At 49.5% G+C, this 57,671-nt stretch carries 47 protein-coding genes and 1 riboswitch (2 of these 48 cut by a window edge); of the genes, 32 read left to right on the forward strand and 15 right to left on the reverse strand.

Features of this window, described 5'->3' with window-relative positions; genetic code table 11:
* Together mnmA and ACJJIR_RS09140 are read right to left on the reverse strand one after the other, a co-directional pair.
* On the reverse strand, positions 1-562 hold the 5' portion of the coding sequence (mnmA, locus tag ACJJIR_RS09135) for a tRNA 2-thiouridine(34) synthase MnmA (protein WP_444908097.1). The gene continues 584 nt to the left of window position 1, outside the view; 562 of the gene's 1,146 nt are visible here — the first part of the coding sequence; the start codon lies at positions 560-562; its stop codon lies beyond the left edge, outside the window.
* 97 nt (positions 563-659) lie between these two features.
* The gene (locus tag ACJJIR_RS09140; RefSeq protein ID WP_413662227.1) at positions 660-1,262 is read right to left on the reverse strand and encodes a pseudouridine synthase; all 603 of its coding nucleotides are present in this window, start codon (positions 1,260-1,262) and stop codon (positions 660-662) included.
* A 149-nt stretch (positions 1,263-1,411) separates the two neighbouring features.
* Between ACJJIR_RS09140 and icd the strand changes: the two genes are divergently transcribed.
* Entirely contained in the window at positions 1,412-2,662 is a 1,251-nt protein-coding gene (gene icd / locus ACJJIR_RS09145; RefSeq protein ID WP_020415259.1) for an NADP-dependent isocitrate dehydrogenase, read from the forward strand.
* Between the two features lie 105 nt (positions 2,663-2,767).
* On the opposite strand, the gene cspD is transcribed toward icd, so the two are convergent.
* The gene (gene cspD, locus ACJJIR_RS09150) at positions 2,768-3,067 is read right to left on the reverse strand and encodes a cold shock domain-containing protein CspD (RefSeq protein ID WP_413662225.1); all 300 of its coding nucleotides are present in this window, start codon (positions 3,065-3,067) and stop codon (positions 2,768-2,770) included.
* A 265-nt stretch (positions 3,068-3,332) separates the two neighbouring features.
* On the opposite strand from cspD, the gene clpS reads away from it, so the two are divergent.
* Positions 3,333-3,713, forward strand: a complete 381-nt coding sequence (gene clpS / locus ACJJIR_RS09155) for an ATP-dependent Clp protease adapter ClpS (protein ID WP_413662224.1) — start codon at positions 3,333-3,335, stop codon at positions 3,711-3,713.
* Between the two features lie 134 nt (positions 3,714-3,847).
* Complete coding sequence (gene clpA, locus ACJJIR_RS09160) at positions 3,848-6,127, forward strand: ATP-dependent Clp protease ATP-binding subunit ClpA (protein WP_413662223.1); 2,280 nt, start codon at positions 3,848-3,850, stop codon at positions 6,125-6,127.
* Positions 6,128-6,223: 96 nt separating this feature from the next.
* On the opposite strand, the gene infA is transcribed toward clpA, so the two are convergent.
* The 4 genes from infA to trxB form a co-directional block, all read right to left on the reverse strand.
* Positions 6,224-6,442 carry a translation initiation factor IF-1 gene (gene infA, locus ACJJIR_RS09165; protein WP_010130378.1) on the reverse strand — a complete coding sequence of 73 codons (219 nt, stop codon included), beginning with the start codon at positions 6,440-6,442 and terminating at the stop codon, positions 6,224-6,226.
* 125 nt (positions 6,443-6,567) lie between these two features.
* Positions 6,568-7,287 (reverse strand): arginyltransferase, encoded by a 720-nt coding sequence (locus ACJJIR_RS09170; protein WP_413662222.1) that lies wholly within the window; start codon positions 7,285-7,287, stop codon positions 6,568-6,570.
* Complete coding sequence (gene aat / locus ACJJIR_RS09175; RefSeq protein WP_444908416.1) at positions 7,280-7,972, reverse strand: leucyl/phenylalanyl-tRNA--protein transferase; 693 nt, start codon at positions 7,970-7,972, stop codon at positions 7,280-7,282. Before aat ends, ACJJIR_RS09170 begins: the two co-directional genes overlap by 8 nt.
* Before the next feature lie 88 nt (positions 7,973-8,060).
* Positions 8,061-9,008 carry a thioredoxin-disulfide reductase gene (trxB, locus tag ACJJIR_RS09180; protein WP_282933072.1) on the reverse strand — a complete coding sequence of 316 codons (948 nt, stop codon included), beginning with the start codon at positions 9,006-9,008 and terminating at the stop codon, positions 8,061-8,063.
* 410 nt (positions 9,009-9,418) lie between these two features.
* Here trxB and ACJJIR_RS09185 point away from each other — a divergent pair, with 410 nt between their 5' ends.
* The 8 genes from ACJJIR_RS09185 to ACJJIR_RS09220 all read left to right on the forward strand — a co-directional run bounded on the left by ACJJIR_RS09185 (position 9,419) and on the right by ACJJIR_RS09220 (position 18,628).
* Positions 9,419-10,474, forward strand: coding sequence for a methyltransferase domain-containing protein (locus tag ACJJIR_RS09185; RefSeq protein WP_282933071.1), 1,056 nt, complete (start codon positions 9,419-9,421; stop codon positions 10,472-10,474).
* A 226-nt stretch (positions 10,475-10,700) separates the two neighbouring features.
* On the forward strand, positions 10,701-13,043 hold the full coding sequence (locus ACJJIR_RS09190) for a DNA translocase FtsK (RefSeq protein WP_444897513.1): 2,343 nt from the start codon (positions 10,701-10,703) through the stop codon (positions 13,041-13,043).
* Between the two features lie 93 nt (positions 13,044-13,136).
* Positions 13,137-13,748: an outer membrane lipoprotein periplasmic chaperone LolA gene (gene lolA, locus ACJJIR_RS09195; RefSeq protein ID WP_282933069.1), complete on the forward strand. Its 612-nt coding sequence runs from the start codon at positions 13,137-13,139 to the stop codon at positions 13,746-13,748.
* A complete protein-coding gene (locus tag ACJJIR_RS09200) occupies positions 13,741-15,084 on the forward strand; it encodes a replication-associated recombination protein A (RefSeq protein ID WP_413662219.1) in 1,344 nt (447 codons plus the stop codon). Before lolA ends, ACJJIR_RS09200 begins: the two co-directional genes overlap by 8 nt.
* 23 nt (positions 15,085-15,107) lie before the next feature.
* A complete protein-coding gene (gene crcB / locus ACJJIR_RS09205; RefSeq protein WP_444908098.1) occupies positions 15,108-15,482 on the forward strand; it encodes a fluoride efflux transporter CrcB in 375 nt (124 codons plus the stop codon).
* Between the two features lie 47 nt (positions 15,483-15,529).
* On the forward strand, positions 15,530-16,813 hold the full coding sequence (gene serS / locus ACJJIR_RS09210; RefSeq protein WP_282933066.1) for a serine--tRNA ligase: 1,284 nt from the start codon (positions 15,530-15,532) through the stop codon (positions 16,811-16,813).
* A 92-nt stretch (positions 16,814-16,905) separates the two neighbouring features.
* The gene (gene cysG / locus ACJJIR_RS09215) at positions 16,906-18,300 is read left to right on the forward strand and encodes a siroheme synthase CysG (RefSeq protein ID WP_444908099.1); all 1,395 of its coding nucleotides are present in this window, start codon (positions 16,906-16,908) and stop codon (positions 18,298-18,300) included.
* A 64-nt stretch (positions 18,301-18,364) separates the two neighbouring features.
* Positions 18,365-18,628, forward strand: coding sequence for a hypothetical protein (locus ACJJIR_RS09220; protein WP_444908100.1), 264 nt, complete (start codon positions 18,365-18,367; stop codon positions 18,626-18,628).
* A gap of 22 nt (positions 18,629-18,650) precedes the next feature.
* Here ACJJIR_RS09220 and ACJJIR_RS09225 read toward each other — a convergent pair whose 3' ends face one another.
* Positions 18,651-21,008 (reverse strand): penicillin acylase family protein, encoded by a 2,358-nt coding sequence (locus tag ACJJIR_RS09225; RefSeq protein WP_444908101.1) that lies wholly within the window; start codon positions 21,006-21,008, stop codon positions 18,651-18,653.
* A 295-nt stretch (positions 21,009-21,303) separates the two neighbouring features.
* On the opposite strand from ACJJIR_RS09225, the gene ACJJIR_RS09230 reads away from it, so the two are divergent.
* The 4 genes from ACJJIR_RS09230 (at position 21,304) to ACJJIR_RS09245 (ending at position 26,969) form a co-directional block, all read left to right on the forward strand.
* Entirely contained in the window at positions 21,304-23,853 is a 2,550-nt protein-coding gene (locus ACJJIR_RS09230; protein ID WP_413662214.1) for a TonB-dependent receptor, read from the forward strand.
* Between the two features lie 362 nt (positions 23,854-24,215).
* Entirely contained in the window at positions 24,216-25,520 is a 1,305-nt protein-coding gene (egtB, locus tag ACJJIR_RS09235) for an ergothioneine biosynthesis protein EgtB (RefSeq protein WP_413662213.1), read from the forward strand.
* Positions 25,521-25,522: 2 nt separating this feature from the next.
* Positions 25,523-26,491, forward strand: a complete 969-nt coding sequence (gene egtD / locus ACJJIR_RS09240) for an L-histidine N(alpha)-methyltransferase (protein ID WP_413662212.1) — start codon at positions 25,523-25,525, stop codon at positions 26,489-26,491.
* 28 nt (positions 26,492-26,519) lie between these two features.
* Positions 26,520-26,969 (forward strand): DUF411 domain-containing protein, encoded by a 450-nt coding sequence (locus tag ACJJIR_RS09245; RefSeq protein WP_413665867.1) that lies wholly within the window; start codon positions 26,520-26,522, stop codon positions 26,967-26,969.
* Between the two features lie 9 nt (positions 26,970-26,978).
* Here ACJJIR_RS09245 and ACJJIR_RS09250 read toward each other — a convergent pair whose 3' ends face one another.
* Complete coding sequence (locus ACJJIR_RS09250; RefSeq protein ID WP_444908102.1) at positions 26,979-28,226, reverse strand: ArsB/NhaD family transporter; 1,248 nt, start codon at positions 28,224-28,226, stop codon at positions 26,979-26,981.
* Positions 28,227-28,303: 77 nt separating this feature from the next.
* Here ACJJIR_RS09250 and ACJJIR_RS09255 point away from each other — a divergent pair, with 77 nt between their 5' ends.
* Both ACJJIR_RS09255 and ACJJIR_RS09260 read left to right on the forward strand, forming a co-directional pair.
* Entirely contained in the window at positions 28,304-29,557 is a 1,254-nt protein-coding gene (locus ACJJIR_RS09255; protein ID WP_444908103.1) for an MFS transporter, read from the forward strand.
* Positions 29,558-29,591: 34 nt separating this feature from the next.
* Complete coding sequence (locus tag ACJJIR_RS09260; protein ID WP_444908104.1) at positions 29,592-30,584, forward strand: hydrolase; 993 nt, start codon at positions 29,592-29,594, stop codon at positions 30,582-30,584.
* A gap of 25 nt (positions 30,585-30,609) precedes the next feature.
* On the opposite strand, the gene ACJJIR_RS09265 is transcribed toward ACJJIR_RS09260, so the two are convergent.
* Entirely contained in the window at positions 30,610-31,656 is a 1,047-nt protein-coding gene (locus ACJJIR_RS09265) for a methyltransferase domain-containing protein (protein WP_444908105.1), read from the reverse strand.
* A gap of 403 nt (positions 31,657-32,059) precedes the next feature.
* On the opposite strand from ACJJIR_RS09265, the gene ACJJIR_RS09270 reads away from it, so the two are divergent.
* Together ACJJIR_RS09270 and ACJJIR_RS09275 are read left to right on the forward strand one after the other, a co-directional pair.
* A complete protein-coding gene (locus ACJJIR_RS09270) occupies positions 32,060-32,677 on the forward strand; it encodes an RNA polymerase factor sigma-70 (protein ID WP_444908106.1) in 618 nt (205 codons plus the stop codon).
* Positions 32,678-32,679: 2 nt separating this feature from the next.
* Entirely contained in the window at positions 32,680-32,883 is a 204-nt protein-coding gene (locus ACJJIR_RS09275) for a zf-HC2 domain-containing protein (RefSeq protein WP_282933051.1), read from the forward strand.
* Positions 32,884-32,922: 39 nt separating this feature from the next.
* On the opposite strand, the gene ACJJIR_RS09280 is transcribed toward ACJJIR_RS09275, so the two are convergent.
* Together ACJJIR_RS09280 and ACJJIR_RS09285 are read right to left on the reverse strand one after the other, a co-directional pair.
* A complete protein-coding gene (locus ACJJIR_RS09280; RefSeq protein ID WP_413662207.1) occupies positions 32,923-33,411 on the reverse strand; it encodes a hypothetical protein in 489 nt (162 codons plus the stop codon).
* Positions 33,408-34,340 (reverse strand): DUF2092 domain-containing protein, encoded by a 933-nt coding sequence (locus ACJJIR_RS09285; RefSeq protein WP_444908107.1) that lies wholly within the window; start codon positions 34,338-34,340, stop codon positions 33,408-33,410. Before ACJJIR_RS09285 ends, ACJJIR_RS09280 begins: the two co-directional genes overlap by 4 nt.
* 222 nt (positions 34,341-34,562) lie before the next feature.
* Here ACJJIR_RS09285 and ACJJIR_RS09290 point away from each other — a divergent pair, with 222 nt between their 5' ends.
* The 4 genes from ACJJIR_RS09290 (at position 34,563) to ACJJIR_RS09305 (ending at position 40,820) form a co-directional block, all read left to right on the forward strand.
* Positions 34,563-34,955, forward strand: coding sequence for a hypothetical protein (locus ACJJIR_RS09290; protein ID WP_444908108.1), 393 nt, complete (start codon positions 34,563-34,565; stop codon positions 34,953-34,955).
* A gap of 84 nt (positions 34,956-35,039) precedes the next feature.
* Complete coding sequence (locus tag ACJJIR_RS09295; protein ID WP_444908109.1) at positions 35,040-36,404, forward strand: TolC family protein; 1,365 nt, start codon at positions 35,040-35,042, stop codon at positions 36,402-36,404.
* Between the two features lie 14 nt (positions 36,405-36,418).
* Positions 36,419-37,660, forward strand: coding sequence for an efflux RND transporter periplasmic adaptor subunit (locus ACJJIR_RS09300; protein WP_444908110.1), 1,242 nt, complete (start codon positions 36,419-36,421; stop codon positions 37,658-37,660).
* A gap of 13 nt (positions 37,661-37,673) precedes the next feature.
* Positions 37,674-40,820 (forward strand): efflux RND transporter permease subunit, encoded by a 3,147-nt coding sequence (locus ACJJIR_RS09305; RefSeq protein WP_444908111.1) that lies wholly within the window; start codon positions 37,674-37,676, stop codon positions 40,818-40,820.
* Between the two features lie 291 nt (positions 40,821-41,111).
* On the opposite strand, the gene ACJJIR_RS09310 is transcribed toward ACJJIR_RS09305, so the two are convergent.
* Together ACJJIR_RS09310 and ACJJIR_RS09315 are read right to left on the reverse strand one after the other, a co-directional pair.
* The gene (locus ACJJIR_RS09310; protein WP_444908112.1) at positions 41,112-42,386 is read right to left on the reverse strand and encodes a hypothetical protein; all 1,275 of its coding nucleotides are present in this window, start codon (positions 42,384-42,386) and stop codon (positions 41,112-41,114) included.
* Between the two features lie 532 nt (positions 42,387-42,918).
* Positions 42,919-44,205 (reverse strand): hypothetical protein, encoded by a 1,287-nt coding sequence (locus tag ACJJIR_RS09315; RefSeq protein WP_444908113.1) that lies wholly within the window; start codon positions 44,203-44,205, stop codon positions 42,919-42,921.
* A gap of 532 nt (positions 44,206-44,737) precedes the next feature.
* On the opposite strand from ACJJIR_RS09315, the gene ACJJIR_RS09320 reads away from it, so the two are divergent.
* The 3 genes from ACJJIR_RS09320 to ACJJIR_RS09330 all read left to right on the forward strand — a co-directional run bounded on the left by ACJJIR_RS09320 (position 44,738) and on the right by ACJJIR_RS09330 (position 47,718).
* Positions 44,738-45,589 carry an SPFH domain-containing protein gene (locus ACJJIR_RS09320; protein ID WP_444897494.1) on the forward strand — a complete coding sequence of 284 codons (852 nt, stop codon included), beginning with the start codon at positions 44,738-44,740 and terminating at the stop codon, positions 45,587-45,589.
* A gap of 916 nt (positions 45,590-46,505) precedes the next feature.
* Positions 46,506-47,258, forward strand: a complete 753-nt coding sequence (locus ACJJIR_RS09325; RefSeq protein ID WP_444908114.1) for a class I SAM-dependent methyltransferase — start codon at positions 46,506-46,508, stop codon at positions 47,256-47,258.
* A gap of 106 nt (positions 47,259-47,364) precedes the next feature.
* Positions 47,365-47,718, forward strand: a complete 354-nt coding sequence (locus tag ACJJIR_RS09330) for a DUF1428 domain-containing protein (RefSeq protein ID WP_444908115.1) — start codon at positions 47,365-47,367, stop codon at positions 47,716-47,718.
* 873 nt (positions 47,719-48,591) lie between these two features.
* Here ACJJIR_RS09330 and ACJJIR_RS09335 read toward each other — a convergent pair.
* Positions 48,592-49,581 (reverse strand): right-handed parallel beta-helix repeat-containing protein, encoded by a 990-nt coding sequence (locus ACJJIR_RS09335; protein WP_444908116.1) that lies wholly within the window; start codon positions 49,579-49,581, stop codon positions 48,592-48,594.
* A 1,731-nt stretch (positions 49,582-51,312) separates the two neighbouring features.
* Positions 51,313-51,460: riboswitch (cobalamin riboswitch) on the forward strand.
* 103 nt (positions 51,461-51,563) lie between these two features.
* Between ACJJIR_RS09335 and ACJJIR_RS09340 the strand changes: the two genes are divergently transcribed.
* The 6 genes in view from ACJJIR_RS09340 to cobU are tightly spaced (at most 36 nt apart) and all read left to right on the forward strand, a layout consistent with a single transcriptional unit that may run on beyond the window.
* Positions 51,564-53,420 (forward strand): TonB-dependent receptor plug domain-containing protein, encoded by a 1,857-nt coding sequence (locus ACJJIR_RS09340; RefSeq protein ID WP_444908117.1) that lies wholly within the window; start codon positions 51,564-51,566, stop codon positions 53,418-53,420.
* Between the two features lie 36 nt (positions 53,421-53,456).
* Complete coding sequence (gene cobO, locus ACJJIR_RS09345) at positions 53,457-54,071, forward strand: cob(I)yrinic acid a,c-diamide adenosyltransferase (protein ID WP_413662193.1); 615 nt, start codon at positions 53,457-53,459, stop codon at positions 54,069-54,071.
* A gap of 12 nt (positions 54,072-54,083) precedes the next feature.
* Positions 54,084-55,592, forward strand: a complete 1,509-nt coding sequence (locus ACJJIR_RS09350; RefSeq protein WP_444908118.1) for a cobyric acid synthase — start codon at positions 54,084-54,086, stop codon at positions 55,590-55,592.
* Complete coding sequence (locus ACJJIR_RS09355) at positions 55,589-56,611, forward strand: FecCD family ABC transporter permease (RefSeq protein ID WP_444908119.1); 1,023 nt, start codon at positions 55,589-55,591, stop codon at positions 56,609-56,611. The genes ACJJIR_RS09350 and ACJJIR_RS09355 overlap by 4 nt, the downstream gene beginning before the upstream one ends.
* A complete protein-coding gene (locus ACJJIR_RS09360; protein ID WP_444908120.1) occupies positions 56,611-57,393 on the forward strand; it encodes a heme ABC transporter ATP-binding protein in 783 nt (260 codons plus the stop codon). The genes ACJJIR_RS09355 and ACJJIR_RS09360 overlap by 1 nt, the downstream gene beginning before the upstream one ends.
* On the forward strand, positions 57,386-57,671 hold the 5' portion of the coding sequence (gene cobU, locus ACJJIR_RS09365; RefSeq protein WP_444908121.1) for a bifunctional adenosylcobinamide kinase/adenosylcobinamide-phosphate guanylyltransferase. It continues 263 nt past the right edge of the window; the window shows 286 of its 549 coding nt (coding positions 1-286); its start codon is at positions 57,386-57,388; the stop codon falls past the right edge of the window. The genes ACJJIR_RS09360 and cobU overlap by 8 nt, the downstream gene beginning before the upstream one ends.

Below are 57,671 nucleotides of genomic sequence, written 5' to 3' on the forward strand. Positions count from 1 at the left end.
CTTCAGCGATACGGCGAACTTCGGGCTTCTCCAGCTCTCCTAAAGGAAAGAGTGAGCGGGCAAATTCGGCTTCTCCCACCGCATGCAGGAAGTAGCTCTGGTCTTTGTTACCGTCGAGGCCCTTCAATAAATAGGTGCGGCCATCGATATCGCGGCGACGGGTATAGTGCCCGGTGGCTATTGCATCGGCACCCAGCACTTCGGCGTACTCAAGAAAGACCTTAAATTTGATTTCCCGGTTACACAGGATGTCCGGGTTAGGAGTGCGCCCGGCTTTATACTCTGCCAGGAAGTACTCGAATACGTGATCCCAGTACTCCGCAGCAAAGTTGGCGGTGTGCAACTTGATGCCCAATTTCTCACAAACTGCCTGGGCATCAGCCAGGTCCGCCTTGGCGGTACAGTATTCTGTGCCGTCGTCTTCATCCCAGTTTTTCATAAACAGGCCTTCCACTTGATAGCCCTGCTGGATCAGCAGGTGTGCGGCTACAGAGGAATCCACACCGCCGGACATACCGACGATGACGCGCTTTGGCTGTTTGTTGTGGGTGGAATCAGGCATAAGAAGGACAGTCACTACTTCACAGGTATGAAAGGGGGGCGAATTTTACCTGCGAACGCCCCGTTTGACCAAGACCGCTTTGATCTTCCGTTATAGATTATCGCTTTCGGCGCGGTCGATTGCGGTTGTTTGCCGGCTTTGTTCGGGGCTTGGGAGCGCTAAAAACCTCTTCCGTTCGATACTCGCCAGGCTTTAATGAGTCGAGCTTCCAGCTGCCTATCGCCACCCGGATTAGCCGTAGGGTAGGGAAGCCTACCGCCGCAGTCATCCGCCTTACCTGGCGATTTCGCCCCTCGGAGATAGTCAGCTCCAGCCAGCTGGTTGGGATCGATTTGCGTTCGCGAATTGGCGGCGTGCGGGGCCAGGGCTCCATATCAGGCAGGCGCTTGGCCTTGGCAGGTGCGGTTCGGCCATCCTTCAGGTCGACCCCTTGCCTGAGCATATAAAGGGCATCATCAGTAATTTCACCCTCCACTTGGGCCCAATAGGTTTTGGGCATTTTCCGCTTGGGGTGACTGATTTGATGTTGTAGCGCTCCATCATCAGTCAGTAGTAGTAATCCTTCAGAATCGTAGTCCAGGCGGCCCGCCGCATAGAAACCCTTGTGCTGGATAAAGTTAGCCAGAGTGGCGCGATCCTGATCATCTGTAAATTGGCTTAATACGCCAAAAGGCTTGTTGAGGAGAATAATCTTTGCCATAAGAAAAATTGAGTATTGTAATCCAACTACAAAAATTAGCCGAGGCTGCTATAATCCCGCCGTTTTTCATCCCCGCCCTAAGGTCCCGGGGGAGCGGTGCAAGCAACGCTGGACCTAAAAAGTCATAGAATTTTGGGAGTTTACGCAATATGGGTCATATCCAAGTGCCGGCAGACGGCGAAAAAGTTACAGTCAATTCCGACGGTTCGCTGAATGTTCCGAATCGCCCGGTTATTCCTTTCATCGAGGGTGACGGCATCGGTGTGGATATCACCCCGGTAATGCGCAAGGTGATCGACGCGTCTGTAGAAAAAGCTTTCGGCGGCGAAAAGAAAATCGAGTGGATGGAAATCTACTGCGGTGAGAAAGCGGCAGAGACTTACGCTGGCGACTGGTTCCCGGCTGAAACTCTGGAAGCGATCAAAGACTACGTTGTTAGCATCAAAGGCCCCCTGACCACTCCAGTAGGCGGCGGCTTCCGTTCCCTGAACGTAGCCCTGCGTCAGGAGCTGGATCTGTACGTATGTCAGCGCCCGGTGCGCTGGTTCAGCGGTGTACCTTCTCCGGTTAAAGAGCCGAACAAGGTAGACATGGTTATCTTCCGTGAAAACTCCGAAGATATCTACGCTGGTATCGAGTGGAAAGCTGACACTGACGAAGCTAAGAAAGTTATCAAGTTCCTGCAGGACGAGATGGGTGTTAAGAAGATCCGTTTCCCTGAGAACTGTGGTATCGGTGTTAAGCCGGTTTCTGCAGAAGGTACCAAGCGTCTCGTGCGCAAGGCTATCCAGTACGCTGTGGACCAGGATCGCGATTCTGTAACCCTGGTACACAAAGGCAACATCATGAAGTTCACCGAAGGTGCCTTCGCTGATTGGGGTTACGAGCTGGCTCGCGACGAGTTTGGCGCTCAGCCGCTGGACGGCGGCCCCTGGCACAGCTTCAAGAACCCGAAGACTGGCAAGGAAATCGTTGTTAAGGACGTAATTGCTGACGCTATGCTGCAGCAGATCCTGCTGCGTCCGGCTGAGTACGACGTAATTGCTACCCTGAACCTGAACGGTGACTACCTGTCTGACGCACTGGCTGCACAGGTTGGTGGTATCGGTATCGCTCCGGGCGCAAACCTGTCCGACGACGTTGCCCTGTTCGAAGCAACCCACGGTACTGCGCCTAAGTACGCTGGCCAGGACAAGGTTAACCCGGGCTCCCTGATTCTTTCCGCTGAGATGATGCTGCGTCACCTGGGCTGGAACGAAGCTGCTGACCTGGTAATCAAAGGTATGGAAGGTGCTATCGAAGCCAAAACCGTAACCTACGATTTCGAGCGTCTGATGGACGGTGCTGAGCTGAAGTCCTGTTCTGCGTTTGGTGACGAAGTTATCAAGCACATGGCTTAAGCTACATCCGTGAGGCTGGGCTGGCTTATAAGTTGGCCTGAGTCCCATGAAAAAAGCCCTTCACATTGGTGAAGGGCTTTTTTATTGTCTGTTTGCTGGGCTCGCTTAGCCGACAGCTTCCGCTTCCTTCTCCCTCGACTTTTCTGTGTGTACTGCATCAGATTCGCTTTTGCTCGAAGTGTTGGGTGAAGTGGTTTCGGAGGTCAATGCGGAGATATTTGCAGCGTGGTAGCCCTTGTCTCCTCGAATAATATCGAAGGTGACTTGCTGGCCTGCCTTCAGGGTTCGGTAGCCTTCCATCTGAATTGCGGAATAGTGCGCGAACAGATCCTCCCCTCCCTCATCTGCAAGAATAAACCCATATCCCTTAGCGTTGTTGAACCACTTTACAGTACCGGTAGGCATAACGATTCCCTCTAATTGCCTGAGTGGCCCCTGGCCACCTTACAGAGTTTTTATATTTATTTGACCTGCTGGTTAGTCGGCTGCGATCCTATCTGCGACTAACGTTTGATGTAGCGGTCACTACCTCTTGTAGTCAACAGCTGGGGGATTGTCAAGGTTCCCCGCTGACCGCTGTGTCAAAGGTCAAATAAGGTTACAATGTCACGTCATTGAAGGTTGCATTGGGTGCAATTTTCAGGCTCGATAGAATTCATTGATAATTGTTATGAGTACTTCGCGAATCATTAAACTAAGCTCCAGTGACTCCGATGGAGACAACCCGTACTTCGATGATTTCGATGGTGGGTTGGCCCTTGAGGAGGCGCCGCCGCAGCTGAAGCGGCCGCCGATGTATAAAGTCGTTATGCTCAATGATGACTACACCCCCATGGATTTTGTTGTTGAGACTTTGGAGTTGTTTTTTTCAGTAAACCGGGAGCGCGCCACACAGTTAATGTTGCAGGTTCACACACGGGGAAAAGCAGTGTGTGGTGTCTATACTCGGGATATAGCGGAGACAAAGGCCGCACAGGTCAATCAGTTCGCTCAAGAGAATGAGCATCCCCTGTTATGTGAAATTGAAGCGGACGAAAGCAAAGAGGATTGATTCTGACAAAAACTGCTTTGAACAAAGGGTCCCGTCACCTGAAGGGAATCAGCCAGGATATAAACGCCGGCGAAGGGTGCGCGCCTACCAGCGGAGTCGGCGGGAAATATTGGCGATTAGGGTTTGAGGTTTAGATGCTCAGCAAGGACTTAGAGGTAACGCTTAATCTAGCGTTCAAAGGTGCTCGAGCGAAACGGCATGAATTCATGACCGTTGAGCACCTATTGCTGGCGCTCTTGGATAACGAATCCGCAGCAGATGTTCTACATGCGTGCGGGGCGGATTTAAGTGCATTGCGCCGTGAACTCCTGGAGTTTGTGGACTCCACAACACCGTTGATCCCGGAGGCCGATACAGATCGAGAAACCCAGCCGACATTGGGTTTCCAGAGGGTCCTGCAGAGGGCTGTATTCCATGTCCAGTCATCCGGTAAAAAGGAAGTTACAGGGGCTAATGTCCTGGTCGCCATTTTCTGTGAGCAGGAGAGCCAAGCTGTTTACTACTTGAAACAGCAGAGCGTTGCCCGGATAGACGTAGTTAACTACATCACCCACGGAATTTCCCGCGTTGGCTCCAGTGGTAACAATCACCATCACGGTTCCGATACTGCACCTGAGCAGGTAGATGAGGAAATTAGTGGGGGCGCTGAGCCAGGTGGTTCCGACCCCCTGGAAAGCTACGCCACCAACCTCAACCAAGAGGCAATTCTTGGCCGTATTGATCCGCTTGTGGGGCGTGCACCTGAGGTGGAGCGTGTCACGCAGGTTCTCGCTCGTCGCCGCAAGAACAATCCACTGTTGGTGGGTGAGTCCGGTGTCGGCAAGACGGCAATTGCTGAGGGCTTGGCACGGCGCATTGTCGATGAGGATATCCCCGAACCTTTGAAAGAGAGCACTATTTACTCTCTGGATCTTGGCTCCCTTTTGGCGGGAACCAAGTATCGCGGTGATTTTGAGAAGCGCTTTAAGGCGCTGCTGGCGGAGCTCAAGAAGCGTGAGCACGCCGTACTGTTTATTGATGAGATCCACACTATCATCGGGGCCGGCGCGGCTTCAGGAGGCGTCATGGATGCCTCCAACCTGCTTAAGCCGCTACTTTCTAGCGGTCAATTGCGCTGCATAGGTTCCACTACTTTTACTGAATATCGCGGTATCTTTGAAAAAGATCGCGCGCTGTCGCGCCGTTTTCAAAAGATCGATGTCAGTGAGCCCTCAGTGGAAGAGACCGTGCAAATATTGCAGGGGCTCAGAAGCTGCTTTGAGGATCACCACAAGGTCCGCTTTACCGATGGAGCTTTGGATGCTGCTGCGCAGCTATCCAGTCGTCACATCACCGAGCGATTCCTCCCAGATAAGGCCATTGATGTAATCGATGAGGCGGGAGCCTACCAATCTTTGCTGCCTGAAGAGGACCGCAAAGAGGTTATTGGGGTTTGTGAGATTGAGATGGTTATCGCCAAGATGGCGAGAATACCTGCCAAGAGCGTGTCTGCTTCTGACAAGGAGCAGTTATCACGCCTGGATGACAATCTCAAAATGGTGGTGTTTGGGCAGGACAGCGCGATTGATGCCCTGGGTACGGCGATTAAGCTGAGTCGCGCCGGCCTGGGTTCTGAAGAGAAACCCATCGGCTCCTTCCTGTTTTCGGGCCCCACCGGAGTCGGCAAGACAGAGCTCTGCCGCCAGTTGGCGAAGGTGATGGGTATCGAGCTGATTCGCTTCGATATGTCTGAGTATATGGAGCGCCATACGGTTTCCCGCCTGATCGGCGCGCCCCCTGGGTATGTGGGTTTTGACCAGGGTGGTTTACTGACAGACTCGGTTACCAAGCACCCTCACAGTGTTGTGCTGCTCGATGAAATTGAGAAAGCACACCCCGAAGTATTCAATCTGCTTTTGCAGGTGATGGATCACGGTACTCTAACTGATAACAACGGCCGCAAAGCGGACTTCCGCAATGTCATCCTGATTATGACAACCAATGCGGGCGCTGAGGTGATGAGCCGTCGTTCAATCGGTTTCTCCCATCAAGATCACTCCACCGATGGAATGGAGGAGATCAAGAAGATGTTTACCCCGGAGTTCCGCAATCGCCTCGATAATATTATTCAATTCCGTTCTCTGCCTCTGGATGTCGTGAAGACGGTGGTGGATAAGTTTATCGTTGAGTTGCAGGCCCAGTTGGATGACTCCAAGGTGACACTGGTCGTTGATGATGAGGCTCGAGAGTGGCTGGCGGTGCGGGGTTATGACGAGAAGATGGGTGCGAGGCCTATGTCCCGTCTGATTCGCGACAAGCTGCGCAAGCCTCTGGCAGAAGCCGTGCTCTTTGGTGAGTTGGCGGAAGAGGGTGGGCGTGTTTGCGTCACTATTGAAGATGATGAGCTGGCGATTAAAACGGCGGTGCCCGCCTAAAGTAAATTAGCTTCAGCCAAGCAATAAAAAAGCCACCGAGAGGTGGCTTTTTTATTTCAGGTCAAATTGCCTTGCGGAATTTGGCCTCTGAGCGAATTAGCGCGCGCGGTACGTAATGCGGCCCTTGCTCAGGTCGTATGGAGTCAGCTCCACTTTCACCTTGTCGCCGGTGAGAATGCGAATGTAGTTTTTACGCATCTTTCCAGAGATATGCGCAATTACCACGTGTCCGTTTTCCAGCTTTACGCGGAAAGTGGTGTTCGGCAGGGTGTCGATCACCTCGCCTTCCATTTCAATATAATCGTCTTTTGCCATGCGGCAGCAACCTTACAATAACTTGATCAGACCTTTACCCCGGAGGCTCTTTGGCCTAGCCGCGGCTTGACGGGCGAGCATTTTGCACGAAAAGGCAAGATAGAGCAAAGGGAGAGTGTGTTGAACTAGAGCGATTTAAGGCTCCAGCGGTTTTCTTTTAACATTTCGATGGGGCGAAATTGGCTTTTATAGGCCATTTTGTGGCACTTCTCAATCCAGTACCCCAGGTAGAGATTAGGTAGTCCCAAGCGCCGGGCCCATTCGATCTGGTAGAGGATGCAGTAACTGCCCAGGCTCCGTTTGTCCTCATCGGGATCGAAGAAAGTATAGATGGCCGATAACCCGGCAGTCAGGATATCTGTTACAGCTACTGCCACCAACTTGCCGCGGGCTCTCAGCTCAATATAGCGAGTAGACCCCCAAGCCTGGCTTAGGAAGCTGCGGTATTGTTCCCGGCTGGGAGGGTACATCTCCCCATCGGCGTGGCGCTGCTCGATATAACGGGCGTAGAGTTCGTAGTGCTCATCTGTATCGATGGATTCGATATGGAATATGTCCAGGTCCTTGTTGCGCTTCCAGCAGCGTCTCTGGTTGCGGTCGGGGACAAACAGGCTTACGGGCACACGAGCCGGTATACAGGCGCGACAGGTCGCGCACTGGGGGCGATAGAGGTAGGCACCACTGCGCCGGAATCCCAGCTCTGACAGGCGGTTGTACAGACGCTGATCCACTTCTGTTTGTGGATCGACAAACACCGTTGTTGCCTCCCGATCCGGCAGGTAACCGCAGGGGTGGGGCAGGGTGGCCAGTAGGCGCACTGAATCCAGCTGAGAGTATTTACCCATAAGTCCACGAAAGCTTCCAGGGCTGCGGGAAAGGCGGCTGCTTAACGCCGTCTGCCAGCAGTTGTTCGAAATCCTTACGACACATTTCCACCGCCCCAAGGCTGCTGAGATGAGGATTGCTCACCTGGCAGTCGATCAGTGGGCAGCCCCACAATTCTAATTGCCGAACGAGGTGGACAAAAGCGACTTTTGAAGCGTCTGTCTCCCGGTGAAACATCGACTCCCCAAAGAACACTCGCCCCAGCGCAATACCATAGAGTCCGCCAACGAGTCGACCGTCGCGCCAAACCTCCACAGAGTGGGCAAATCCCTGATGGTGCATGTCGATATAGGCGTCGCACATCTCATCGGTGATCCATGTGCCGGTTTCATCCGCCCGGGGGGCACGGCAGGCCTCAATTACCTCGGGAAAGGCTTGGTCGAAGGTGACCGAAAAGGTTCCTCGGCGCAATACTTTGCGCAAAGTGCGGCCAATACGAAAGTTTTGCGGGATAACCACGCAGCGAGGGGAGGGGCTCCACCACAAGATCGGCTGGTCATCTGAATACCAGGGGAAGACCCCCCTTTGATAGGCTTCAACCAGCCACTCGGGAGTCAGATCTCCTCCGGCTGCCAGCAAGCCATTGGGGTCATCCAGTGCGAATTCAGTTGGGGGAAAGTCTACAACGGTGTGGTCGAGCCACATCAGGCGGCTTTGGGTGTTCCCTGCCACGATCTGACTCCTGTCGGTAGAGGGGGATACCGGGCAGAAAAGCTCTGCCCGGGGATTTGACTTACTTCTCGGCGTCGAGGAAGCGCTCGGCGTCCAGGGCGGCCATACAGCCGGTACCCGCAGAAGTTACCGCCTGGCGGTAAATATGGTCGGATACGTCACCTGCGGCAAATACACCGGGAACAGAAGTCTGGGTGGCATTGCCGTTCAGGCCGCTCTCCACAATGAGGTAACCACCATTCATTTCAAGCTGGCCTTCAAAGATACCGGTATTCGGTTTGTGACCGATAGCAATAAACACACCGGAAACGTCCAGCTCTGTAGTGGTGTCGTCCTGGGTGTTGCGCAGGCGAAGCCCAGTTACACCGTTGTCGTCACCGAGCACTTCGTCCAGGGTATTGTGCCAGCAGACATTGATATTGCCGTTTTCCACTTTATCCATCAGACGGTCCTGAAGGATTTTTTCTGCGCGAAGCTCGTCGCGGCGGTGAATCAGGGTCACTTCACTGGCGATATTGGAGAGGTACAGGGCCTCTTCTACGGCGGTGTTGCCACCACCGACAACAGCAACTTTCTGGTCGCGATAGAAGAATCCGTCACAGGTCGCACAGGCGCTGACACCGCGCCCCTGGAAGGCTTCCTCAGAAGGTAGGCCCAGGTACTGAGCTGAGGCACCAGTGGCGATAATCAGCGAGTCACAGGTGTAAGTTTCGTTACCTTTCAAGGTGAAAGGGCGCTGTTTCAGATCAACAGATTCGATGTGATCGAAGATGATTTCTGTCTCGAAGCGCTCTGCGTGCTGCTGCATTTGCACCATCAGGTCCGGACCTTGAAGCTCCGGAATACCGCCCGGCCAGTTCTCGACTTCAGTGGTGGTGGTCAGCTGCCCACCCTGTTGCATACCAGTGATAACAACCGGGTTCAGGTTTGCTCGTGCAGCGTAGATAGCCGCGGTGTAGCCGGCAGGGCCTGAGCCGAGGATGATCAGTCGATGATGGTTATTGCTCATGAAGTACTCTTTAAAACTCTCAATTTGCGAAGTTTACCCAATGGGCTGGGAGCCCATATGCCCGTCCATTTTTTGATCAGGCGAGACTATTAAATTGGGCGATATAATAGGCGATATTTACCATTCGGCGAAATAGTTTGCCTTAATTTGTTCGATTGATCGTACCTATTCAACTCTCTTTGACCTTGATAGAGGTTTGGCTCAAATCGGAGTTTGCGCCAAAGCTGGCCGTAAGAGCTGGAAAAATGTAAAAAAGTTCCAATCTGAAACAACTGCTGCTGGCTTTGCTAGGGGGAGAATGGGGTGTCACAAATTAGAATTACGGATTGTTAGATGTATTAGGTGTGTGAGCGTCATAGGGGCCAGTGACTTCGAGTAAGTGCCCAAACCCCAGTGGGTTGAGGATCGTTATGCGCTACAAAAGAAAGTTCATACCCTTAAACCTGAAGCGAGAGCAGTTGGGGCATCCTAAAACTTTTCTGACCCTTAGTGAGGAGGCCCAGGCTTTCGTAGCCGAAATTATCGACGATAGTTATTCGTTGCGTTTTTCCATTGATCTGGAGCCCGATGGCGATCACCGGGCGAGCTTACATGGCCCACCCCACCTGCTGGATCTATTTACCGCGCTCAACTTGCAAATACGCTGTGAAATTGTCTCTGATGGATATGGTGATACAGGAGGTGGGGCGGTTACTTGCGCGGGTGAGCCAGAAGAACTCGAGAAGTTTGCTATGGCGCTGGGCCTCAGCAATGGTTGTCGAGTTCTCGACTTGATGTGTGGCAGGGGAGTCCTGAGTAGCTACCTGCTTAAGTTTGCCAAAGCTCATGGGGTTATTATTCAATGTAGCTTGTGCGATTCCCACCCTTCGCAGCTTGAAAACCTTGACCCAAATATTCAATTGCTAGCTGCCGATATCACTATAGGTGATGGAAGAAACTTGCCATATCCCAGTGAATTATTTGATGCTGTGGCAATCAGAATGGGCCTGCACGAAGTGCCTTATAAAGATCAGCCCCTGGTTCTCCAGGAGTGTTATCGGGTTTTGAAGCCGGGAGGTCCGCTGTTGGTTTGGGACTTGATGCCGGCGTCTGCCGGGGTCCAAGATTTACTGTGTGCCCAAAAGCGAAAACTATCAGCGCTGACACACCGTGAATCGTTGCTCTTGGATCGGTTCTTTTTGCGGGAAGACCAGTTGTTACAATTGCTCAGCGATGCAGGCTTTTCGCAAGCAGAGCGGGTATCCAGAACCTATTACCGGGACAGTACTCAAGACAAATTAAAAACAGAGTTGGGCGGGGATCAATACAAATTGGAAATTCTGAATAGTTACCTCCGCGAGAGAGTTACCCAGGCGATTATTGATGAGGTTTGCTGGGAGGATTCAGGGCAGGATATCTCGATGATGATTCCAAATTGCATCTATCGCACGTACAAACCGATAAATTTAGAAGAGAATACTGGCTAGGAATCGCTCCAGGTTTTCCGATACTGCCGCCAAACAACAAAAAACTACTTGGTGTCAGGGATCGTAAGGCGCAATCTGAAAGCGTAGATTGTAAAATAGCCTGATTGATTTGCTTTCTTCTGTAAGCAATACAGAATTTTGTCAGGCGGCATGGGGATTCAGGTCCCAGGTAGACACCGCCAAGTTCATGTGGACATAAAAAGTACAGCATTATTGAGGTAAGCCATTGAAGGCCGAAAGCGCAACTGAAAAAAGCCCCGCAGAGAGCAATGCATTGCCAGACTCATTGATCGCCCGACTCGTTCGCGAGGGGGCCCTGATCAGTTTGCTGGCTGGTGCCCTGTTGCTCGCCATTAGCCTGTTAAGCTTTAGCGCAGAAGATCCGGGCTGGTCGCAAACTGGCAGTACCCAACAAGTGCACAATGCCATTGGGCCAGCCGGTGCTTGGCTGGCAGATGTGTGTTTGTCTTTGCTCGGATGGATGGCTTACCTGTTCCCCTTGCTGATTGGTCTGCGGGCCTATCACATTCTTCGCGATCGCAATGCCCGCTTCCATTTGCCGCTATTTGCTTTGAGAGTATTTGGCTTGCTGCTTGTTCTTGTCAGCGGGGCGGCAATGGCGACTCTTTGTTTTGATCCCGCAGAAAACCCTTTGCCGTTTACCAACGGGGGCATCATCGGCAGCGCGATGGCGTCTGCCCTGGGCTCTAGCCTCGGCTATGTAGGGGCAACTATTTTACTGCTGGCGATATTTGCTATCGGTGTCACTGTTTTTACGGGTTTATCGTGGCTCAAATTGGCAGAGGCAATCGGAAAGAATGTGCTCGGCTTTTTTGCCTTGTTGGGCAGTTTCTATCAACGCTGGCGCCAAAAGCGCAATGAGCGGAGGGTGGCCAGAGAGGCGATCGTCGTGCGCAAGGCGGCTGTGGAGGAAGAGAAGCAGCGAGTTGCCAAACGAATTCCCCCGAAGATTGAGCCCACTGCCCCCAAGCCGAAGCAGAGTCCTCGGGCAGCGAAGGAAAAACAGCGAGAGCTTTTCAAAAGTGGCCCGGTTACTGGAACCCTGCCGCCGCTGGGTCTTCTCGATCCAGCAGATCAAAATAAGAAGGCCGGTTTCTCCCGGGAATCCCTGGAAGCGCTGTCGCGCCTGTTGGAACTTAAGCTGAAAGACTTCGGCGTTGTTGCCGAAGTGGTATCTGTGCTGCCGGGGCCGGTAGTAACCCGCTTTGAAATTCAGCCTGCTCCCGGTGTAAAGGTGAGCAAGATTTCCAATCTGGCAAAAGACCTGGCGCGCTCACTGGCGGTGATCAGTGTGCGTGTGGTCGAGGTAATCCCAGGCAAGTCGGTTGTGGGTATCGAAATCCCTAACGAAAATCGACAGATGGTACGCCTCAGTGAAGTGTTGTCGGCAGATGTCTACGATAATGCCAAATCGCCGCTGACTCTGGCGCTCGGTCACGATATTTCCGGTCAGCCGGTGGTGGCCGATCTGGCCAAAATGCCTCACTTGCTGGTAGCGGGTACCACCGGTTCGGGTAAATCTGTGGGTATCAACGTTATGTTGTTGAGCCTGCTGTACAAATCGACGCCCGATGAGGTCCGCCTGATTCTGGTGGACCCCAAAATGCTGGAGCTCTCGGTGTACGAGGGCATTCCGCATTTGTTGACCCCGGTCATCACCGATATGAACGATGCCGCCAATGGTTTGCGTTGGTGTGTTGGAGAAATGGAGCGCCGCTACAAGTTGATGGCGGCAATGGGGGTGAGAAACCTCGCAGGCTTTAACCGCAAAGTGAAAGAGGCGGAAGAGGCCGGGGAGCCGCTGATCGATCCTATCTGGCAGCCAGATCCCGCCTCCAGCGTGCCGGAAGATGAACAAACCGCACCGGCCCTGAAAGCACTGCCTGCCATTGTTGTCGTGATTGATGAATTTGCCGACATGATGATGATCGTCGGTAAAAAGGTCGAACAGCTGATCGCGCGAATCGCACAAAAAGCCCGTGCAGCTGGGATCCACTTACTGCTTGCAACCCAGCGTCCGTCGGTGGATGTTATTACCGGCTTGATTAAAGCTAACGTACCTACTCGAATCGGTTTCCAGGTTTCATCCAAGGTGGATTCCCGCACAATCCTCGACCAGGGCGGTGCGGAGCAGCTGCTCGGTCATGGTGACATGTTGTACTTACCGCCTGGAAGTGGTGTTCCCGTTCGTGTCCACGGCGCTTTTGTCGACGATCACGAAGTGCATAAAGTTGTCGCGGATTGGGGCCGTCGCGGTGAGCCTGATTATATCGATGGTATTGTCGACGATAGTAATAACAGTATTCCCGTGCCTGGATTACAGTCTGAAGGCGGTGAGGATGAAGACCCTGAAGCCGATGCGCTCTACGACGAAGCCGTAGCTTTCGTCACTAAATCCCGCAAGGCGTCAATTTCCTCTGTGCAGCGTCAGCTGCGGATTGGTTACAATCGTGCGGCTCGAATTATTGACGCCATGGAGGCTGCTGGGGTGATATCTGCGGCGGGCCACAACGGCAATCGAGAGGTGCTTGCACCACCGCCAGCCTGATAGGAGTTTGGCCCTTGGAGCAGTGGCGGGTTAAGCCACTGTTCACTTAGTCGGGGTTAATCTTTAAGGAAATCAATACGTTGGGACTCCACTATGAAAAGAATTCTGCAGGGTCTGCTGCTTTCAATCAGTGTTACCGCCAGCGCGGCCTGGGCTGATGCCACCGATGACCTGAGCGATTTACTCAAGCCGTTGGAGGCGATTTCGGGTAATTTCAAACAGACATTGATCGACGAGCGCGGCGAGGTCACACAAAAGAGCAATGGTAGCTTCTCTGTGCAGCGCCCGGGCAAATTGCGCTGGAAAACCGGTGAGCCTTATCCCCAGTTACTAGTGACAAACAACAAGACGCTCTGGCTGTACGATCCGGATCTGGAGCAGGTGACAGTTCGCCCAGTGGATGCCCGTATTAAGGATACCCCAGCCCTATTGCTGGGGGGCAAAGTAGAGGAAATTCGGGGCTCGTTTAATGTGAGCCAGAAAGAAGGGGTTTATCACCTGACCCCCAAGAACCCCTCGGCCCCTTTTAAAGCGATGGAAATTCGATTTGCCAAAAATGGCTTGCCGTCGGCAATGACCGTGCGCGATGGTATGGGACAAACCACTGAAATTCAGTTCAGTGGTATGGAGGCGAACCCAAAACTATCCGCTTCTATATTTGATTTTAAGCCCCCGGCCGGTACTGACATTATTAAAGATGAGTGATCTGTTCGATACTCCCAAAACCCACCAACCCCTCGCGGCCCGTATGCGGCCGAACTCCCTGGCCCACTATGTGGGCCAGTCGCATTTATTGGGGGAGGGCAAACCTCTACGGGAGGCCGTAGAGCGTGGCCAACTGCACTCTATGATTTTGTGGGGCCCACCCGGTGTGGGTAAAACCACTTTTGCGCGGTTGCTAGCTGAAGAGTGCGATGCTCGATTTGCCACACTGTCTGCGGTACTCGCCGGAGTGAAAGATATTCGTCAGGCGGTGGCCGAAGCTGAACAGCACCGGATACAGTCGGGCCGACACACTATTTTATTTGTCGATGAAGTGCATCGGTTTAATAAAGCTCAGCAGGATGCCTTCCTTCCCTACGTGGAGGAGGGCACTGTGACTTTTGTCGGGGCGACTACGGAGAACCCGGCTTTTGAGTTGAACAATGCGCTTCTATCCCGGTGCCGGGTCTATCTTTTGCGCAGTATTCCCGAAGAGGAGTTGTTGGGGTTGCTGCGCTACGCCCTGCAAACTGACCAGCAGTTGCGCGAGCGGAGCGTCAACATTCCCGAAGAAGTGTTGGGCAAGATTGCCCGGGCTGCCGATGGGGATGCCCGCAGTGCTTTGAACTTGCTGGAAGTGGCATGCGATCTGGCCAAAGAGGAGGCCGGGCGACTGATTGTCGATGAAGACGTGCTCGCCGAGGTGCTCAGTGCCGATGTTCGCCGTTTTGATAAAGGCGGCGATTATTTTTACGATCAGATTTCCGCCATGCATAAATCAGTGCGGGGGTCTGACCCGGATGCGGCGCTCTACTGGTTTGTGCGGATGCTGGATGGAGGCTGCGACCCGCTATATATCGCTCGCCGTGTCGTGCGTATGGCTAGTGAAGATATCGGCAATGCGGACCCGAGGGCTTTGCAGTTGTCGCTGAATGCCTGGGATGTGCAGGAGCGCCTGGGGAGTCCCGAGGGCGAGTTGGCAATTGCCCAAGCCATTACTTACCTGGCGGTTGCGGCAAAAAGCAATGCAGTTTACTCCGCTTACAATCGTGCCGTGGCGGATGTTCGTCGCGAGCCCAGTTATGAAGTGCCAGTGCATTTGCGCAATGCCCCTACCAAACTGGCAAAAAGCTTGTCCCACGGTGCGGAGTATCGCTACGCCCACGACGAACCCGATGCTTTTGCTGCGGGAGAGAATTACTTCCCCGAAGAGATTGCCGAGCGCGAGTACTACCAGCCGGTTCCCCGAGGGCTGGAGTTAAAAATTTCAGAAAAATTGCAGACTCTGCGCCGACTAAATCGCGAGAGTGACAGGCAGCGTTACAGAAACTCTAAATAAATAGATAGAAAGGAAGCAGCTAAATGCAGTGGCTGGCAGTCGCCCTGGGCGGCGCACTTGGGGCAATTCTTCGCCACCTGGTGAGTATTTGGAGCTTTCCGGTATTTGAGGGCCGGTTTCCGCTAGGAACCATCATTGTCAATTTAACAGGCTCTTTTTTGATCGGTATTGTTTATGTACTGATCGCTCACCGCGCCATGTTGGGGGAGGAATGGCGTCTTCTGTTGATGACCGGTATGTTTGGCGCACTGACAACCTTTTCCACTTTCTCCCTCGAAAGCCTGATACTGTGGCACAATGGCCAGCCGCTGGTGGCCCTTGGCTATATTGTCGGCAGCCTTGTTGGTTGTTTGTTGGCCACCGCTGCTGCTGTCGCTTTGGCGACACGGTATTTTTAATTTAACTTCTCTGTTGTAGGAGCCTGATAACAGGCGAACTGGAAACGATGCTCGATCCCAAACTGATTCGCACGGATATGGACCAGGTGGCCGCTGCCCTGAAAAAGCGCGGTGTAGAACTGGATACTGCCAAACTTGAAGCCCTTGAAGAACGCCGCAAAGAATTGCAGGTGCGCACCGAGAGTTTGCAAAACGAGCGCAATAGCAAGTCGAAAAATATCGGCCGTGCCAAGGCGAATGGTGAAGATATTGCTCCGCTTTTGAAAGAAGTGGAGTCCCTCGGTGGTGAGTTGCAAGATGCCAAACATGCACTGACAGAATTGCAGGGAGAGTTGGATGCAATCTTGTCTGCGATTCCCAACTTGCCGGATGCCTCAGTGCCTGAAGGCGAGAGTGAAGACGATAATGTAGAGGTTCGCCGCTGGGGCCAGCCGCGTACTTTTGACTTTGAAGTTAAAGACCACGTAGACCTGGGCACACACCTTGGTGGCCTCGACTTCGAGATGGCAGTGAAGCTGACCGGCTCCCGCTTTGCGGTAATGAGCGGTGATGTTGCGCGTCTGCATCGCGCGTTGGCACAGTTTATGCTGGATACTCACACCGAAGAGCATGGTTACCAGGAAACCAATGTGCCGGTTGTTGTGAATGCTGATTCCCTGTACGGCACTTCCCAGCTGCCTAAATTTGAGGAAGACCTGTTTAAGCTCGAAGATGATCGTGGTTTCTACCTGATCCCGACTGCGGAAGTGCCCCTCACCAATATGTATCGGGATCATATTGTTGAAGACAGTGCTAGCCTGCCGCATAAATTGGTTGCTCACACTACCTGCTTCCGCTCTGAAGCTGGCTCTCACGGCCGCGACACTCGTGGCATGATTCGCCAGCACCAGTTTGAAAAGGTAGAACTGGTTTGGGTGGCGCGCCCGGATCAGTCTGAAGAGGCATTGGAAACCCTGACGCAAAATGCTGAGACCATTTTGCAGAAGCTGAACCTGCCATACCGCACAGTGATTCTCTGCGGTGGCGATATCGGTTTCTCTGCTCGAAAGACATACGATATTGAAGTTTGGATTCCGTCCCAGGATAAGTACCGCGAGATATCCTCTTGCTCCTTGGTAGGTGACTTCCAGGCGCGCCGAATGAAGGCACGCTGGCGCAACCCGGAAACCAATAAGCCCGAATTGGTGCATACACTGAATGGCTCCGGCCTTGCCGTGGGTCGTACCCTCATCGCTGTTCTGGAAAATTACCAGCGCGAGGATGGCAGTATAGAGGTGCCGGAAGTATTGCGGCCCTATATGCGAGGCCAGGAAGTGATCTCAGCTTCCTGAGCGTAGCACTCCAAAAGGGCGAGCGTAGAGTTCGCCCTTTTTTGTTTGTAGTCATGAGTTTCACTTTGCCCGCTATTTGATGGAATAAGAAGTTGCGTTATTTACCCCTCGCATTTGATGTCAAAGATCATCCCTGTTTGATTGTTGGAGGCGGCTCCATTGCCACCCGTAAAGCTCGCTTATTGCACAAAGCGGGTGCACGGATATTGGTGGTATCCCCGGAAATTAGCGATGAGCTTCAGCAAATGGTGACTGATTCTGGTGGGGAATGGTTTCAATCAGTTTATTCGAGCGAGTATTTACAGAAAGCGGGGCTGATCGTTGCTGCATCCGATAGCGAGTCCGTGAATGCACAGGTTTCAGCCGATGCCCAGGCTCAGCGTCTGCCCGTCAATGCGGTGGATGCGCCAGAGTTGTGCACGTTTACTTTCCCGGCCATTGTGGAGCGGGGAGATCTATCGATCGGTATCAGTAGTGGTGGCGCGGCTCCAGTACTGGCACGCAGAATCAGGGCCCAGCTTGAAGCTCTGCTGTCGCCGGGTCTGGGACCGCTGGTAACTTTGGCGGCGCGAATGCGCGATAGGGTTAAGGCAGTGCTGCCAGAGTCTCGGCGCAAGAATTTTTGGGAGTGGGTTTTTGCCGGCCCCGTTGCCAACCGTATGGAGGCGGGGCAACCAGCAGATGCAGAGCAAGCGCTGGTGGATGCGCTACAAGACTGGCAGGGGAGCCCCAATCCGGTGGGTGAGGTTTACCTGGTAGGTGGAGGTCCGGGAGATCCAGACCTGCTGACTTTTCGCGCACTGCGCTTGATGCAGCAGGCAGATGTGGTGCTCTACGATCGGCTGGTTTCACCGGAAGTGATGGAGTTGGTGCGCCGGGATGCAGAGCGGATCTATGTGGGTAAGCGCAAGGCTTTCCACGCGGTGCCACAGGACGATATCAATCAGCTGTTGGTAGATTTGGCCAGCCAAGGTAAAAAAGTTTTGCGACTTAAGGGAGGCGATCCCTTTATTTTTGGTCGAGGCGGTGAGGAAATAGACAAGTTGTCAGAGGCGGGGATTCCCTTTCAGGTAGTGCCGGGAATCACTGCGGCCTCTGGTTGCGCCAGTTACGCCGGTATCCCACTGACTCACCGGGATCACGCTCAATCTGTGCGCTTTATTACCGGGCACCTGAAAGAGGGTGAGTTGGACCTCCCTTGGCAAGAACTTGCGGGCCCAGCACAAACCCTGGTTTTCTATATGGGGCTTACGGGGTTACAAACCATTTGTGCTGAATTGATTAAACACGGGCTCGATGCGAATACGCCGGCGGCCTTGGTTGAAAAGGGCACTACGCGAGACCAGCGAGTAGTTGTCGGTGACTTGAGCAGCTTGCCGGCCCTTGCTGAAAACAGTGAAGTTCGAGCGCCAACACTCACCATCATTGGTGGGGTAGTGAGCTTGCATGAAAAGCTTCAGTGGTATCAGCCAAATCGAGAAGATTAAGGCAGGGACCCAATGACGCCGAGAGTACCTATACTGAAAAGGTACTCTCAGAGTGGTGTTCAATATGCTGCTTGCATTTATTCGCTTTTATTGCACCAATGCTGTGCGCTTTTTTCTCCCACCGGTCCGTGAAATAGCAATTCCTGCACAGCTAGACAGTCACACCCGGCGCTACACCTACCACTACCAGCAAAAGAAGAGTTGGGTGAGAAACCTCTGGATTACATCGGCGGCACTGATGTTGTGCTTTCCAGTGCTGCCTTTCGTTGTGAGTCTTGCCTTCTTCACCACGTTTCTGTCTTTTGCAATTCTCGATGAGACTGCCTGACTTTAGCGTCCCTGCGGTACCTCTAATTTAACGTGAGTCGGTAGCGAGGCTCGCGTTCAATAAATGATGAAGTGTTTCCCTTTACCCAATCCTGATGGCCGTTGCCGAAAAATGGTGAGAGTGGATGAGCACTCTGACCTGTGGCCATATGGAAAATACCGTCTGCATCCCGGCCCGGTGAAACCACTAAGCGCTGGGATGCGCCATGAGTGGGAGACTGGAAGCGGGGCATATGGGTATCTCCAGCGAGAGGCTCCGCAGGCATTGCCAGGAACCAGTTCAGCGGTGGTATTGCTTTGCCCAGTGGATGCTGGATCTTTGCCGTATTTTCAGCACCCCAGGATTGACGCTTAAGGGGTTGATTGCTGCGATTCATTTTTTCCAGTACTTGATCCAGAGCGGCGAGCTTTATCGCGTTCCAGGATTCAAAATCCGGGTTGAGAAGCTGTTTTGGCTCTTGCTGAGCCATTTCCCAAAGTGGGTATTCAAATTGGCGCTTGAGTTGGCCGAAAGAAAACTTGGGCTGATAGCGGCGCATGTAAGTCAAAATGGGCGCTGTCGTAAGCTCCATCAACTTCAGGCGATAGTTGCGAACGATGCGATAGCCTACGGAGTCGATGGCGGCTCGGCCTCCCCAATTTTGAACCTGTATATATACCTCGCGGTAGTCTTGCTGATCTTCAAGTAAGGTGAGGAGGTGTTGCTGCCACCGCTCGAGAAATACTGCCTGATCGTCGAGCTGGATATTTAAAAGGTCCTGCTCATTGAATTTTTCTTGAGCGAAAAGCCGTTCGCGAATTTGTTGCTGACGTGCGCCGAGCGCATAGCCGTGGTTGCCCATGAGTTTGAGATAGTCCCCATCAACGATACGAGCGTTGGCACTCCAGATTCGGCCGGATTCCGGGTTATACAGGCGGGGGTGCTCCTGGGGGCTTAAATAGCCGTCCCAATAGGCACTACCATCTGCCCAGCTGACTGATCGACTGCCATCAAACCCGACTCGCTTGGGAATAGCGCCAGCCACAGTCCAACCAATATTGCCGTCACTATCGCCAACCACTAGGTTCTGGTGGGGGATGCCTATGGTGGGGCCAAGCTCCAGAGCTTCTTCGGCGGTACGAACAACTTCCATATCAATCAAGTTCATATTGCCGCCCAGAGTGTCGTGAGCAACCCAGCGGAATGCGAGAGGAACGCCATCGTGGTTTGTACCGATAACGGGACCCCAGATAGTTGTGCGAACTTCTATTGTTTTTGGGTCGCTGCCTTTGACGGCGATAGATTCTGTTTCATAGGCAAAACTTCTCCAGCCTTCAGGCGTTTTATATTGATTGCCGTCCTCGCTGAGTTCCAGTGGAATCAGGTCACTCCAGTCGCCACCGGTGTTGGTAAATCCCCAGGCAACTAATTCGTTACTTCCGGCAACCATAATTGGGCCGCCCGGAAGTGTGACGCCACGAACAAATCGGTTGGTGCCAGGTATGCTCCAGCCTGCTCGGAACCAGATATTGGGAACACTCAGCCCGAGGTGCATATCGTTGGCAAGAATGGCTCCACCGTGCGCTGTTAAATTACCGCCGACCACCCAGTTATTACTGCCGTAAATTTTGTCATCACTCTCCAGCGCCTGATAAACGATAGTGTCCTGTTCATCTAAAAGCGCAGAAATCGGCGTTTCTGGGAGGCTGACTTTTTCTCGTGCCTCGCCAAAAAGTGGTGCGTCCCATCGCCCTCCCTGGGGAAAATAGAAAGCGTAGAGGTCTGCTGGAAGCAATTCGGCTAGAGCGGTGTCGCGAAGTTCATAACTACCGCGTTCACTTTGTAGCGTCAGGTACATGCTGTAGATAGTTAACAGGCTGTCGGCAGAATTCCAGGGGCGCGGTTCCTGACCCAATAACAAATACTCCCAGGGTTTTGAGGGAAGCTGGTTGAGGCCAAAATTAATACCGTTGATATATTGATCCAGAAGGGCCTTTTGTTCCGCCGGCATCGCAGCAATGTTTCGCTCTGCTCGCTGGCGAAATTGATGTAAACGTACCTTTTGATCGTGTTTTATAGTGGATGCGCCCAGTAATTCTGATAATTCCCCAGCAGAACTTCTCCGCAACAGATCCATTTGGAAAAAACGTTCCTGCGCGTGTAAAAAGCCCAATGCGAAGGCCGAACTGTTTCGGTTTTCAGAATGAATTAATGGCACTCCCTGTGAATCGCGCTCGATAACAACCGGGTCTTTTAATTCACCCGTGGTAATGGTTCCATCGAGAGTAGGCAAGCTCTGTCGGAGCCAGATCCAGGAGCCAATTAAAAATATAATTATCAAACCCAATAGGCTGATAATTAGTGCTGGCATATACCGCTTGAGAAATGGAAATGTTGTCATTGTGGTGGCCGCAAAATCTCTGAGTTAATGTCGGTAGCACTTTTTTGTGCAATTTTAATTTCACTCGCAAAGTTACTAAGCGATACAAAGAGTAACTTTTAGTGACAAAACCCAAGCTTTAAATTATAGGATTTTCCTGTCATTCACTGCTATTTCTCGAAGAACTGACTGGTCACAAGAAAAAAGTCATCGCAGGGTTTTCAATATGAAAACGCAACCGTAAGATGGCGTGCAATAACAAAAACAACAAGAAATCGAAAACATCAGGCTGTATAACAATAAACGCGAGGACGCGATGATGCACGATGTTGGTAGAGATGTAACAAACCGTAGATTCAATCTTTCCATTCTTTCTGGAACCATTGCTTTCCTCACCGCTGTTGGCTCTCACGTTCACGCTGCGGAAATTGAGGAGGTTGTCGTTACTGCGCAGAAGCGAGCGGAAAACCTACAAGACGTACCTATCGCGATTTCCGCCTTCACCGGGGAAAATATAAAAGAAGCCGGTGTCAAAAATTTGACTGACTTGGGGAAATATACGCCGGGCGTGGAAATGCACAATGATACCGCCCTGCAACCAACGTACAGTATTCGCGGAGTGCAAACTAATGACTGGACCATAGGCTCTGATCCAGCAGTGGCGGTCTATGTGGATGGGGTTTATACCGGCCGCAGTGCAGGTGCCGAGATACCGCTGACCGATATTGAGAGGGTTGAAGTCCTCAAAGGGCCGCAGGGTACACTATTCGGTCGCAATGCCACCGGTGGTGCGATCCACATTATTACCACCAAACCGCAGGCGGATGACTCTACGGAATTAAATCTAACTGCCGGTAATTATGGGCGCCAGTCGTCGGATCTTTTGGTTAATCGCCAAATTAGTGACAACCTGTATGGTCGTTTTTCGGCGTCGACAAATCGTCGCGATCCATTTGCCGATAATTTAGCAAATGGATTCTCTGTAGGGGATCAGGATACTCAGACCTACCGCGCCTCTGTGTTGTGGGAGCCGGCGACGGATACCGAGGTGCTGTGGCGCGCCAATTACGGGATTATGGATCAAGGCAGCGCTTTGCGAACAACCATAGTGCCCAGCCTTAAAGATGAAACGGATGTTTTTGGCGACTACGCCCTGGATACCCCGACCATTGAGGATCGTGATTCCTTTGGCACATCACTGACAATAACCAAAGATTTCGATAATTTCACTTTTACTTCGATTACTGCCTACAGCGAATTCGATGCCCACCTGCAGCAGGATGAGGATGGTACCGCCAACCCGGACTATATGTTTGGGTCAGCTAATACTGATGATCAAAGCCAGTTCTCTCAAGAGTTCCGGCTCAATGGTGCTACAGATACTATCAAATGGACTCTGGGAGCTTCTTACTCCGAAGAAGAGGTGGATCACACCACTTATGCCAATTTCACTACCGGATCGGTGGAGTCCTTTGCCGTTTATGAAGGGGTAAAGGCTGCCTATCCAGACCTGACCCAAACCGAGCAAGAGGACTTAGCGGTTATCACCCGTGCACAGCTGCAGCAGGCAGGGTTGGAGGGAATTGCTAGCGCTTCCTTTGTCTATGACCTAATGCTGCAAACAGGCCAAGTGGATGCGTTACTCGCTCAGTTAGGCGCTGCTGGTATAACCGGCGATATGCTCTATGCGGAAGATGTAGTCGGACAGATGATGGCGGGCTTCAATCCCTGGATAGCCTCGGATGCACATTGGGGGGAGAGTGTTCGCAACACAGGTGATTACCGTTCCAGTGCTATTTACGGTGATATGACCTGGAGCCTTACCGATAAGATGGACCTAACTATCGGTGCTCGTTATACCTACGATCAAAAAGATTTCACCATCCAGACGGCTTATGGCAACAGTATTCCCCTGTCACTGTCCGGCGGAGATGTGCGCTTGGTTGACGGAGATGGCAACGTAATCGGCACTGTAACCCTGCCTGAGGTCGATTTGGGGTCCCAGTTGTTTGGCATTGTGTTTTTCAATAATGGCCAGCCGGTTTTGGACTCCAAATTGAGTGATAGCTGGAGCGACCTTTCCGGTCGTATAGTGCTGGATTACCGCTGGAATGACGATGTGATGACCTATGTCTCCCTGGCGGATGGTTTTAAAGCCGGTGGATTCAATAGCCTTAACTTTGGTCCCGGGGTTGAGTCGTCTTTCGATCAGGAAGATGTTGTTAACCTGGAGGTTGGTCTTAAGAGCAGCCTGTTCGACAACCGAGTACGCTTGAATACCTCTATTTACACCTACGAATACAACAATTTGCAGGAGCTGGATCTGGTGGGTACTCCTATTCCCAGTTATAACCTGCGGAATTCGGATGCGGAGGGTACTGGGGCGGAGATCGAAGTACAGTGGGCAGTAACAGAGAGCTTGTTTGTTGCCGGTAATTACTCCTACCTGGATACAGAGTTTACTGACTACCAGATCATCGAAGCCATTGGTGAGACTGAAGAGGACTCGAAAGTAGGTCAGTCTCGGGTATCAACGCCAGAGAATAAATTCAACCTAATGGCTGAATACACAGTGGACCTTGCATCTGGCGGGGAGTTTATTTTCCGTGGCGATTACAACTGGACAGATGAGCGAATTGGTTCGATTACTGATCGGACACGTATCGTGGAAGACTATCAGTTGTTCAACCTGCGGGCAGCCTGGAACAGCCCTTCAGATAGTTATTCTTTAGCGCTCTGGATACAAAATTTGACGGATGAAGAAATCGCTGGCGGCTATGGTGGTACTGGTGCAGCCATTGGTGCTAGCCCCGCTTGGCGGTTTATGCCGAGAATGTACGGTGCGGATTTAACTGTCCGATTTTAATTAACCCATGGGTTAATACGGCACAGGGATGTGCTGTTGTCGACCTTGGGAGGGTATTTAAAGGCCACAGGGGCATTGTGGGATTATTTAGAACTCCTTATTTCGACAGTAGCCTATAAAAAACGTTTAGACTGTGAAAATTGCGTCTAAATTTTGAAAGAAATAGTACATAAAACAATTTTTGCTCTATTTTATTAAGTTATTCCTGTCAGCATGACGAGAGAGTGGGCCGGTTTATCCGGCCCTTTTTTTTATTGACCCTTCAAGAGAAAAATAAACTGGCGCATATCCCCTTCTGTTGAATAGCTAGCCTCTAGGTTTACACCTAAAACTGCGTATGATGATTTCAATAGAGAAGAAATGTGTCGCAGTTGATTACTAATATGGCAATACACGTCGGTGAAGTAACTTTAGAGGAAGTACAACATCAACTTCTCAGTGATTACCAGAAAGTTCGTGCAGAGACAGAGAACCTTGCATTGCCGTTATCCCCGGAGGATATGCAGTTACAGTCTATGCCGGATGCCAGTCCTACCAAATGGCACCTAGCACATACGAGCTGGTTCTTTGAGACCTTTATCCTTGCCAACCGGTTGCGGGGATATCAAACGTTTAACCCACACTTCAACCACCTGTTCAACTCTTACTACAACAGTTTGGGTACCCCCTTTGCACGCCCTAACAGGGGGCTAATTTCGCGTCCGGATAGTGCCCAGGTTTATGAATATCGAAAGTTTATCAATGACTCCATGCACCGGTTGCTCAGTGAGTACCCGATTCCTGAAAATTTGGCCGCGTTGGTCCAGCTGGGGTTGAATCATGAGCAGCAGCACCAGGAATTGATATTGACCGATATCAAGCATGCTCTATCAACTAATCCCATGGCACCAGCTTACCGGGATATGTTTCCTGAAGATGAAGACGGGGCACTGGAACCACTGCGTTGGTTGAGCATACCCAAGGACTTCTATGGGATTGGGAGTAATGGCGATGCTTTCTGCTTTGATAATGAAGGGCCTGAGCATCAGCAGTTTATCGATGACTTTGTTATTGCCTCCCGACTGGTTACTAATGGGGAGTACCTTGAATTTATAGAGGATGGTGGCTATGAACAGCATCGTCTGTGGCTTTCGGATGGTTGGCTGCATTTGCAGAAAAATCAGCAAAAGCACCCATTCTATTGGAGGCTGAATAGTGATGGTTGGTATCAGTACTCCCTCTATGGGTTGCTACCCTTAAATCCAGCTGAGCCTGTCTGTCATCTTTCTTTTTATGAGGCAGATGCTTTCGCAACCTGGGCTGGAAAACGATTGCCTACCGAATTTGAGTGGGAGGCAGCTGCTTGCCATTTACGCCAGCCGAACCAGATGGCATCAGCTAATTTCCTGGAGAAACGTCACTTCAGGCCATTGCAGGCGCAGCGAGGACAAACGCAGTTCTTAGGGGATTTGTGGGAGTGGACTTCCAGCGCTTACTTACCTTATAGGGGCTTCAGAGCCCGGGAGGATGCAGTAGGGGAGTACAACGGAAAGTTTATGTGTAACCAAAAGGTTCTTCGCGGTGGATCTTTTGCAACCCCGGCTGACCATATCCGGATCAGTTACCGCAACTTCTTTTATCCACACCAGTCGTGGCAATTTACCGGTATCCGTTTGGCAGGAGACTAAATGTGAAAGCAGCCGTATCATCGATGCAGGAAAGTTCACAACAAGACCATGAATTTCTCAATGATGTGTTACGGGGGTTGGCCGGAGATCAGAAAACACTACCGTGTAAATACCTATACGACGAACTTGGTTCTCAGTTATTCGAGAAAATATGTGATGTAGACGATTATTATTTAACCCGTACTGAGGCTAAGATATTCAATCAGTATCTACCGGATATTGCTGAAGAAATTGGCCCAGGGGCGCTACTGGTGGAGCCTGGTGCAGGCAACTGCGAAAAAGTAGAGGGCCTACTGCATCTTTTAAAAAACCCTAGCGGATACTATCCCATCGATATTTCCCCGGAGATTCTCTATTTGGCGGGGCAACGAATTAAAAAAGGCTTACCTCATATTTCTATCTGGCCGGAAGTGGGTGACTTTACTCAAGCCGAAGTATGGGACAATCTGTCAAATATTGAGTCAAAAAAACGTGTGGTGTTTTTTCCTGGTTCGACAATTGGAAACTTTGAGCCGGATAGGGCGGAGCAGTTGCTGGAGACGTTTGCGGCGAATTTGAGAGCGGGAGACGGCCTGCTTATCGGAACTGATTTAGTTAAAGATTCCGTTGTACTGGAGAGGGCGTATCACGATAGTGAGCATATTACGGAGCAGTTTAACAAGAACCTCCTGCAACGAATTAACAGTGAGTTGGGAGGCAACTTTGATTTGTCATCTTTCTCTCATCGCGCTTTCTATCAACCATTACGACAACGCGTAGAGATGCATTTAGTTAGCCTCCGGGATCAGAGCGTCGCAATCGCCGGGGAACAGATCGTCTTTTCGGAAGGGGAGACTATTCATACCGAGAATAGCCATAAATATAAAGTGAGTAGTTTTAATACCCTGTTGATGAAAGGCGGCTTTAAACCTGTTCGCCACTGGACTGATTCCTCTGAATCTTATGCTATTCACTATGCCCAGGCTATCTAGGGAGGTTTTAGGTCTCCTTTTCTCACTGGTGATATTGGCCGCACCAGCAAGTTTTGCTGGTGCGGAGGAAAAAAAACAGTGGGATGCCGATAGTTTTATTGTGTATAAACATCCGCTTTGCTTCTGTTGTAACAAATGGGTGGATTATCTACGGGGTAACGGCATTGCCGTATCTACCAGTTCTGAGCTGAATATGGCCAAAATTCGGCAGCAATGGGGTGTTCCTCGGGGGATGGAGGGTTGCCATACGGCGGTGTGGCACAACAAATATGTTTTTGAAGGCCATGTTCCCGTCAAACATATCCTGCAATTTATTTCCTCTCCTCCAGAGGATGGAATCGGTCTATTAGTACCCGGGATGCCCGTTGGTAGCCCAGGAATGGAAGTGGATGGAAAGTTTGAACCTTACAATATTTATCTGCTGCTGGAAGGGGGAGACTATCGCCCCTTTGTCCGAGTCGAGAAGCCCCAGAGTTAGCTCTTGTTTTTAGGTCTGTAGCGAGCTGTACCAAATAATATAGAGATAACTCGCTGCCACACTGATAACACTTACCGGCAACATCAATAAAAAGAACTGCCAGAAGTTAAATGGTTGCACACCAAATTTTTCCGCCTGCTGCAGCACTATTACATTGCTGGCTGCGCTGATTATAAATAGGTTACCAGCAACTGTAGATATGGCTGATAGCATCATAAGTGTTTGAGTGTCGTGTTCATGTAGCAGATTCAGGTAGATTTCCACTACGGGAACATTGGAAAACAGTTGGCTGGCAAAAAAACTGACAAAAGTTACGGTTTCAGGTTCAGCCAGATTAATCCCGCTCTTGTGCAGAAAAAACTGTAGTGATCCGGACTTGAGTAGTGAGCCGGTCACAATAAACATAGAAATAAAGAAAAAGAGGGTGGGCCAGTCTACTTCTCTCAGTATTCTTCTTCTTTCATGACTCGCCAGATAAATGGGTGAGCAGGCGACCAAGCCTATTTGACCCAAGGTCGGGTGGTAAATACCTTCTACGTTATGAAGTACACTGCCTAATGCTATTAGAATTACCAGAAGGGCTGCCGACAATAGAGGTGGCCATTTTTGTGCTATCTCATTGTCCTCTCGATGCTGAATGCCTACATTGTGACTGGGTTCGTCAACTTTAAGAAACCTTTTTAACCAAAGAATCGACAGCAGCATGGTGATTGCTGCCGGGATAAAGATCCACTCGGCAAATACCAGAAACATATTGTCAAACTGCCCTGCGTTGGCAATCAAGATATTTTGTGGGTTGCCGACTGGGGAGATCATGCTGCCGATCGTTACGGTGGCACAAAGTAAAATAAGTAGGGGTACAACACCACAGTTCATATCCCGAGCCATCAATAGAGCGATGGGTACACCAATCACTGCTGCAGCATCATTGGTGAGAAGGGCGGCGCAGACGGCCATGATCAGGACATAGCTTGCCAGTATGGTATTGGGGTTTTTACGGGAGAGTATTCGCCTGCTGATTTGTGCTGAAATCCCTGTGTCGTACAGAGCGGATGCAATCGAAAATACAGAGAATAAGTAGAGGATTAAGTCCCAATCCACTGCAAAGAATGCATCTTTAAGTGTGATTTGCCTCAAGGCCAAAAGTGCTACTGCGCCAAGGGTCATGATGTGCCAGATACGAACGGCAGATGGTAGCCATTGGCGCACGGCTATTAGGATAAAGATGATTGCCGAGACGGTTAAGCTGATAGACATCTATCGTTATCCGAGTGTCGCTAGTCCCAACTGCTACTCTGGTTTTCAGCATTGCTATTTTTCTGAGGCTCTATCCAGTGCAGCAGAGTGCCAACAAGGCCATTCATAAGAGTTTAAACAAACCTCTTCTCTTTACGAATTTCTTTGCTGGAGATGTGGTTGCGGGTTTGGGACCATACCTGGCTATTTACCTGCTCTCAGCCATGCACTGGAAGCCGGGAGATATTGGGGTTGTCCTGGCAATTGGCGGGGTAACCACTGTACTGCTGCAGACACCTGCTGGCGCATTTATCGATAGTACTCGCTTTAAGAGAGGGCTTATTGCCACTTGCGGGATCATTATCGGTATTGTTTCTATTACTATTGTGGAATTTACCAGCCACAAGCCATTGATTTATCTCTCCCAGGTTTTGATGGGAGGCGCAATTGCCTTCGTGGCTCCTTCTATTGCGGCAATCACACTCGGGGTTACCAGCGATAAAAACTTTACCTATCAAACCAGTGCCAACCAGGCCTCCAATCATGCGGGCAATGTCTTTGCTGCTGGGCTCGCAGCGATTCTTGCCCTGACTATTTCCGGGCAGGGGGTGTTCTGGTTGATGGCGGTTATGGGTGCCCTTATGGCGATCTCGGTAGCCTTTATTCCGGGAAAATCTATCGATCATATCCGTGCTCGGGGCGGAGAGCACAAGGATCTAGAGGGCAAAGCGCAGCCGTCAGGCTTTAAGTCACTGCTGTCTGACCGGCGCCTGGTCGCTTTGGCTGTCAGCGTCTTTCTATTCCACTTTGGCAATGCCGCGATGTTGCCCTTGGTGAGTCAGAAACTGTCGATTAACTCGAATGCGGATATAGCTATTGCCTTTACATCAGCTTGTATCATCGCCGCCCAGTTTATGATGATGCTGATGTCCTTTCTGTGTGCGGCCAAAGCGGATACCTGGGGGCGCAAGCTAATCTTCCTTATCGGTTTTTTTATCAATCCGGTACGGGCGCTGTTGTTCATGTCTACGGACAATCCGTACTTCCTGGTAGCAATTCAATCCCTGGATGGCGTGGCTAATGGTATATTTGGCGTCATTATTATTTTAATGTGTGCCGACCTGACACGTGGTACGGGCCGTTTCAATGTTACTCAGGGCGCTATGGCTGCCTTGGTGGGAATTGGTTCGGCATGTAGTAATTTTTCTGCGGAATATATTGTTCAGTATTTTGGCTATGGCGTTGCTTTTCTTACTTTGGGAGCTATTGCTCTGATCGCCGGTACATTTTTTCTGATTTTTGTCCCAGAAACGAAAGGGGCAACAATCCCTAAATCATCAGCAGGAAACTGATAGCCCCGGTTGTTTCGACTATTGATAGAAATCTATGGTTAATTCTTTTTCTCCAGCCCCAGGCCTTGGCAATCGACATATTCAGACCGTATTCAGTCGTTTTCACCGCGCCACCCCCTGGATTGAGACAGATTGCCGCTGGTACGAAACGCCTGATGGCGATCGCCTTTCTTTGCATTTTCCCAGGCCGCTACGCAATGATCTCGATTATCCTCTGGTACTGATACTTCACGGTTTGGGAGGTTCGGTAGAGTCGCCCTATGTGCAGGGGCTGATGGAAACTCTTCTGGCATACCATTACCAGGTCGCTGTAATGCATTTTCGAGGTTGTGGTGGTGTGCCTAACAAGTTGCCGAGGGCCTATCACAGTGGTGACACTGAAGATCCTCGCTGGCTGGTTAGTGAACTTAAGAAGCAGTTTCCATTAATGACGATTGCCGTGGTTGGCTTCTCATTGGGCGGAAATGTTGTTCTGAAAATGTTAGGTGAAGATGGCGGCCGCGGGCAGGTAGCCGCTGGGATTGCTGTTTCGGCGCCAATGGACCTCCATGCCTGTAGTCGCTACATCAACACTGGTATATCCCACCTTTATGAGCGCCACCTGATTAGCGGGCTTCGTTTGAGCCTGCTTCATAAGGCGAAAGACCCACAGTTGGCTGCGGCCTTACCCGATCTCAATTGCAGTGAGGACTTTGTCGATTTCAGGCATTTCGACAATGCTTTCACTGCGCCGTTACATGGTTTTCGTGATGTGGATGAGTATTACACCCAGGCATCCAGTAAGCCTTTACTCAAAGATATTCGCACGCCGACTTTGATTATCAACGCCGTTGATGATCCTTTTATTTGTCCATCAGCGATACCTGTAACCAGCGAAGTTAGTTCTGCTGTTGATTTGGCGGTGAGTGATCGAGGGGGGCATGTAGGGTTTATAGATGGGACGGTATGGAGCCCCAGTTATTGGCTGGAGAAAAAAATACCCTACTTTTTGGGGGCAGTCGTTGGGTTTCCAAAGGGAGCCCGTTAGGGGGCTCCCATTTCCAGGCTCAGGGTTAACAGCACTGGGTACTCGATTGATCCGCTTCGGGAGTGTCGCTGGCAAATGGCATTTCCTTGCCGCAGCCGGGAAACAGGCCATAGTGCCGCGAAAAATCGCCAATAAACTCGAAGTGGGGTGCGAGACGGGTCTCTGCGAGCATTCTCCAAGTATTACCGCACACAGGGAATACTCGTCCGGTCTCAATAATGTGGTGTCCATCGAGAACGAATTGATCGGCAGAGCTCGGTAGTGTGCCTTTGTAAATCACTGCTTGGCCGTAATCCTCACAGTCTTTTTCCAGTTGCGCTAATTTGAACAAGCGATAAGTGGCGGAAAAAAATCGAATTGAACCACAGCGCTGGGCCAGGGTTGGGTTGGTGATAAGTAATGGCCGGCTCTCCACCAGGCGTGGATCGCGGAAGCCGCTGCCCTGAGCAATTTCCAGAAAGTCATTCCAGTAGAGTGCGCCCCCAAGACACTCGCCAAACAGCTCGGGGTCAGAGCTAATTGCGGGGGGAATACGACGGTCGGCATAGACATCGGAGAAGTAAAATTCTCCCCCTTGTTTCAGCAGCCGGAACAAGCCTTTGAGTACAGCATCTTTGTCTGTGGAGAGGTTAACTACACAATTGGAAATGATCACATCAAAGCTTTCAGGCTCTAATTCCAGTTCCTCCAGCTTTTCGATGTAGCCGTGCAGGAAGCGGACATTGTCATAGCCAAACTTGTCGGCGTGATGGGCTTGGTGCTGCCTGGCCACAGCCAACTGCTCTTCCGTCATATCGACACCTACTACTTCACCTTTTGGGCCTACCAACTGGGAGAGCAAGTAAATATCCCGGCCTGAGCCACAGCCAAGATCCAGTACCCGGCAGCCTTCCAAAAGTGGAGGGCAGACAAGTCCGCAGCCGTAATAGCGGGATAGGACATCGGGATGAATATTGGACAGCAATGGTTTTAGCCACTCTGGCATATCGCTGGGATCACAACAGGCATTGGTCTTCAGGTCTGAAGAGTTCTTTAGTTGGCGTCCGTAGTAGTCCTGTACTAAATCGTGCATTGGCTCTTTACCTATTGCGGGGGTTAACCAAAAAGGCGCAGTTGCGCCGGTATTGGCGCTCTTTGTAATTTTGCTGAGGAAGTGTAACAAGTCTGCGGTTCCCGCGACTAAAAACCAGAGGAATCAGGGAAGAGTCGAGGAGTTAGAGGTTCCTCTGGCCAAAGGTTTCCGCTTTCGAAACTGATATAGAGCTCTATACTGGCATGATATTTCACTCATTCTGGCTCGAGAGGCGGGGTAAAGCAGAAAAGTCTCAATTGGCACAAAAATACCAGCATGATGCACTAGATATTTCAGAATCAGCAAAATTGCCTTTTGGCGCCAGTGGGAATTGGTTTGTAGAGAATCGCATTATTTTCGTTAATATCGACTCTCTCCGCTTCGATATTATGAGGGAACGTAATTGAGCGATCACCTAGCTCCCAGTGCTTCGACAGAGTCCGCCGAGGATTCCTTACAGAATTCGCAGTTCCTGGTGGATTTGCGCCAGCAGATGCTGCGTTTTGCCAGTTTGCAGTTGCAGGATACACAGCTGGCTGAGGATGCTGTTCAGGAAGCATTGATGGGTGCCCTAAAGAACTCGCGAAGCTTTTCCGGTCGCTCGGCTTTGAAGACCTGGGTCTTCGCCATTCTCAAGAACAAGATTGCCGACATGTTGCGACAGAGACAGCGCTTCGTAGATGCGGATCAATTGGTTCGTGGGGATAGGGAAGAATATGATCACGATGAGCTGTTTGATCAGACGGGGCACTGGCAGAAGGATGAAAAGCCCAAACGCTGGGCTGATCCTGAGTCGGCAATTCACGATAAGCATTTCTGGCGGATCTTTGAGGCCTGTCTCAGCCATCTTCCCTCGCGCCAAGCGCAGATCTTTATGATGAGGGAATTTATTGAGCTGGAAAGCCATGAGATCTGTGCTGCCATGGAGATTACCGTTAGCAACTTAAATGTCACATTGCACAGGGCGCGCCTTCGCTTGCGCGAGTGTCTGGAAGATAACTGGTTTGGTGTGGAGAAGTGACAATGATGAAGACCTGCCGGGAAGCCACGAGGCTGATGTCTGAGTCCCAGGAGAGGGACCTGCTCATTTCCGAGAAGGCGAGCCTGAAGTTACATCTGGCGGTTTGCACACCTTGCCGCAATTTCGGCAAGCAGATGAAGACCCTCAGGCATATCACCAAATCCTATGCTCAGGGTGGCCCCGAGAAAGCTGACAACGAAAAATAGCATTTCGCACCTGGGGCCACTTATCCAAAATTGGCGTTCCTAGCGGGGAGGGCGGACCGGGCGGTAGGCGATATGGCCACCGACAAAGTGCGGTTCATACCAGTAGGACCCGCAGTGCTCATAGGTAACGTTACCAACAGTTACTGCAACACAGCTGCGAGGCAACGTATATAACCACCCGCCGACACCTACGGCTGCTGCCGTACCCCAAAATGCTGGTCCCGGGTAGGGCCAGTAGTGGGGGCGCCAAGGGGGCGGTGGGTAGGGTGGATGATGGGGGTGAAATGGGGGGTGATTGGGAAAGCGCCTTGCAAACTCCCCCGGGGCATAGCCACCGTGGAAGCCTCCACCCATCGGACGCATCCCATTAAAATGTCCCCCAATATTGAAATGAGCCCCACCACCACCAAACCGACCAAAGGCTTCGGCTGAGGGACTGGCCAATGCAGTCAGTAGTGCCCCCGTGACCAGGGCAGGCACAACCAGTTGTGCAAGGAAACCCGTCTTTTGACCGTTGCGATGCATCATGGTGTGGCCTCCTTATTGGGTTCCGCCTTCTTAAACTGGATCTGCTTGAGCTTGTCGGTGGAAGGGGTAAATTGCCCGGCGGCACCAGGTTTGGCTTCCATCCATTTCAAGGTGGCAATAAAGCGCGGCTTGGCGGGGTCGCGGGTATTCACTGTTGAAATACGCAGGGGCAGGGGCTTGTCACCAGCCTTGATCCAGATTTCCCAGTCCAGGTTTTCAGAGCGAAATGCCCAGTGCTCGGTTTTTTGGCCGTCAACCATAGGCCGGTTTACCAGAAAGCCTTCTTTGATACCGGACCAAACATTTTCCTTCCTTCCCCATTCGAGGAGGTCGGCAAAAGGAATCTCAATGCCGTAATCCTTGGCGGCTTTGGTCAAAACTTCCGCTGTAGGCTGGGGTGCTTCCATTTCTGCGAAATAACCATCGCGGGGAGCAATCACGGTGAACTTGTCGCCATTGTGAATAAATTGACGGGTAATAGAATCTGTTTTCAGGTCTACACGCAGTTGCTTTGGTGGCATTGCCATATATTTGACGGTACCGCCAATCAGGAGCTTTTCCTGATTTTCCAGAACGACTTCTGTGAATATATCGGCGTTAAACATCATCATTTTGAGGCTGGCGAGGTAGTCACCCATTCGTTTCAAGGTTGCCATCGCCTTGGGGTCTAGGGGCTCGTTTGATTCCATGGCCCCCATTTGGCCTTGAGGAGGTTTGCCTTGCTGCATTTGCCCTGGTGGCTGGGGGGGATTGCTGTCATCGGTCGATTGAGTGGGGTGCCCTGGTGGCGGGGTTTGGCCTTGGGAGCCAGTGCTATCGGGTTGCGGGGGTGGAGTCGGGTTTTGAGCGACAATCGCAGGGGCTAATGCCACCGTCGCTGCAAGAATCAGCGCCCTAGCCAAGCCACCAAAGGGTTGAAAAGCAAGCATTTACCGGTACCTCCCAATACATAGCCATAGTTGTGGCATCTGAATCAGTGTAGAGGAGAACCTTCGCGCCTGCTGTTGCGTCAAATCGAGTATTGAAACGAGACTGGCTATCCAGAATTGCTGGTCAATAAGCTGTTGTTTTACAAAACTTTTGCCGTATTCAATTGAGGCTCTGGTTTATGTTTGCTAGAGTCGGTCCATTATTGATACTAGCCTGCTCCTATGAATGTGGTTCGTCTGTCATTTTTACTGATTGCGCTGCTGATTTTCCAGACAGCTGGCGCCTTCTATGACAGTCATGATGAGCTAGAAGATATCACCATCCACTTCTCTTCAAATCATATTGATCAACTCCCGGGAGTAGCTCCTACTGACGAGCCTGATGGGGGTTCAGTCACTTTCTCGCTGCCTTCCTCCGGTGAAGAGCAATCTACACCGACGTTGGATTTCTGTAATCACTGTTGCCATTGTCACGGAATTAATGCAACCGGGCTTTTGGGGCAGTCTTATCAACCTCTTCTTCGGGGCACTATCAGTTACAGTGACACAATCAGTGCAGCTGTGCCCTCAGGTTATTTTTCTCCACTTTTACGCCCACCTATAACCCAAGTCTGATTAGTTAAATACAGCGTGTGCCGCTATAGAAGTATGTAGCTTTTGCTCGCACACGATGATCGAGTTGTGACTTGGGAGAATTCCATGGATTTTTTTTCCACGCTCTCGCTGAGCGTGATTGGTCGTGCATCCTTTAGATTTTTGTTGACGACCGCTCTACTTATATCTGCGCAAGCTACCTCTGCGCAGAGGGGAGAAGTATTGACGTTGCCAGAGGCAATACAGAAAACTCTGGCACAAAATCCCCAGATTGCAGTTTTTCCACTCCAGCAATGGGCATTGGATGGTGCTGAGTTCACAGCCGGCCTACGTCCTGCATGGGATTTTGGTTTCGAAGCTGAGTATGCGGTATACGGAGATGATGGTTCATCAAGCTCAAGCTCAGGCTCCCCCGGCCGGCCCGGTCCGCCAAGTGACGACGATGATGATGATGACAAGGAACTTGAGCTGACTGCTTCTTTGTCATCAGTTATTGAGTTGGGGGGCAAACGCCAGGCTCGAATTGATGTTGTCAATGCTCAGCGGGATCTCTTAATTGCCGATGAGCAAGCGACAGCACTGGATGTCTTGGCCGAGGTGGTTCGTGGTTATGCGCAAGTTCTCGCCGCCGCAGAATTATTGATTCTGGAAAAAGAGAAGGTCTCGCTGGCGCAAGAAGCGTTGGACGCTGTAATTACAAGGGTCAATGCTGCTGCGTCCCCCATAGCTGAACGTATGCGGGCTGAGTCTGCACTGGCGAATGCCATTTTGGCCGCCGAGGCACAGGAGCGAATGCTGAGCTACTACAAGTACGCACTATCCGCGCTGTGGGGGCAACCTACTCAGGACTTTGCAGTTGACTCCAGCGTGCTCTTCCGATTTGAGCCAAATGCCAGCTTTGATGTTCTGTACGAGCGGGCTCAGGAAAACCCTTCTATTGCCCGTTTTGCCTCTGAAGAGCGCTTGCGCGCATCTCACCTGCATCTGACACAAGCGAAATCGACCCCCGATATTGGTTGGTATGCAGGCTATCGGAACGACAAAGAAGATGATGAGAATGCTGTCGTTGTTGGCTTTAACGTACCGCTTTTTACCGGGCGGCGTAATCGGGGTAAAGAGATTTCTGCAATGGCTGAGCTGGAACAGGTTCAGTTGGATAGAGAAGCGGCATTGCTAAAGCTCTATCCCCAGCTTTTCTTGGCGGTAACGAGCCGTGAACAAGCGCTGGCCATTGTTGACGAAATGCAAAATACCGTTATTCCCACATTGCGCAAGGCGCTCTCTGAGGTTGACCGGGCCTATCGCCGGGGGCGCTATTCCTATGTTGAGTTGATCTCTGCCCGCGAGGAATTGCTCGATGCTGAGCGCTCGAGAATTGTGGCGGCACGCTCTGTTCATGTGTATGGAGCGGAAATTGAGAGGTTAACTGCCCGGCCATTGGGTGTCGTGGTTGTCGAGAGCAGTAGATGAAGTTGAGTTTAAAAATGAGCAGATTAAATAGAACTTTTAAGCTAGCGATGCTGTTCCTAATCCTTTTGGTACCTCAAGGGTGGGTGGCAAATTTTAGTTATGCCAGTGGCTCCCATGGCGGAGGGCACCATGAAGAAGAGTCCAAAGGGCCCCATGGAGGGCGGCTTCTGGAGCGCGGAGACTTAGTAGTTGAGCTGGCTTTGGTAGAGCAAAGTGGTAAGGCTGAGTTTCGCGCGTGGGTTCAGAAAAATGGAGAAGCACTGAATAATGCGGATTTGAGCCTGACTCTAGTTCGACTTGGGGGTGAGTCAGAACGAATAGCTCTTTCCCGTGATGACAGTATTGATTACTGGCGCAGCCATAGAGATTTGCCTGAGCCCCATTCATTCGATATTGAACTCTCCCTGACCTACAAGGGGGGTAGTGCTGAATGGAAGTTTGAATCCTATGAGGGCCGCGTAAAGATAGCCGAGGATATGGCAGCAAAAGCCGGTATTAAAACTGCGATTGCCGCACCGGGAGTTATTCAAGAGCGCGTCACTCTTTACGGCAAAACTGCTATCGATCATCGCAGCCTCAGTCATGTTCGTGCTCGTTATCCAGGCACCGTTGTCACGATTGAGAAAGCGTTGGGAGATTCAATACAGAAAGGAGAAAAGCTTGCAACAATTGAGTCCAATGACAGCTTGCAAACTTACTCCTTGATAGCGCCTATCAGCGGTCAGATTATCGATAAGCAGGCCAGTCGAGGGGAGTTTAGCGGTGACCGGGTACTGTTTACGATTGCGAACTACAAGCAAATATGGGCAGAGCTTCAAGTATTCCCCACTCGCCGGGGACAAATTGCTCGCGGGCAAAAAGTTTCTATTACCGCCGATGGGCTCTCATTTGATTCGACAATTGTCAGCTTGGCACCGGGGGGCAATGGCACGCCTTTCGCAATAGCCCGCGCGATGATTGAGAATCCAGAGGACATTTGGACAACAGACCTGATGGTTCAAGGAGATGTGGTCACCCATGAGAGTCCTGCGCCCTTAGTGGTGGAAAATCAAGCGCTACAACCCTTCCGCAATTGGACCGTTGTGTTTGTAAAAGTAGGGGATGCTTATGAGATTCGCCCACTGGAACTTGGGCGGACCGATGGCAGGGTTACAGAGGTATTAAGTGGACTCAACCCTGGAGACCGCTACGTCACTGAAAACAGTTACTTAATCAAGGCGGATATAGAGAAATCCGGCGCTGCTCACCACCATTAATTGAGGCCAGAAGATGATTGAAAGCATCCTGCGCTTCTCCATTGAGCGGCGTTATTTCGTATTGTCCCTAATTTTTATTCTGGTGGGGCTCGGGGTTTGGAGTTACCAGAAACTCCCTATTGATGCGGTCCCCGATATCACCAATGTTCAGGTGCAGATTAATACTGAAGCACCTGGTTACTCGCCTTTAGAAGCTGAACAGAGAATCACCTATCCGGTAGAGGCGGCACTTGCCGGACTTCCCAACTTGGAGTACACCCGTTCGATTTCGCGCTACGGGCTATCCCAAGTGACCGTGGTTTTCAAAGAGGGGACAGATCTCTATTTTGCGCGAAACTTAATAAACAGTCGTCTGGGTACCATCGAGAGCAATCTGCCCCCGGGGTTGGAGCCGGAAATGGGGCCCATTGCCACCGGGCTCGGTGAGATCTTTATGTATACCGTGGAGGCTTTACCCGGAGCAACCCAGCCCAATGGCCAGCCCTACGACGCCACTGCACTGCGGGAGATTCAGGATTGGATTATTAAACCGCAATTGTCTCTCGTTCCGGGGGTTACGGAACTAAATACTATCGGTGGCTATAACAAGCAATATCACGTAACACCGGACCCCCGCCAGATGCTTAACTTCGGCGTATCTATGGAGGATATTGCCGAGGCTTTGCGTCGCAACAACGAAAGTCGAGGTGCTGGCTATCTGGAAAATAATGGACGCCAACTGTTAGTGCGTTCACCGGGACAACTACAGAATATAGGAGAAATTGAAGACGTAGTAATTACCAGCCGATCCGGGGTGCCGGTTAAAATTTCTGATGTTGCTGAAGTGGCTATTGGTAAAGAGCTGCGTACAGGTGCTGCTACGCGAGATGGTGAAGAAACCGTATTGGGCACCGCTATGATGCTGGTGGGGGAAAACTCCCGCGAGGTGGCGCGCAATGTGGCGGAAGCTTTGGAGCAAGTGAAATCCACTGTACCTGAAGGTGTAAAGGTGGAAGCGGTTTACGATCGCACGACGCTCGTGGACAAAGCCATCGCTACAGTACAGAAAAACCTTATTGAAGGTGCGTTGCTGGTAGTCGTCGTGCTGTTCTTGCTGCTTGGAAATATTCGGGCTGCCTTTATTACGGCCGCTGTAATTCCGCTGTCCATGCTTGCCACTATATTTGGTATGGTGCAAACCGGTGTTTCTGCCAACCTGATGAGTCTCGGTGCGCTCGATTTCGGTCTGATTGTCGATGGGGCTGTAATTATCGTAGAAAATGCGATTCGCAGGCTCGCCGAAGCCCAACAGCGCAAGAGCGGTAAGTTACCTCTGCAAGAGCGACTGGAGCTGGTATTCCAGGCCACCAATGAAGTGATTCGCCCGAGCCTTTTTGGAGTGTTGATTATCACGGTGGTGTATATTCCTTTGTTCACACTGACTGGTGTCGAAGGAAAGATGTTTCACCCTATGGCCGCTACTGTGGTTATGGCGTTATTGGCTGCATTGGTTCTTTCTCTCACCGTAGTACCTGCAGCAGTTGCTGTTTTTCTCACCGGGAAAGTCAGTGAAAAAGAAAATAAGCTGATTGTTGCTACTAAGTCACTGTACAAGCCGCTTTTAATTGCCGCAATGAAAGTGCGTTGGCTGGTACTATCAGGGGCTCTTGCTTTAGTACTGTTTTGTAGTTGGCTAGCTACTACTCTCGGTTCTGAGTTTATCCCTCAGCTTAATGAGGGCGATATTGCACTACACGCTTTACGTATTCCGGGGACTGGCCTTGAGCAGTCGGTGGAAATGCAGCGTCTACTGGAGCAGCGCATTAAGGCGTTCCCCCAGGTAGACAAGGTATTTGCAAAAATTGGTACTCCAGAGGTAGCTACAGATCCAATGCCTCCGAATGTGGCTGATAACTTTGTGATCCTGAAACCCAGAAATCAATGGCCCAATCCAAAACTGCCTCAGGAGCAATTGGTGGCAGAAATCGAAGCAGCCGTTCGAGAGCTTCCAGGTAATAACTACGAATTTACCCAGCCAATCCAGATGCGTTTCAACGAGTTGATTTCTGGTGTGCGTGCGGATCTGGGCATCAAAGTATATGGTGATGACCTGGACCAGCTGGTCGCTTCGTCTAATCAAATCCTGGGAGTGTTAAATGGGATTGAGGGTGTAGCCGATGCTCGAGTAGAGCAGGTTGAAGGTCTGCCAGTTCTCTCTGTAGTCCCCAAGCGTATAGCGCTTGCCCGCTATGGTATCGACCTGAAAACCCTACAGGACTTGGTATCAACCGCAATTGGTGGGGAAACTGCAGGGCTGATTTATGAGGGTGACCGTCGCTTCCAATTGGTAGTAAGGCTGCCGGAAGGTCTGCGCCGGGACTATGAAAACCTTGGTGACTTACCTGTACCTTTACCCGCTGGTAGCCCGCTAGGTAGCTATGTGCCCTTGTCTGAAGTAGCCAATCTTGAAATGACACCGGCTCCCAATCAAGTCAGTCGTGAAAATGGCAAGCGCCGTGTAGTGGTAACCGCGAATGTACGCGATCGCGATTTAGGATCTTTTGTAGAGGAGGCAAAAGCCCGAATCCAGCAACAGGTGTCTTTGCCTGCCGGTTACTGGTTGGTATATGGAGGTACATTTGAACAACTGGAATCTGCAAGTACGCGTCTTTCTATCGTTGTCCCGCTGACGCTTTTGGTAATCCTCGGTCTTCTGGTAATGGCTTTCGGCTCATTCAAGGATGCCTTGATCATTTTTACAGGAGTTCCCTTAGCGCTAACTGGCGGGGTGCTAGCTCTATGGCTGCGCGGTATGCCTCTATCGATTTCTGCAGGGGTTGGGTTTATTGCCCTTTCTGGTGTTGCGGTTTTAAACGGCCTGGTAATGCTGTCATTTATTCGTCAGCTGCGGCAACAGGGCGGTGAGCTTTTGGTTTCGATTATTGACGGAGCAATGATTCGTCTTCGTCCTGTACTGATGACTGCTCTGGTCGCCAGCTTGGGGTTCGTGCCTATGGCATTGAATGTGGGTACCGGCGCAGAGGTACAAAGGCCCCTGGCCACGGTTGTGATTGGGGGGATTATTTCTTCCACACTTCTAACTCTGTTTGTACTTCCGCTACTGTATCGGATTGTGCATGGCAGGGGAGGGGAAGAGATGATTAAAAACGCTATTAAGTAGATGTTTCTGCCTACTTCACCTCACAAAAGAGGTGAAGTAGGTGGAGAACCAATGAGGCAAGATTCAGTTAATTTATTGCCTCCTAGTGACGCTCTAAACAAAAGGTATGAGTGCAGGTCGTTCGGCGTCCTAATAAACTCCCCTATGAGTCTGTAAGATAATCATAGTGTCTAATATATAGCCTGCGTATGGTTTAAATGTATTGCTTTTATGGGGCTGTGTTTTTTTGGGGAGTGGTACATACTGAAAGTGATTCGATAGCTTGAGACGCCTAGTTTATGTGGAGCTGATTCATATCAAATTCTTTAGAGTGTTGATATATTTTTCAGCAAAATTTAAAGCGTTATTTCTTTTTGTCAGTGGCTCACAGTATGAAAAGACAAAAACGGAACTTTTTTCTGTTGAATAAGTGCTCAATGATATTGGATGGGCGCCATGAGTTTGGAGTGAGGTACCTATGATGGGTTCAAAAAAATTCATGTGCACACCCAGGGATTCCAGGTTACCCAAGTTGGATACACATAACCCTTCAAGAAAGTAGGGGTTGTTGGTTTCGTACTTTTCAACCCACTCTATAATACTCCCTAAATCATAGTTCTTGTGAAAGTTAAACTTACAATATTCACCGGACTCTGCCTGCCGATCAAGTTCAGTCTGTAAGTGCTTTGCCAGCTCCCAGGTGTTCTCGATATCGATATCTGGTGTAACCTCAAGAGTAGTAACTGCAGAAAATGTACCAATAACGCTTAATTCGATTCCGGTACCGCATAGGTCGCGGACATCCATGGGTAATAAGATTTTGATCCACTCTCTGTGATTTGGCAGTATGTTTGATGCCTGGATGGCAATAGCACAAAAAAGCGCACTAGGTCTTACTTTGTGTTTTCTGCCAATAGTTGCAACGTGAGAGAGTTCCTCCATAGGAAATTTGCGATATAAAATATGGCCCTCCCTTTCAGTAACAAAAGCGGCTTCTTCTACTGGCCATTTAAATAAATTTTCTTTAATTCCAGATTTTTGCTTGTTTGAGAAATGCTTGCTTGAATCAAAGTAGGTCTCAACTGGGTTGTATAACAGCTGTCTATCTAACCTGAATCTTCCTTGATCCAAAAAATACAAATCTAAAATATAGAATATGATCCCGGCAGACCGGCCGTCCAATGCAGCATGATTGCTGACCATAGATATGTAGCCGACTTTACCGAGTGAATTTAGATAGAAGGAAAGAGTATATGTACATGCTTCAACATTGAGTCCTGTTTTACCTCTGCGAGTATATTCATACTCAATATTAATGGGTATTGAAAGCTCTTTTATTTCTATAGGGATATCCTCAAAGGGTACATCGCAATACCAGCGCAGTTGCTCAGTTGACTCAACACGAGCCTGTAGAAGGGGGTAAATTTTATGGATTAAAGAAAAGGCAGTTTTAAGTTGCTCGACACTCAGTGGAATTAGAACTTTATAAAAGGAAACCAGCAAGGTTCCCCCGCAAGTTCTCCTGGCTAGCTCGGTAAATAATGCTTCTTCAGGCCCCAGCACCCTGGAGGACTCTCGGCTGGACATAGGTGCTCTTTCCAAGAACAGATTGACTTAATGTCAAACTTAATAAAATAGAAGTTAAGATGCAAAAATATTGATACCTAAATATTGCTTGCTTATCTATATATACTTGTTCGGAATACATAAGTGCTGGCTAAGATTTGTCGTGGCTTGATCTAAGATTGACTGGTTTGAGGTGCATTACTTGAGTAGGGGTATGGGGCAATAGCTCCTTTGGTATACATGTATGCCTTTCAATAAAGCTAGTAACGTCGCCTCCTTTCGGTAGGTTACATTAAAAAAAGTACTGAATTTTATATGGTTTATTGGCTTAAGGTTGATGTTTGGTGAAATCTATGAGATGTACATGATATGACAGACTGTACTTGGTTGGCGTTGCCAATATTTCCTTGCATTGATTTTTGGTGGTCACTTGTAGTGACCAATTGATTCTTTGTTGGAGAATCGTATATAAGGTGAAATTGTTTGGGGGTAGCCTTGGCTGATTAGGGAGTAGTGGGCGCCTTTGCTTTTGTTCGTTTTTTTAAGTCAAGGGTTAGTTCTCAGGTTTTAAAAGCCTCTTGATAGTGTTGATGAATTTTTCTGCAAAATTCAAAACGCTATCTCGTTTTGTGAGTGGATCACAGTACGAAAATATAAATACAGAATTACGTACCGTTGAATAGGTTAGTAGTGAGATAGGGTGAGCTCCATGTGTTTGAAATGGAATTGCCGTGATGATTTCAAAGTGCTTCATTGCTGTGCCAAGCGCTTTCATGCTGCCTACATTAGATATACACATTCCTTCAGAAAAGAAAGATTTCTTTTCCTCATAATCCTGAGCCCATTCAATAATATCCTCGAGTTTATATTTCTTGGGGAACATGAACTTGAATGGTTCTCCTTCTTCCGCCTGTTTATCAAGCTCAATCTGTAAGTGGCGCGCTAGTTGCCAGGTGTCTTCTATATCTATATTGGGCATGATTTCAAGAGTGGTTGCTGATGAAAAAGCACCTACTGCACTTAATCCAATTTCAGTGCCGCAGAGTTCACGAACATCCATGGGTAGTAAAATTTTTATCCAATCTTTATGGTTGGGTAATATTTTGGATGCTTGAATCGCAATGGCGCAAAACAGGGCGCTTGGCCTTACCTTGTGACTTTTCCCTATTTTTACCAGTTGTGAAATTTCTGCAATCGGAAATTGCCGATATATAGCATGACCTTCACGTTCTGATACAAAAGCAGGTTCCTCTACGGGCCAATTAAAAAGTTCATCTTTTTGAGAAGATGGTTTTTCATGGGCAAAGTATTTAGGGGAGCTAAAGTAGCTTTCGACAGCTTCATAAAGTGGTTGTCCGCCCAACCTGAATGTTCCTTCATCTTTAAAGAATATGTCCAAAATACAGAATAAAGTCATCACTGATCGGCCATCCAAAGCTGCGTGGCTGCTGACTAGTGAGATCCATTCAACTTCGTCATGGGAATTAATATAGAAAGAAAGTGTATATGTGCATTTTTCAACATCAAGGCCCGTCTTTCCCCGACGATTGAATTCAGCCTCGAAATCAAGAGGCCCCTTCAATTTTCGAACCTCAATTGGAATTGACTCGAATGGTACGTCGCAGCGCCATCGAAGCTTGTTGCCGGACTCAACTCTTGCCTGTAAAAGTGGGTAGGTTTTATGTGCCGATGCGAAACCACGTATCAATTTTTCAACGCTAAGAGGAGTGAGTACTTTGATAAAGGAGATTACTAATGTCCCCCCGCAAGTTCGCCTTGCCAACTCGGTGAACATAGCCTCCTCTGCACCTAATACTCTGGAGAGCTCTGTAGCTGGCACAAAGTACCTCCTTTTTAAAGCCCATCCATATCATGTAAAGTAACTTGAATAGGCTTGAATCGCAAAAAACAATTGCTTAAAGGTAAATGGCTGTAGATTTGATTTTGGATACTTTGTTGCAGAAGAATAGTTAAGTGATGGTAAGTTGTACTAACAATAGTTTTATTGGTGCGGATTTTAATTTAAGGGTTTTTCCAGGAAAATTGTTGTTTATTGGTCTGTAGCGGGTTTAGTGAAGTTCTTTACATTTGCTTTTACCCTACTGGGAGGAAGTAGACTTACAGTTGGGTTTTGGACAGTAGCTTTGTGGTCAGCATGTTGTAGTTGATGTAAGCTGTGGGTGAGTGCTCTTAGTAGGGGGGTATATTTGCTCATACACTGGTTGCCCCTTGCTGAGTAAGATAATTTACACATCTTATATAATTTATTCTGACTGGGCTTTTAAAATATGCCGGAACAACTCTTTACACTTTTACCTTTTTGGCCTGCGATACTTGGAGCTGTAGTACTTTTTTTTCTGGCTAAATCCATCGTGATAGTGGAACCAAAGCAGTACCACTTCGTGCTATTTCTTGGTAAGTACTGGAAAACTGCCACCCCTGGTTTCAACTTGATTATTCCCTACCTTTCCTGGGTAGACAAAAAAGCCTCAACGGCTCTACACGAAACCCCTGTTGAGTTGAGCCTAAAGACCAGTAATCATGTTACATTTGGTTTGATTCTAAAGGTTCAGCATCAGGTGTCATCGGATGTGCAGCTTGCATACAAAGCTCTCTATGATCTAGAGAATTACCAGGCACAGCTGAAGTCGTTTGCAACAGATGCAGCTATTCCTGTTGCCAATGGCATTGAGCTGGAAGACGTTTATAACAAAAAAGAACATATAGCTGACAAGGCTAAGGAGCGCCTTCGCCAATTTTTCCACGATTTTGGTGTAGAGATTGTCGATGTATTATCAGATGAGCCGCGGCTACCCAAGTCGGTAGAAGTTCAGGCTAACAAAGTTATGGAAATGCAGCGGGAGAAGCAGGCCGCTACCTACGAGGCTGAGGCGATCCGGGAGCGCGAAGTGGGTAAGGCTAAAGCTGATGGCGAGTCCGTAAAGATTCGTATGGAGAAAATGGGGGAGGCACGACGGGTATATGCACAAAGTGCAGCCGAGGCTATTAAGGTTCTCACCAGCGCTGGTACCAGTGCAGACGAAGCGTTGCGCTTTATGACTGCCATTGCAGATAATGATGCGCTGGTAACTGCTGCACGTCACGGTAGTACTGTGGTAATGGCTACCAGCCAGGCGCAGCAAGTACCTGTCGCTTTGCCGTTACCTGATAAGTCGGCTGCGGTAGCAAAACAACGGCCGCTGAGAGAGCCCGAGCCTGTCTAGTAAGGTCATCCGAGGGGTAAGCCTATGGGCTTATCCTTTGGTAGCTTCGGGGTATCTTGATAGTACTTTACTCCGATAGTTGATGTCGTACTGCTCAGCGCTACAGTACTTGATATTCTAAGTGGTACAACTACAACATTTTTCATGCTCCTGGCGCTGCTTATATTGCTTTATCAGTTGTCTTTGGTCGTAATTTGAGTCAATGGGCCGATATGATCTTTGCTAGGCATTTTACCGGCGAGTCCAAGCCGGCTAGTCCCGACTATGGTTGGCCCAAGTTAAGGTATGAATTGATTGTATTTATAAAAACACTGTTAGCCTGCGTAATCACCCTAGCTCTCATTCGAGCAATGACATGAATGATCGGTAATCTAGATAAATCATTTGCACTTTATATGTGGGATGATATTTTCAAAGCACTCTTATTTTTTGGCATATTTTTGGCCCTGGATGGAGGACTATGTTTCGCCTGTTTAGAAGGCCATTGAAGCACAGCTCTTAGAGTATTTTGTGCTATTGCTGTTTCGAAGTTCTATTATGACTCCTAGTGTGTATTTGGTCTGCATAGCTAGTGGCGGAAAATTATACGTGATATCGAAGCTGTCAAGTTTTTACCTGGAAGATGATGCTCGTATTATGTCTCGGAAGGGCAAGGTATCGCTATTTTGTAGTTTGTTGGTATTGGGCAGGAGTATTGATGTCCACTATCGCGCCAGTATTGGTCTCACATGAATTGTTGCATCTCAAGAAGTTATTGGTAGGGTAATGCTTGGAGGGGGTCCCAGCTGCTAATAAATAAGAATAATATGGTTTTTTTGATTTTGACCTAAGAGCAAGGGTAAGAGGTGCAGCTATAGTAGCTCATATATATTATCTTGCCGCGGCTGCTTAAAGAACCTTATTTGTCGGGGCAGAAATGCACCATCACAAATTATTCAGTGACAAGAGTGAGCTTTATAAGACTGCTAGGCCAACCTATCCTCCAGAGCTTTATAAGTGTCTCTCAAGCTTGGCTCCATCAAATAAACTTGCCTGGGATTGTGCTTGCGGTAGTGGTCAGGCAGCGATAGGATTGGCTAAACTATTTGGTAGTGTGTACGCAACTGATATTAGCGCCGAGCCAATAAAAGCGGCTAAAGTTCACCCTAATATTCACTATCAAGTAGGACCTGCTGAGCAGTGTGACCTGGCAAATGAGAGTTGTGATTTGGTTTGTGTAGCCCAGGCGTTGCATTGGCTTAACCTTGATGATTTTTGGCCCGAAGTTCTAAGGGTTTTGAAGCCAAAAGGTATTTTTTCAGCTTGGGGCTATAACTGGCCAGTCTTAGATGGAGGTCTGGCTCAAATATTCAATGAACTTATTTTGGGTCCAATAGAGACGTACCGGGCTCCACAAAACAAATTGCTCTGGAATCACTTTAAGGATATAGACTTTCCTTTTAGTGCTATACAGGTTTCGAAGCCAACTATGGAAGCAGTCTGGGACCTGAATGAGTTTTTTAAATTTATACATACTTTTTCGGCCGTGCGGAGATGTATAGATGGCATGGGTGGTGAATTTATGGAGCGGGCCTACCGTAAGGCTAAGGAGGTTTGGAAAATACCTCAAGAGAAAAGAGTGATAGCATTTGATTTTGTGCTCTATGTAGGGTGTAAGAAAGGTTGGTGATAGAGAGATATCGCTATCACTAGATCAGGGCAGTAGAAGTGCTTTGCAAATCTGTATTTAATTTCAATAGTAACTTATCAAATTAGAAAATACCGGGGAGTTAAAAATGTCTTATGCAGATGGATTTGTAGCAGCTGTACCCTCAAATAATAAAGAAGAATATATTAAGCATGCAAAAATTGCTGCAGAGGTATTTAAAGAGCAGGGGGCTCTAAAGGTTGTTGAAACTTGGGGTGATGATGTTCCAGAGGGCGAATTAACCTCTTTTCCTTTGGCCGTAAAGTGTGCTGGCAATGAAACTGTAGTGTTCTCCTGGGTCCTCTGGCCTTCTAAAGAGGTTCGAGACTCTGGATGGCAGGCGGTTATGGATGATCCGAGGATGAATCCAGATCAAAACCCCATGCCATTTGATGGTAAGAGATTAATCTATGGTGGCTTTAATATTATATTGGATGAATAAGGCATGTTTGTGGGTCATTGCGGAATGTCAATAGCTTAGTTTGAGTTGCCTTTGAGGTAGTATTTTATCGTGAATTGAGTAGTGCGAAGGTTCCGTTAATGATTGATACGTAGTTGTATTTGGAGTGCAGCTACACCTGAAGAGGGTGGATATATTCTGCAGCTTAGTTGGGCTTCGTGATTCTCGAAGCTGGTGGCGACTATCCACTGCCTAAAGAAAGTGAAATTGCATTTCACGGCTTCGAAGATGGTCTTAACTTCTTTAGTTTGGTAAATTCGTCAAAAGCCCAATATCGCAATGTGGTATTGTTTAGGTCTCTCCCAGGAAAATTGGGTAATCCTGGTTAATGGTATGACTATAATTCCTACCAATCTTGCACTATTTATCCTGGTCGTTTAGGGTGGATAGTGTTGGGCTGGTGGCTTTGGTAGAGATATTTCTCTCTTAAAGAGTGTATGTTTGTTAAGCGCTTGCCCCCTCTACGGACCCGACGACCTTGGTTACAAGTAATAACGCCATGGTAGCCTCACGACGGACTTGTCAGGTTGGTGTTTGGGGGATAGTAGGAGTTTGCTCTCCGCATCGAATGATCCGGAACATGTGGTTAGTGTTACAACTATATTGCACGTTTGTGTATTTTATTCAATACTCAGTAGATTTAGGGTGATTATTGATATCGGCTTTATTCGGGTCATTGTCGCTCTTTTGGAGTTGAATGTACCTGTATTTAGGGGGTAGGCTTGTCTAATATACATAACTCTGGAAGCTGCCAATCCACGGCTATTAAATTTCTTTTTTCCACTGCCTACCCCCATGATCGATCGCCCACGCTGTAAATGTAGGGATTATCTACAAGTACAGTTATTTGATACGCTAGAGGAATCGAAGACAGTCAGGGTCGGAAGTATTGGCTGTATTGGAGCTCCAAGTATTATTTAAATTAGTGCAGGTGGGATCGGCAAATGGGTCCAGCAAGTCGAAACCAACATTATCTGTAGATATATTGCCTCGAATTACATTGTCGACACTTCCTGACTGCTCTATATATATTCCCTGGTCACCATTATATTGGACTGTGTTTTGGAGGATTGTATTGCTAGAGCCGCTGTCGGAGATCTCAATACCATCATCACCATTATTGGAGGCAATGTTTTGGGATATATAAGAGTTGTTTCCATTAATGACGATTCCGCCACCATCATTGTTTTCAGAAATATTGAATGATATGGTTGCTCCTGATCTGTTTAGATCAATTCCGTCATCTTCACTGCCTGCAGTATAATTTTGGATAATAGAGGCTGAGGCGCCATTAATTTCGATTCCTTCGTCACCTGCCCCATTAATTATATTTTGTGTTACTGTAGTGAAGTCGCCACTGGCATCTATGCCATCATCACCATCCACCCCATTACTAGTAATAATATTGCCCTGTATTAGATTGTTATTACTCTCTGCTCTGATTCCGTCATCGAGGAGAAAATTAGTGATTTGTGTGTGAAGAATTGAGTGTAAGCCGGAGCCGGCTACCAGAATGCCCCCTGGACAATTCTCTACGCTCCCACCGATAACTTGACGAGAGGTACCCTCAACCATTATACCAAATTGTCCAGTTTCTCCAGCTTCGCCGACGCATGTGATTCCGCCATCACCTGACATATACAGGTTTCCTGAGGGGCCGGTAATGGTTAAAGCGTAAGGGTTTTCTGGTGTTAATTCACATTGTAAATTTTCTGTAAGAGTGGTAGGTGAATTAATAGTATCAAAACATTCAACGGCAAGTGATTGAGGGGAAAATATAACGGCTGAAGTGCTTACCATTAAGTAGATGGGCGCAGTCAAAGACTTGGAAAATTTGATATTCATTGATGATTCCTTCCATGTAATAGGGTATTAGTGGGTTTAATTTATCCTTGTTTTTTAGGTGTCCTGAAATGGTTTGTTTAGGGTCTTCAATGCAGTTTTGTGGTTAAAGTGGGTGGCTGTTATTACAGCAACAATTCTGCTTTATGTGGTTGTTTCTTTCAAATATTTATTTGGAGTTTTGAGATTGTTGTAATTATATTTTTTTATAAGTCTTTGGATGTTTCCCTTGGTCTATGAGGTTAGTCTTGTCCGGGAAGTGCTGGTGTTGATTTTTAATATTTATATGGAAATGTTTAGTGTCGGTTGCCCTATATAGATATTGAGAATTAGTGGGTGTAATTATCTTGTCTGATACTTGTCGCCTCAGGTAATACTTTTTGAATTCCTTTAAGGTCAATACTCCGGGTAGTTTTAAATGGCAATCTGGGTAGGGACTATGATCAAGGACTGGGAGTGATAGGCTCTAATAACCATGTAGTTTAGTGCTTCCACATGAATGTCTAGGGGGTGTACAATTTTGTGATGCCGAAAGTTCCATAGGGAAGCCTTGAAGATCGCAGATGCTGCGCTGTGACCCTTGCAATGAGCTGGTGGCATTCGTTGCATGCTGCGCCTAATGTCTGCGACCATCAATGCCTGCAATATACTGCAGAATTATTTTGAGGCCCCTATTAAAAATTTAATTATGGCGCTTTAATAAAACTGTTCCCAGTTACATCTCCTCATTTGATTAGTGTTGTTTGACTTTGTGGTACCTTTCCGCCAATTTCGTGATCACGATTAGAGGTGCCTTATGCCCTGAATTGGCTAAAAAGGTTAAACGGGATGTCCGGAAATCCGGCGCTGACCAAGCAACAGTGATCCACCAGTATTTTGAGTGGTAAGCCCAATACCGGCCTCTTTTTTAAATATAATGGAATGGAGTGCTACCATCTTGCAATGCAATCTTTCGCGCTTCGGCTCTATATCATGCTCTCACTGGAATAGTTGACAAAAATGTAATTATTCATGATGGAAGTGGCTGTAATCTCCATAAATAAAATGCATCTTCGATGTTTTCATTGTTTCGTCAATGTACCGATAAATGTTTCTCGGATTGGATTGCAGTATTTGATAATAATTATAGGGAGTGGCTTATTAATTGCACCTTTTTAAAGCTGTATTTGATTGCTTATTAATATATCTTGCCTATAGCTGATGGCCTCTTGTTCGTAGAATGCTGCCAGGATAGGAGCAGGTATGGTTAGTGTTTCAAGCAGGGAAAGTACGTCTGACTCGCGAGTTAATATACTCAGGGTAATCTATTTGCAAAAATAGTTACCTGGTTTAGCCGAGCTCTGAACTTAGACTGAGGTGATTTTTATATTTTTGTAGGAAAGGGGCTGATAGGTACGAGTTTGAGTGCTGAATAATGGTTATTTAACGATCATGCTTGAAAGTATTCGCTTAGGCAGCGGATAAAATTTGTGATCACCCTGAGTAATAATCGTGCTTGCAAAGAAAAATCTCTCATATTTCTGTCTATATCCTCCTTTCTTCGTGGGTTAATTGTTATTGAGTGTTATCTCAAAAAAATCTCGCTAATGGTTAAATAACCCGAATAAGTTGATGTATCTAAAATTGGAGGAACTTATCCCCTCGAATGGCTCCAGAGCCAGGTGTCTAATGACTTATGACGTGAAAGTTAGTCTTTTTTGGCTTCTGTTGACTTTCCGGTACCTTTCCACTAGTTTCGCGACCAGGATTAGAGGTGCCTTCTGCCCTGAATTGGCTGAGAAGGTTAAACGGGAAGTCCGGAAATCCGGCGCTGCCCCCGCAACGGTGATCCACCTGTATTCTGAGTGGTAAGCCCGATACCGGCCTCTTTTCTAAACACGATGGAGCGGAGGGCTACCATCTTGCAATACGATCTTTCGCGCTTCGGCGTGCCGCATTGCTATTCCTCCCTCGATCCCATGTGCTTTTGTCTTAGGGGTTGAAACTTGAAAAAATCTATATTGAGCCTGGCTGTACTGTCAGCCGTGAGCGCGCCTTCTTTTGCTGAATCCACTGTTACCGAATCTTCAATTCCAGACCTGGAAACCGTGGTTGTTGTGAGCTCCCGTCAGGGCGAGCCGCTGCGCCAGGTAGCTACTTCAGTAACTGTATTGGATGAAGAGCAGCTAAAAGAGCGGGGATTGGTGTCCCTTGCCGATGTTTTGCGCAGTGTGCCTTCCGTGTCTGTTACCAATACAGGGGGTATGGGCAAGACAACCTCCTTAAGGGTACGTGGAGAGTCCGGTTTCAGAACCTTGGTCCAGATAGACGGTATCGACATTTCTGACCCAACCGGTACCCAGGCGGGGGCTCATATTGAACATATTATGAGCAGCAACTTGCAGCGCGTGGAATTATTACGCGGTCCACAAGGTATGCTCTACGGAGCCGATGCCGGTGGTGTACTGGATATCTCGACTCGTCGCGAGGGTGAAGGGCAGCGCTTTGAGGTGTCAGCTGAGGGCGGTAGCTTCGATACTGAACGCTACAATGCCAGCGCTAGCGGAGCCAATGAAGCATTGGATTATTTTGTTTCTGCAGCGGCGGCAGAAACCGATGGTTTTAATACCAGTAGTTATGACACGGAATTGAGAGATGACGACGGTTACGATAATGAAACCTTGCATGGCCGTGTAGGTTGGAATATTTCTGAGCAGTGGCGACTTGAGGCTGTGGCGCGGGATACCGATGCTTCAGGTGAGTATGATCGCTGCGGCTGGCCCTCTCAGGATGATTGTAACTTTGATTTCAGCCAGGAAAGTGCTCGTGTCAGCTTGGCTCATAAAGGCGAAGGTGGTCAGCAGGAGTTGGCTTATACACGTTCTGATTTGAAGCGTACCTATATCAGTGAAGGCGTGCCCTTTTATGAAGCGGAAGGTGATATCGAAAAGTTGAACTTCACCGGTTCCTACGGGTTTAGTCGCGAACATGGGATGGTCTACGGGGTAGAGCATCGTGAAGATACTTCGGGAGACCTGGATCGGGATCAGTGGGCAGTTTATTCCGAATATCAGGGAAGCTATGCCGATCAGGCTTATATCACCCTTGGCCTTCGCCATGACAATAACTCTGATTTTGGCAGCTACAACAGCTTCCGCGCCAGCTCAGCCTATTTATTTGAGGATGTTGCCAACGGTACGGTAAAAATAAAAAGTAGTTACGGCACTGGCTTCCGTGCCCCGAGCTTATATGAAGTTGACTACAACGCTACCGCATTCGACTGGTTAACTTTTACTCCATTAGAGTTGCCGTCCCTTAAGCCGGAAGAGAGCCAAGGCCTGGATCTTGGTGTTGAATACTTTGGTGAAAACTCTCTCTACCTGGAGTTCGTACTGTTTAAACAGGTCATTGAGAATGAAATCGGATTCGATATGGTCGACTACACAGGTTACCTGCAAAGCAGTGGAGAAAGCGTGTCCCAAGGCGCTGAGTTTGTTGTCGAAGCGCAATTGACTGACAGTCTATTGCTCTCTGCCAATTACACCTACACCGATGCTGAAGAAGCCGATGATTCTCCCCGAGCCCGCAGTCCCAAGCACTTGGCGAATCTCGGCTTCACTTATAAGCCTACCAGTGACTTGAGCCTTGTTATGAACCTGCGTTCCAGTGCGGATGTGGTAGATAGCGATGGCACCTCGCTGGATGATTATCAAGTGCTAGATGCCAGTGTCCGTTATCAGCTGAACAACTCCACGACGGTATTTGTTCGGGGTGAAAACCTCACCGATGAAGATTATGTGGAAGTCACTGGCTATAACACTGCGGGCCTCGCCGGTTATGCTGGTGTGGAATTCAGCTTCTAAAACACTTTTTTTATAGGTTCTTGAACTGAGGTGGCCATGTCGGAAGACGAGCAAAAACGAAATGCCAAGCACAAGCAGGCAATGCAAAAACACAAGGAGAAGGTTGATGCCAACATTGCAGCAGCCGATATCCAGCGTGGAGTTGCTGTCCTTCTCACTGGAAATGGCAAAGGGAAGTCGAGCTCAGCTTTCGGCATGGTGATACGCGCACTGGGTTACGGACAGAAAGTGGGTGTAGTGCAATTTATTAAAGGCGCACAGCAATCTGGGGAAGAGCTTTTCCTTAAAAACCATTGCCCGGAAGTTACTCTCTATCAAATGGGTACTGGCTTTACCTGGAATACTCAGGATCGCACCAGTGATATTGCTGCTGCAGAGAGAACCTGGGCAGAGGCAGAAAAAATGCTCACCGATACCACCTATGACTTAGTGGTGTTGGACGAGCTCACTTATATGCTCGCATACAAATACCTGGATGAGTCCAAAGTATTGGAGACTCTAGCCCAGCGGCCACAGGAACAGAGTTTGGTGGTGACTGGTCGAGGTGGTGGTAGTGCACTACAAGAGCTAGTGGATACGGTATCTGAAGTGAAAGATGTTAAGCACGCTTTTAAAGCGGGCATCAAAGCCCGCAAAGGCGTAGATTACTAGGTTGTTTTCACTATGTCCGTGTTGATGGTTCAGGGCACGACTTCCGATGCCGGCAAGAGTACTTTGGTGGCCGGGCTCGCTCGTTACTTTTCCCAGCGCGGAGTCAGTGTCGCACCTTTTAAGCCGCAAAACATGGCACTCAATAGTGCCGTAACGGTGGATGGTGGTGAGATAGGGCGGGCACAAGCGTTGCAAGCCCAGGCCTGTGGGATCGACCCCCACAGCGATATGAACCCGGTGTTACTTAAGCCCGCTTCAGATACCGGGGCTCAGGTTATTATCCAGGGTAAAGTGCTGGGGAATATGCAGGCGCTGGATTACCACCACTACAAGGCTACCGCGCAAAATGCAGTGCTGGACTCCTTCGCACGGCTCGATGATCAATATGAGCTGGTGTTAGTTGAAGGGGCTGGCAGCCCGGCAGAAATTAACCTGCGGGAAAACGATATTGCCAATATGGGCTTTGCCGAGACCGTTGATTGCCCGGTTGTACTGATTGCTGATATCGATCGTGGAGGTGTGTTCGCCCACTTGGTAGGCACCCTCGAACTGCTGTCTTCCTCAGAGCGAGAGCGTGTCGTCGGTTTTGTGATCAACCGCTTTCGTGGCGATCTGCAATTACTTCAGCCGGGGCTCGACTGGTTAGAAGAGTATACCGGCAAGCCAGTACTCGGAGTCTTACCTTATCTCCATGACCTCTACCTTGACGCGGAGGATGCCATTAGTACCCAACAGAGCGGTGCTGATGCTCGATTGAAAGTGGTAGTGCCGGTATTGCCGCGCATAAGCAATCATACAGATTTTGATGCGCTAAGGTTGCATCCGGATATCGATCTGCAATTTGTCAGTGTCCGTGAACCAGTCCCACAGTGCGACTGGATTATTCTTCCCGGCAGTAAAAATGTACGGGCAGACTTGGCCTACTTAAAAGAAAACGATTGGCCTGCACAGTTGGATCGGCATCTGCGCTACGGCGGCAAACTCGTGGGTATTTGCGGTGGCTTGCAAATGCTGGGTAGCGAGGTGCAGGACCCGGATGGGGTAGAGGATACGTCGGGTAACGAACCGGGCTTGGGTTATCTGGATTACACAACTCGCTTGCAACCAGTCAAAGCACTGAAAAATGTTACCGGCTTTTTAGCTTTGGAAAATGAAGTAAAAGAAGCTACTCCTGTTCAGGGCTATGAAATCCACTGTGGTATAACCGAAGGTGTAGCTCTGCAAACTCCGGCAGTATATATCTGTGATAAAGACGGAAATTCCAGGCCTGATGGTGCAATAAGTGCTGATGGACAGATATTCGCGACCTACGTGCATGGGCTGTTCGATTCACCCGAAGCGCTGAGCGCACTTTTTGCCTGGGGTGGGTTGAAAGACTCTACGCCGCTGGATGTGGGTAAACAGCGACAGCAACAATTGGACAGGCTGGCTGAGACTATTGCCGAGAATATCCAGGGAAACTGGCTCGAGCAATTTGAGGGAACCAGGGAGACGGCAATGCTGCAAGAGGATGCTCAGTGACTGTTGCCCGTATCAAAGCATTAAATATTGCCTGGTGGTTACTGCCCACAGCACTTGCCCTGAGTTTTTCTGCTGCCGTTGCTATAGGTGCAGTGTATCTCTCACCCTCACAACTATTTGCCGCGATCAGTGGCCAGGGCGATGGTGGACTCGCTGGGGATATTGTTCAGGCAATACGATTGCCAAGGGCGCTGTTGGCGGCTGGAGTGGGTGCTTTGCTCGCCATCTGCGGGGCAATGTTGCAAGGCTTATTTCGAAACCCTCTAGCTGACCCATCCCTGATTGGTGTTACCGCAGGGGCTTCTCTCGGTGCTTGTTTGGCCATCCTGCTAGGAGCAGAGGTTGCCGCTGCGTTTGGGAGTTTGCCCGTTGTATCCATAGCTGCTTTTTTCAGCGGCCTTTTAGCGGTGACACTGGTCTACAAAGTGGCGAAAAGTATTAATGGCACTTCCGTGGCCACCATGTTGCTAATGGGGATTGCCGTTACCGCTTTTTCCGCAAGCCTGATCGGGCTAATGGAGTACTTTGCTGATAACGACACCCTGCGCCGTATGAGCCTGTGGCTTATGGGAGGGCTGGATGCAGCGAGCTATCCTCGCGCTTTTCTGGTTTTGGCCGTGCTGGGCGCTTTGCTTGCCAGTATGTCCCGCTTCGGCACCTCACTAAATGTTCTTTTATTGGGAGAATCCCAGGCGCGGCACCTCGGTATTGATGTGGAGCGGGTAAAAACCCGTTTGATAGTGCTTGTTGCGGCGGGAGTGGGCACTTCGGTTGCTGTAGCCGGCAGTATTGCTTTTGTGGGGCTGGTAGTGCCCCATATAGTGCGTTTATGGGTAGGACCTGATCACCGGCAACTGTTGCCGCTTTCTGCCCTGGCTGGAGCCAGTTTATTGCTGGTTTCCGATACCCTGGCGCGAACCATTATTGCCCCGGTGGAGATCCCGGTAGGGCTGATCACCGCACTAATTGGAGTGCCTTTCTTTGTTTCCTTGTTGCGTAAAAGCAGGGGGGCAATTTAATGGCTCTGCTACAGGTGGAGGGAGTTGCGGTTAGTGTCGATAATCGGCCGCTGTTGCAAGATATCAACCTGAAGGTAGATGTCGGCGAGCTGGTTTGTGTGATTGGCCCCAATGGCGCCGGTAAGTCGACTCTGCTGCGTGCCCTTTGCGGTGAAGTCAGGATGGATTCCGGGCAGGTCCACTTTAAAGGCAGCTCTTTTTCAAAGTTGTCCGCCCGCAATCGAGCCAGGCAAGTTGCCGTCCTGCCGCAAAATAACCCACTGACATTTGCCTTTACCGGGCTGGAATTGGTCGCCCTCAGTCGAACTCCGCATTCCACTGGCACTGACCGGGACCGAGAAATCTGCCTGGAAGCCATGGCAGCGCTGGATGTTAGTCATTTGTCTGAGCGCCTGTACCCAACATTATCTGGCGGCGAGCAGCAGCGCTTGCAATTGTCTCGGGTGATGGCCCAGATCTGGCGGGCAGAGGATGGTGGAGAGCGGCTCCTCTTATTAGATGAGCCCGCTGCCAGCCTGGATATTGCACACCAATATGGAATGATGAGAGCGGTAAGAGACTTCGCGCGAAGTGGCGTAGCTGTGGTAATGACGGTCCATGATCTGGCCCATGCCAGCGGCTATAGCGACAGAATCCTCGCCTTAAAGCAGGGGCGCAGTATGGCCTACGGAAATCCAGAGGATGTATTGACTGGGGAGAATATGCAGCAGCTTTACGGCTACAGTGTCACGGTGATGCCACACCCGGTAACCGGTAAATCCCTGGTGATTGCCGATGTCTAGCACCAGTGGTGTGCATCTGGTATTAGGGGGCGCACGCAGTGGAAAAAGCCGGCTCGCGCAACAGCGCGCGGAGCAGTGGCTAAGCAGCAGTAGCGATGGTGGACTTACCTACCTGGCAACGGCTACGGCGGGCGATCAAGAAATGTCTACCCGTATTGCTCGACATCGGGAAGACCGGGATCATCGATGGCAGACCCTGGAAGAGCCTATTGCACTGGCAGAGGCTCTGGTTACAGCTCCTGAGTCCCACTGTGTACTGGTGGACTGCCTCACTTTGT

It is taken from the genome of Microbulbifer maximicatervae (SeqCode), from assembly GCF_052467385.1.

Bases quoted from the DNA above. Each gene is read 5' to 3' on its own strand.
- ACJJIR_RS09295 (WP_444908109.1), top strand. From the start codon at position 35,040: ATGGATTTTTTTTCCACGCTCTCGCTGAGCGTGATTGGTCGTGCATCC.
- ACJJIR_RS09225 (WP_444908101.1), bottom strand. From the start codon at position 21,008: ATGACAACATTTCCATTTCTCAAGCGGTATATGCCAGCACTAATTATC.
- ACJJIR_RS09275 (WP_282933051.1), top strand. From the start codon at position 32,680: ATGATGAAGACCTGCCGGGAAGCCACGAGGCTGATGTCTGAGTCCCAG.
- cobO (WP_413662193.1), top strand. From the start codon at position 53,457: ATGTCGGAAGACGAGCAAAAACGAAATGCCAAGCACAAGCAGGCAATG.
- ACJJIR_RS09305 (WP_444908111.1), top strand. From the start codon at position 37,674: ATGATTGAAAGCATCCTGCGCTTCTCCATTGAGCGGCGTTATTTCGTA.
- ACJJIR_RS09200 (WP_413662219.1), top strand. From the start codon at position 13,741: ATGAGTGATCTGTTCGATACTCCCAAAACCCACCAACCCCTCGCGGCC.
- ACJJIR_RS09265 (WP_444908105.1), bottom strand. From the start codon at position 31,656: ATGCACGATTTAGTACAGGACTACTACGGACGCCAACTAAAGAACTCT.
- ACJJIR_RS09360 (WP_444908120.1), top strand. From the start codon at position 56,611: ATGGCTCTGCTACAGGTGGAGGGAGTTGCGGTTAGTGTCGATAATCGG.
- ACJJIR_RS09230 (WP_413662214.1), top strand. From the start codon at position 21,304: ATGATGCACGATGTTGGTAGAGATGTAACAAACCGTAGATTCAATCTT.
- clpS (WP_413662224.1), top strand. From the start codon at position 3,333: ATGAGTACTTCGCGAATCATTAAACTAAGCTCCAGTGACTCCGATGGA.
- cspD (WP_413662225.1), bottom strand. From the start codon at position 3,067: ATGCCTACCGGTACTGTAAAGTGGTTCAACAACGCTAAGGGATATGGG.
- ACJJIR_RS09170 (WP_413662222.1), bottom strand. From the start codon at position 7,287: ATGGGTAAATACTCTCAGCTGGATTCAGTGCGCCTACTGGCCACCCTG.
- trxB (WP_282933072.1), bottom strand. From the start codon at position 9,008: ATGAGCAATAACCATCATCGACTGATCATCCTCGGCTCAGGCCCTGCC.
- ACJJIR_RS09250 (WP_444908102.1), bottom strand. From the start codon at position 28,226: ATGTCTATCAGCTTAACCGTCTCGGCAATCATCTTTATCCTAATAGCC.
- ACJJIR_RS09280 (WP_413662207.1), bottom strand. From the start codon at position 33,411: ATGATGCATCGCAACGGTCAAAAGACGGGTTTCCTTGCACAACTGGTT.
- ACJJIR_RS09300 (WP_444908110.1), top strand. From the start codon at position 36,419: ATGAGCAGATTAAATAGAACTTTTAAGCTAGCGATGCTGTTCCTAATC.
- ACJJIR_RS09335 (WP_444908116.1), bottom strand. From the start codon at position 49,581: ATGAATATCAAATTTTCCAAGTCTTTGACTGCGCCCATCTACTTAATG.
- ACJJIR_RS09310 (WP_444908112.1), bottom strand. From the start codon at position 42,386: ATGTCCAGCCGAGAGTCCTCCAGGGTGCTGGGGCCTGAAGAAGCATTA.
- ACJJIR_RS09350 (WP_444908118.1), top strand. From the start codon at position 54,084: ATGTCCGTGTTGATGGTTCAGGGCACGACTTCCGATGCCGGCAAGAGT.
- icd (WP_020415259.1), top strand. From the start codon at position 1,412: ATGGGTCATATCCAAGTGCCGGCAGACGGCGAAAAAGTTACAGTCAAT.
- ACJJIR_RS09325 (WP_444908114.1), top strand. From the start codon at position 46,506: ATGCACCATCACAAATTATTCAGTGACAAGAGTGAGCTTTATAAGACT.
- aat (WP_444908416.1), bottom strand. From the start codon at position 7,972: ATGTGGCTCGACCACACCGTTGTAGACTTTCCCCCAACTGAATTCGCA.
- serS (WP_282933066.1), top strand. From the start codon at position 15,530: ATGCTCGATCCCAAACTGATTCGCACGGATATGGACCAGGTGGCCGCT.
- clpA (WP_413662223.1), top strand. From the start codon at position 3,848: ATGCTCAGCAAGGACTTAGAGGTAACGCTTAATCTAGCGTTCAAAGGT.
- ACJJIR_RS09285 (WP_444908107.1), bottom strand. From the start codon at position 34,340: ATGCTTGCTTTTCAACCCTTTGGTGGCTTGGCTAGGGCGCTGATTCTT.
- ACJJIR_RS09185 (WP_282933071.1), top strand. From the start codon at position 9,419: ATGCGCTACAAAAGAAAGTTCATACCCTTAAACCTGAAGCGAGAGCAG.
- ACJJIR_RS09290 (WP_444908108.1), top strand. From the start codon at position 34,563: ATGAATGTGGTTCGTCTGTCATTTTTACTGATTGCGCTGCTGATTTTC.
- ACJJIR_RS09140 (WP_413662227.1), bottom strand. From the start codon at position 1,262: ATGGCAAAGATTATTCTCCTCAACAAGCCTTTTGGCGTATTAAGCCAA.
- ACJJIR_RS09330 (WP_444908115.1), top strand. From the start codon at position 47,365: ATGTCTTATGCAGATGGATTTGTAGCAGCTGTACCCTCAAATAATAAA.
- infA (WP_010130378.1), bottom strand. From the start codon at position 6,442: ATGGCAAAAGACGATTATATTGAAATGGAAGGCGAGGTGATCGACACC.
- ACJJIR_RS09220 (WP_444908100.1), top strand. From the start codon at position 18,365: ATGCTGCTTGCATTTATTCGCTTTTATTGCACCAATGCTGTGCGCTTT.
- crcB (WP_444908098.1), top strand. From the start codon at position 15,108: ATGCAGTGGCTGGCAGTCGCCCTGGGCGGCGCACTTGGGGCAATTCTT.
- lolA (WP_282933069.1), top strand. From the start codon at position 13,137: ATGAAAAGAATTCTGCAGGGTCTGCTGCTTTCAATCAGTGTTACCGCC.
- ACJJIR_RS09260 (WP_444908104.1), top strand. From the start codon at position 29,592: ATGGTTAATTCTTTTTCTCCAGCCCCAGGCCTTGGCAATCGACATATT.